Source organism: Paraburkholderia agricolaris (assembly GCF_009455635.1).
Taxonomy (GTDB): domain Bacteria; phylum Pseudomonadota; class Gammaproteobacteria; order Burkholderiales; family Burkholderiaceae; genus Paraburkholderia; species Paraburkholderia agricolaris.
In genome coordinates, this window is record NZ_QPER01000001.1 from 399,761 (window position 1) to 457,143 (window position 57,383).

General features: G+C 62.2%; 52 protein-coding genes. 31 read left to right on the forward strand and 21 right to left on the reverse strand.

All coding sequences use genetic code 11. From position 1 onward, the window contains the following. Positions 1-26: 26 nt before the first annotated feature. The 8 genes from GH665_RS01805 to kdsD form a co-directional block, all read right to left on the reverse strand. Complete coding sequence (locus tag GH665_RS01805) at positions 27-542, reverse strand: PTS sugar transporter subunit IIA (protein ID WP_153138168.1); 516 nt, start codon at positions 540-542, stop codon at positions 27-29. 303 nt (positions 543-845) lie between these two features. Then, the gene (gene hpf / locus GH665_RS01810) at positions 846-1,202 is read right to left on the reverse strand and encodes a ribosome hibernation-promoting factor, HPF/YfiA family (protein ID WP_028199089.1); all 357 of its coding nucleotides are present in this window, start codon (positions 1,200-1,202) and stop codon (positions 846-848) included. 170 nt (positions 1,203-1,372) lie between these two features. Next, a complete protein-coding gene (locus GH665_RS01815) occupies positions 1,373-2,890 on the reverse strand; it encodes an RNA polymerase factor sigma-54 (RefSeq protein ID WP_153134428.1) in 1,518 nt (505 codons plus the stop codon). 185 nt (positions 2,891-3,075) lie between these two features. After that, positions 3,076-3,861, reverse strand: a complete 786-nt coding sequence (gene lptB / locus GH665_RS01820) for an LPS export ABC transporter ATP-binding protein (protein WP_028199091.1) — start codon at positions 3,859-3,861, stop codon at positions 3,076-3,078. Then, the gene (gene lptA / locus GH665_RS01825; RefSeq protein ID WP_028199092.1) at positions 3,858-4,529 is read right to left on the reverse strand and encodes a lipopolysaccharide transport periplasmic protein LptA; all 672 of its coding nucleotides are present in this window, start codon (positions 4,527-4,529) and stop codon (positions 3,858-3,860) included. Before lptA ends, lptB begins: the two co-directional genes overlap by 4 nt. A gap of 20 nt (positions 4,530-4,549) precedes the next feature. Then, a complete protein-coding gene (gene lptC, locus GH665_RS01830; protein WP_153134429.1) occupies positions 4,550-5,158 on the reverse strand; it encodes an LPS export ABC transporter periplasmic protein LptC in 609 nt (202 codons plus the stop codon). After that, entirely contained in the window at positions 5,155-5,715 is a 561-nt protein-coding gene (locus GH665_RS01835) for a KdsC family phosphatase (RefSeq protein ID WP_030099919.1), read from the reverse strand. The genes lptC and GH665_RS01835 overlap by 4 nt, the downstream gene beginning before the upstream one ends. Continuing rightward, the gene (kdsD, locus tag GH665_RS01840; RefSeq protein WP_153134430.1) at positions 5,715-6,698 is read right to left on the reverse strand and encodes an arabinose 5-phosphate isomerase KdsD; all 984 of its coding nucleotides are present in this window, start codon (positions 6,696-6,698) and stop codon (positions 5,715-5,717) included. The genes GH665_RS01835 and kdsD overlap by 1 nt, the downstream gene beginning before the upstream one ends. 161 nt (positions 6,699-6,859) lie before the next feature. On the opposite strand from kdsD, the gene GH665_RS01845 reads away from it, so the two are divergent. The 5 genes from GH665_RS01845 (at position 6,860) to purU (ending at position 12,160) form a co-directional block, all read left to right on the forward strand. Beyond that, positions 6,860-8,863, forward strand: a complete 2,004-nt coding sequence (locus GH665_RS01845; RefSeq protein ID WP_153138170.1) for a monovalent cation:proton antiporter family protein — start codon at positions 6,860-6,862, stop codon at positions 8,861-8,863. 118 nt (positions 8,864-8,981) lie between these two features. Then, the gene (locus tag GH665_RS01850; protein ID WP_153134431.1) at positions 8,982-9,548 is read left to right on the forward strand and encodes an adenine phosphoribosyltransferase; all 567 of its coding nucleotides are present in this window, start codon (positions 8,982-8,984) and stop codon (positions 9,546-9,548) included. A 45-nt stretch (positions 9,549-9,593) separates the two neighbouring features. Beyond that, entirely contained in the window at positions 9,594-10,208 is a 615-nt protein-coding gene (locus GH665_RS01855; RefSeq protein ID WP_120297566.1) for a LysE family translocator, read from the forward strand. Between the two features lie 99 nt (positions 10,209-10,307). Then, positions 10,308-11,171, forward strand: a complete 864-nt coding sequence (locus GH665_RS01860; protein ID WP_153134432.1) for an NUDIX hydrolase — start codon at positions 10,308-10,310, stop codon at positions 11,169-11,171. Positions 11,172-11,290: 119 nt separating this feature from the next. Next, entirely contained in the window at positions 11,291-12,160 is an 870-nt protein-coding gene (gene purU, locus GH665_RS01865) for a formyltetrahydrofolate deformylase (RefSeq protein ID WP_153134433.1), read from the forward strand. A gap of 7 nt (positions 12,161-12,167) precedes the next feature. On the opposite strand, the gene GH665_RS01870 is transcribed toward purU, so the two are convergent. After that, a complete protein-coding gene (locus tag GH665_RS01870) occupies positions 12,168-13,403 on the reverse strand; it encodes a PepSY-associated TM helix domain-containing protein (RefSeq protein WP_153134434.1) in 1,236 nt (411 codons plus the stop codon). A gap of 328 nt (positions 13,404-13,731) precedes the next feature. Between GH665_RS01870 and GH665_RS01875 the strand changes: the two genes are divergently transcribed. Further along, entirely contained in the window at positions 13,732-15,900 is a 2,169-nt protein-coding gene (locus GH665_RS01875) for a TonB-dependent siderophore receptor (RefSeq protein ID WP_153134435.1), read from the forward strand. 52 nt (positions 15,901-15,952) lie between these two features. Here the strand turns inward: GH665_RS01875 and GH665_RS01880 are convergent, their stop codons facing one another. Together GH665_RS01880 and uvrA are read right to left on the reverse strand one after the other, a co-directional pair. Then, the gene (locus tag GH665_RS01880) at positions 15,953-17,038 is read right to left on the reverse strand and encodes an AI-2E family transporter (protein ID WP_153134436.1); all 1,086 of its coding nucleotides are present in this window, start codon (positions 17,036-17,038) and stop codon (positions 15,953-15,955) included. A gap of 34 nt (positions 17,039-17,072) precedes the next feature. Continuing rightward, positions 17,073-19,946, reverse strand: a complete 2,874-nt coding sequence (gene uvrA / locus GH665_RS01885; protein WP_153134437.1) for an excinuclease ABC subunit UvrA — start codon at positions 19,944-19,946, stop codon at positions 17,073-17,075. Between the two features lie 283 nt (positions 19,947-20,229). Between uvrA and GH665_RS01890 the strand changes: the two genes are divergently transcribed. The 3 genes from GH665_RS01890 (at position 20,230) to GH665_RS01900 (ending at position 23,179) form a co-directional block, all read left to right on the forward strand. Continuing rightward, complete coding sequence (locus GH665_RS01890; RefSeq protein ID WP_167530892.1) at positions 20,230-21,417, forward strand: MFS transporter; 1,188 nt, start codon at positions 20,230-20,232, stop codon at positions 21,415-21,417. Positions 21,418-21,540: 123 nt separating this feature from the next. After that, a complete protein-coding gene (locus GH665_RS01895) occupies positions 21,541-22,086 on the forward strand; it encodes a single-stranded DNA-binding protein (protein ID WP_153134438.1) in 546 nt (181 codons plus the stop codon). Between the two features lie 343 nt (positions 22,087-22,429). After that, positions 22,430-23,179 (forward strand): hypothetical protein, encoded by a 750-nt coding sequence (locus GH665_RS01900; protein ID WP_153134439.1) that lies wholly within the window; start codon positions 22,430-22,432, stop codon positions 23,177-23,179. 30 nt (positions 23,180-23,209) lie between these two features. On the opposite strand, the gene GH665_RS01905 is transcribed toward GH665_RS01900, so the two are convergent. Beyond that, positions 23,210-24,010 (reverse strand): bestrophin-like domain, encoded by an 801-nt coding sequence (locus tag GH665_RS01905; RefSeq protein WP_153134440.1) that lies wholly within the window; start codon positions 24,008-24,010, stop codon positions 23,210-23,212. Positions 24,011-24,314: 304 nt separating this feature from the next. On the opposite strand from GH665_RS01905, the gene GH665_RS01910 reads away from it, so the two are divergent. The 13 genes from GH665_RS01910 (at position 24,315) to pyrF (ending at position 39,271) form a co-directional block, all read left to right on the forward strand. Then, the gene (locus GH665_RS01910) at positions 24,315-25,955 is read left to right on the forward strand and encodes a methyl-accepting chemotaxis protein (RefSeq protein WP_153134441.1); all 1,641 of its coding nucleotides are present in this window, start codon (positions 24,315-24,317) and stop codon (positions 25,953-25,955) included. A 199-nt stretch (positions 25,956-26,154) separates the two neighbouring features. Beyond that, positions 26,155-27,285 carry an IS481 family transposase gene (locus GH665_RS01915; RefSeq protein WP_153134442.1) on the forward strand — a complete coding sequence of 377 codons (1,131 nt, stop codon included), beginning with the start codon at positions 26,155-26,157 and terminating at the stop codon, positions 27,283-27,285. A 524-nt stretch (positions 27,286-27,809) separates the two neighbouring features. Further along, on the forward strand, positions 27,810-28,784 hold the full coding sequence (locus GH665_RS01920) for an IclR family transcriptional regulator (RefSeq protein ID WP_153134443.1): 975 nt from the start codon (positions 27,810-27,812) through the stop codon (positions 28,782-28,784). Continuing rightward, entirely contained in the window at positions 28,781-29,839 is a 1,059-nt protein-coding gene (locus GH665_RS01925) for a 2-dehydro-3-deoxygalactonokinase (RefSeq protein ID WP_153134444.1), read from the forward strand. Before GH665_RS01920 ends, GH665_RS01925 begins: the two co-directional genes overlap by 4 nt. 36 nt (positions 29,840-29,875) lie before the next feature. Further along, positions 29,876-30,556: a 2-dehydro-3-deoxy-6-phosphogalactonate aldolase gene (locus tag GH665_RS01930; protein WP_153134445.1), complete on the forward strand. Its 681-nt coding sequence runs from the start codon at positions 29,876-29,878 to the stop codon at positions 30,554-30,556. Beyond that, positions 30,553-31,329: an SDR family oxidoreductase gene (locus GH665_RS01935; RefSeq protein WP_153134446.1), complete on the forward strand. Its 777-nt coding sequence runs from the start codon at positions 30,553-30,555 to the stop codon at positions 31,327-31,329. The genes GH665_RS01930 and GH665_RS01935 overlap by 4 nt, the downstream gene beginning before the upstream one ends. Before the next feature lie 100 nt (positions 31,330-31,429). Then, a complete protein-coding gene (locus tag GH665_RS01940; protein WP_153134447.1) occupies positions 31,430-32,428 on the forward strand; it encodes an arabinose ABC transporter substrate-binding protein in 999 nt (332 codons plus the stop codon). 217 nt (positions 32,429-32,645) lie between these two features. After that, positions 32,646-34,181: an L-arabinose ABC transporter ATP-binding protein AraG gene (araG, locus tag GH665_RS01945; protein ID WP_153134448.1), complete on the forward strand. Its 1,536-nt coding sequence runs from the start codon at positions 32,646-32,648 to the stop codon at positions 34,179-34,181. Between the two features lie 54 nt (positions 34,182-34,235). Beyond that, a complete protein-coding gene (gene araH / locus GH665_RS01950; protein ID WP_028196437.1) occupies positions 34,236-35,252 on the forward strand; it encodes an L-arabinose ABC transporter permease AraH in 1,017 nt (338 codons plus the stop codon). A gap of 63 nt (positions 35,253-35,315) precedes the next feature. Continuing rightward, positions 35,316-36,116, forward strand: coding sequence for an SDR family NAD(P)-dependent oxidoreductase (locus tag GH665_RS01955; protein WP_153134449.1), 801 nt, complete (start codon positions 35,316-35,318; stop codon positions 36,114-36,116). Further along, entirely contained in the window at positions 36,107-37,057 is a 951-nt protein-coding gene (locus tag GH665_RS01960; RefSeq protein ID WP_408268662.1) for an SMP-30/gluconolactonase/LRE family protein, read from the forward strand. Before GH665_RS01955 ends, GH665_RS01960 begins: the two co-directional genes overlap by 10 nt. 208 nt (positions 37,058-37,265) lie before the next feature. After that, positions 37,266-38,318, forward strand: coding sequence for an aldose 1-epimerase (locus GH665_RS01965; protein WP_153134450.1), 1,053 nt, complete (start codon positions 37,266-37,268; stop codon positions 38,316-38,318). A 137-nt stretch (positions 38,319-38,455) separates the two neighbouring features. Beyond that, positions 38,456-39,271 carry an orotidine-5'-phosphate decarboxylase gene (gene pyrF, locus GH665_RS01970; RefSeq protein ID WP_153134451.1) on the forward strand — a complete coding sequence of 272 codons (816 nt, stop codon included), beginning with the start codon at positions 38,456-38,458 and terminating at the stop codon, positions 39,269-39,271. 33 nt (positions 39,272-39,304) lie between these two features. Here the strand turns inward: pyrF and GH665_RS01975 are convergent, their stop codons facing one another. The 4 genes from GH665_RS01975 to thiL all read right to left on the reverse strand — a co-directional run bounded on the left by GH665_RS01975 (position 39,305) and on the right by thiL (position 42,007). Continuing rightward, positions 39,305-39,835 carry a cupin domain-containing protein gene (locus tag GH665_RS01975; RefSeq protein WP_153134452.1) on the reverse strand — a complete coding sequence of 177 codons (531 nt, stop codon included), beginning with the start codon at positions 39,833-39,835 and terminating at the stop codon, positions 39,305-39,307. 31 nt (positions 39,836-39,866) lie between these two features. Continuing rightward, positions 39,867-40,367 (reverse strand): CinA family protein, encoded by a 501-nt coding sequence (locus tag GH665_RS01980; RefSeq protein WP_028196431.1) that lies wholly within the window; start codon positions 40,365-40,367, stop codon positions 39,867-39,869. An 82-nt stretch (positions 40,368-40,449) separates the two neighbouring features. Continuing rightward, positions 40,450-41,022: a phosphatidylglycerophosphatase A family protein gene (locus tag GH665_RS01985; RefSeq protein WP_174771697.1), complete on the reverse strand. Its 573-nt coding sequence runs from the start codon at positions 41,020-41,022 to the stop codon at positions 40,450-40,452. Continuing rightward, complete coding sequence (gene thiL / locus GH665_RS01990) at positions 41,012-42,007, reverse strand: thiamine-phosphate kinase (protein ID WP_153134453.1); 996 nt, start codon at positions 42,005-42,007, stop codon at positions 41,012-41,014. Before thiL ends, GH665_RS01985 begins: the two co-directional genes overlap by 11 nt. Positions 42,008-42,214: 207 nt before the next feature. Between thiL and GH665_RS01995 the strand changes: the two genes are divergently transcribed. The 3 genes from GH665_RS01995 to GH665_RS02005 all read left to right on the forward strand — a co-directional run bounded on the left by GH665_RS01995 (position 42,215) and on the right by GH665_RS02005 (position 45,969). After that, the gene (locus GH665_RS01995) at positions 42,215-44,554 is read left to right on the forward strand and encodes an NADP-dependent malic enzyme (RefSeq protein WP_028196428.1); all 2,340 of its coding nucleotides are present in this window, start codon (positions 42,215-42,217) and stop codon (positions 44,552-44,554) included. 421 nt (positions 44,555-44,975) lie between these two features. Beyond that, complete coding sequence (locus GH665_RS02000) at positions 44,976-45,392, forward strand: ribonuclease (RefSeq protein ID WP_153134454.1); 417 nt, start codon at positions 44,976-44,978, stop codon at positions 45,390-45,392. A gap of 16 nt (positions 45,393-45,408) precedes the next feature. After that, positions 45,409-45,969, forward strand: a complete 561-nt coding sequence (locus GH665_RS02005; RefSeq protein ID WP_028196426.1) for a barstar family protein — start codon at positions 45,409-45,411, stop codon at positions 45,967-45,969. A gap of 94 nt (positions 45,970-46,063) precedes the next feature. Here GH665_RS02005 and GH665_RS02010 read toward each other — a convergent pair whose 3' ends face one another. The 3 genes from GH665_RS02010 to speE form a co-directional block, all read right to left on the reverse strand. Continuing rightward, a complete protein-coding gene (locus GH665_RS02010; protein WP_153134455.1) occupies positions 46,064-46,804 on the reverse strand; it encodes a 16S rRNA (uracil(1498)-N(3))-methyltransferase in 741 nt (246 codons plus the stop codon). Between the two features lie 19 nt (positions 46,805-46,823). Continuing rightward, the gene (locus GH665_RS02015) at positions 46,824-47,237 is read right to left on the reverse strand and encodes a VOC family protein (protein ID WP_028196424.1); all 414 of its coding nucleotides are present in this window, start codon (positions 47,235-47,237) and stop codon (positions 46,824-46,826) included. 114 nt (positions 47,238-47,351) lie between these two features. Continuing rightward, positions 47,352-48,233 (reverse strand): polyamine aminopropyltransferase, encoded by an 882-nt coding sequence (gene speE / locus GH665_RS02020; protein WP_153134456.1) that lies wholly within the window; start codon positions 48,231-48,233, stop codon positions 47,352-47,354. A 356-nt stretch (positions 48,234-48,589) separates the two neighbouring features. Between speE and tkt the strand changes: the two genes are divergently transcribed. Then, positions 48,590-50,611, forward strand: a complete 2,022-nt coding sequence (gene tkt / locus GH665_RS02025) for a transketolase (RefSeq protein ID WP_153134457.1) — start codon at positions 48,590-48,592, stop codon at positions 50,609-50,611. Positions 50,612-50,707: 96 nt separating this feature from the next. Beyond that, complete coding sequence (gap, locus tag GH665_RS02030; RefSeq protein WP_153134458.1) at positions 50,708-51,718, forward strand: type I glyceraldehyde-3-phosphate dehydrogenase; 1,011 nt, start codon at positions 50,708-50,710, stop codon at positions 51,716-51,718. Positions 51,719-51,797: 79 nt separating this feature from the next. On the opposite strand, the gene GH665_RS02035 is transcribed toward gap, so the two are convergent. Then, positions 51,798-52,490, reverse strand: coding sequence for a FadR/GntR family transcriptional regulator (locus GH665_RS02035; RefSeq protein WP_153134459.1), 693 nt, complete (start codon positions 52,488-52,490; stop codon positions 51,798-51,800). A gap of 227 nt (positions 52,491-52,717) precedes the next feature. Between GH665_RS02035 and GH665_RS02040 the strand changes: the two genes are divergently transcribed. The 3 genes from GH665_RS02040 to GH665_RS02050 all read left to right on the forward strand — a co-directional run bounded on the left by GH665_RS02040 (position 52,718) and on the right by GH665_RS02050 (position 55,715). Next, positions 52,718-54,046: a C4-dicarboxylate transporter DctA gene (locus GH665_RS02040; protein ID WP_153134460.1), complete on the forward strand. Its 1,329-nt coding sequence runs from the start codon at positions 52,718-52,720 to the stop codon at positions 54,044-54,046. 132 nt (positions 54,047-54,178) lie between these two features. Beyond that, a complete protein-coding gene (gene alc, locus GH665_RS02045) occupies positions 54,179-55,189 on the forward strand; it encodes an allantoicase (protein WP_153134461.1) in 1,011 nt (336 codons plus the stop codon). Positions 55,190-55,202: 13 nt separating this feature from the next. Then, complete coding sequence (locus tag GH665_RS02050) at positions 55,203-55,715, forward strand: ureidoglycolate lyase (protein WP_153134462.1); 513 nt, start codon at positions 55,203-55,205, stop codon at positions 55,713-55,715. 201 nt (positions 55,716-55,916) lie between these two features. Here GH665_RS02050 and fur read toward each other — a convergent pair whose 3' ends face one another. Further along, positions 55,917-56,345, reverse strand: coding sequence for a ferric iron uptake transcriptional regulator (gene fur, locus GH665_RS02055; protein WP_012434340.1), 429 nt, complete (start codon positions 56,343-56,345; stop codon positions 55,917-55,919). 158 nt (positions 56,346-56,503) lie between these two features. Here fur and GH665_RS02060 point away from each other — a divergent pair, with 158 nt between their 5' ends. Then, positions 56,504-57,355 carry an outer membrane protein assembly factor BamE gene (locus tag GH665_RS02060; protein WP_153138176.1) on the forward strand — a complete coding sequence of 284 codons (852 nt, stop codon included), beginning with the start codon at positions 56,504-56,506 and terminating at the stop codon, positions 57,353-57,355. Positions 57,356-57,383 lie beyond the last annotated feature (28 nt).

Here is a 57,383-nt window from a genome sequence, read left to right on the forward strand (position 1 = left end):
ACGGCGCGCGGACAATCGCCGATGCATCAAGGTTGCCACTGAGTGAGCAGGCGATGCAACGATTCGCGGTCTTCTTCCGTGTGCAGGCGCTCGCGGGTCTCACGGTCGGACAGCAACTGGGCGATTTCCGAAAGGATTTCGAGGTGTTGCTGGGTGGCCTGCTCGGGCACGAGCAGGAAGATCAGCAGCGAGACCGGCTGGCCGTCGGGCGATTCGAAGGGGATGGGTTCAGCGAGCCGGACGAACGCGGCGAGCGGTTGCTTCAAGCCTTTGATCCGGCCATGCGGAATCGCGACGCCTTCGCCCAGCCCCGTCGATCCGAGGCGCTCGCGCGCAAACAGATTGTCAGTGACCGTGCTACGGGCGATGCCGTTCTGGTTCTCGAAGATCAGGCCCGCTTGCTCGAATACGCGCTTCTTGCTGGTGACCGATAGTCCGACGACGACGTTCTCGAGGGGAAGAAATTTGGCTAAACGATTCATGTTGACAGGCGAAAACGTGGCCTGGGTTCTCCTCGCTGGGGCGTTTGAGTGGTGTTCCATTCGTTTGATGCTCACGGAAGACGTGCGTTGGAGTCCGAAAGCACAGGACTCCGGCAGACCGATTTCCGTATGAGCTAGCTTGACCCCGATGGTAACCGGAACATTATAGAACAGGGTAGCCACGGATGGTGCGGCGCGCCATCCATGCTTCATGGGTTTCTTTGCCGGATTGATCCGACTTGTGCCGCGGGGTGAGAAAGCTGCCCGAAAACGAAAAACCGCCCGGTTTCGGGCGGTTTGGCTGGGTAAATAACGGCAAATGGGAAAAAGCGAAGGAATGTGAAAAAAGCCTTCTAATCTTCCTTATTGCGGCGGCACGTCCAGTAGCGGCGCCGGCTGGTACTTGATCGCGTCATGCTGATGGCCTTGCAGGCGATCTTTATGGCGTATCACTTGCCTGTCGAGCTTGTCGATCATCAGATCGATTGCAGCGTAGAGGTCGCTGTCACAACTCTCGACGAAGATATCTTTACCCTTGAGATGCAGGTTGATTTCAACCTTTTGACGCTTTTCCTTTTCCTTGTGGTTGTCGACCGAGAGGACCACACTGCCGTCGATGACCTGATCGAAATGTCTTAGCACCCTATCCAGTTTGGTGATCACGTATTCGCGCAACGCAGGCGTTACTTCGAGGTGGTGTCCACTGATCTGCAGATTCATAGTGCTTCTCCAAGCTAGAGGCCGCTTGTTCCGCACGATGACGAAGGTCCGGTCGATCTGTCGGCTTGCCTGAGTCGCCCCCCGGTGACTGACTTCTGGCAGGTCGCATCGGCCGGCCTGTCCGCCAACTGCGGAGCGGCCGGTAAATGCCCGTCGCGGGAGGCGGCGGGCTACAGAGACTTGCGCAGGTTGACTGCCGGAATCTTGAGGGCCTCGCGATATTTCGCCACGGTACGCCGTGCGACCACGAAGCCCTGTTCCGCCAGCAGTTCGGCTATGCGGCTGTCTGAAAGAGGAGATTTCGGGTTTTCCGCTCCTATCAGTTGCTTGATGAGCGCGCGAATAGCCGTGGAAGAGGCCGCGCCGCCCGTGTCAGTCGAAACGTGTGATCCGAAGAAGTACTTAAATTCAAGCGTCCCGAATGGGGTCAGCATGTATTTACCGGTTGTCACACGCGAGACAGTTGACTCGTGTAGGCCCAGCGTATCAGCAATTTCTCGCAAAACCAAGGGGCGCATGGCAATTTCGCCGTGCACAAAAAAGCTCTTTTGACGCTCGACAATAGCCTGTGCGACCCGCAGGATCGTCTCGAACCGCTGCTGGATATTTTTGATCAGCCAGCGTGCTTCCTGCAGTTGCTGGCGCAACGATCCACTGCCCGGATCGCCGCGGTTATTGCGCAGGATATTCGCGTACAGATGATTGATGCGCAGCTTCGGCACCACTTCCGGATTGAGTTCCGCCTGCCAGCCCTGTGCCGTTTTGCGCACCATGATGTCCGGCACCACGTAGTCCGCTTCGGCCTTGCCGTACGCAGCGCCCGGAAACGGCTCGAGCGAGCGGATCAGAATATGCGCATCGCGCAGATCGTCGTCGTTCGCCTTCAGATGCTTGCGCAGGCGCGTGAAATCACGTGCCGCGAGCAGTTCCAGATGATGGGCGACGATGTCGAGCGCAAGCGTGCGGGTAGGCGACTGCTCGAGCCGCAGCAATTGCAGCTTGAGACATTCAGACGCGGAACGCGCGCCAACGCCTGCCGGATCGAAGCTGTGCAGCAACGCCAGCGCGGCATTCATTTCGTCGAGATCGACTTCGAGCTCATCGGGCAGATCGGTCAGCACTTCTTCGAGCGTGGCGGCAAGATAGCCGTCGTCGTCGAGCGATTCGATCAGGAAGGTGATCAGCGCGCGGTCGCGCTGGCTCGCCTGGGTGACGCGAAGTTGCGCCATCAGGTGATCGCGCAGCGAGGTGCTCGATTCGTGGATTTGCAGCGGCGGCAGATCGTCGTCGTCCGACGCATTGCCGGAGCGGCCGTAATCGTCGAGATTCCATTGCGACGCATCGCCGTTGCCGTCGCTCGCGAGGCCGTTGTATTCGTCTACACCCTGCGGTTCGCCGTTCTCGGCACGCTCGCTGCTGCTGGTGGACGAAGACGACGTATTGCCGCCCATCTGGTCGGACGGTGGCGAGGAATTGGGCGCCTGGGCGATCAATGAACCGTCGGCCGCCACGCGCAGGGGGCTCGCGATCCAGTCGTCCTCGTTCTCGAGGAGCGGATTCTGCGAGATCGCCATTGCGACTTCCTGCTGCAGTTCGAGCGTGGACAGCTGAAGCAGCCGGATGGACTGCTGCAGTTGCGGGGTCAGCGCAAGATGCTGCGATAGGCGGAGTTGGAGGCTGGCTTTCATGGCAAGTTGAGATTCATTGTAGAGAGTTTGCCACGACCGCGATACATTGCGACATTCGCAATTACGCGTGCGCCCGTTTTCGGCGGCGCTGGGCGCGGGACGGCCCAGGTCAAAAATGCTGATGTGCGGATGCCGCAAAGGATCCGGCGCAGGCGCGCTCGCGCCCCCGGTAATCCCTTGGGCACTTACATGCGGAAGTGTTCGCCCAGATAGACGCGCCGCACGCTTTCGTTTTCGATGATTTCGCTCGGCGCGCCGGCGGCCAGCACACTGCCGTCGCTGATGATGTAGGCATGGTCACAGATGCCGAGGGTCTCGCGCACGTTGTGGTCGGTGATCAGCACGCCGATATTACGCTGCTTCAGAAATTTAACGATCTTCTGGATTTCCAGCACCGCGATCGGATCGACGCCCGCGAACGGTTCGTCGAGCAGAATGAAGCTCGGATTGGTGGCCAGCGCGCGGGCGATTTCAACCCGCCGGCGCTCGCCGCCGGACAGCGACAGCGCCGGATTCTCACGCAGGTGAGCGATCTGCAGTTCGTCGAGCAAGGCCTCGGTGCGGTTCGTGATGGTGTCCTTGCTGAGCCGCTTGCCGTTGTCTTCGTACTGCAATTCCAGCACCGCGCGAATGTTTTCCTCGACGGTGAGCTTGCGGAACACCGACGCTTCCTGCGGCAGATACGACAGGCCCAGCGACGCGCGCTTGTGAATCGGCAGCAGGCTGATCGATTTGCCGTCCAGATCGATCTCACCCGCATCGAGCGGCACGAGGCCGACGATCATATAGAACGAGGTGGTCTTGCCGGCGCCATTGGGGCCGAGCAGGCCGACTACTTCACCGCTTTTCACGTCGAGCGAGACGTCCTTGACGACGGTGCGCGAGCCGTAACGCTTCTTCAGGTTGCGGACCACCAGCGAACTGCTGGTGCCGGCCGGTTTGCGATTAGGGAGGGAGGCGGAGGAGCTCACTGGTTCGGTGCTCCCTGGATCGTGGTGGACGGCGCGAGTGTGGCAGACGCGCCGTTCAGCGGCGCGGGGCCGCCATTGCGCGGCGACAGCATCGCGCGCACGCGGCCGGTCGGATTGCCCGGGCCCGCTACGTCTTTACCCGCCTTCGCGGTGTAGAAGTCGTTCTGGCCGTCATAAGTGATGACGCTGCCGTGCACCTGATCCATCACCGTCGAAAGACCTTGCAGGCGTTTCACGGTGGCGTTGGTGGTGAGCGTGGTCAGATCCTGCTTGCCGTCGTAGTCGATACGAACCGCGGTGCCTTCGATGTATTCGTCGAGGCCTTCGCGTTTCTGGCGGAAATACGACAGATTGCCGCCGCTCGACGTGCCGGTGGCGTACTGGTAGCCCTGCGGGTCTTGCGTCACTTCGACCCGGTCGGCCTTGATCACGATCGTGCCTTTGGTGGCGACCACGTGGCCGGTGAAGATGTTGACCTGTTTGAGGTCGTCGTAAGTCATGTTGTCCGCTTCGACGTTCAGCGGCTTGTCCTTGTCGGCGCGGTCGGCGTGCGCAAGCGGCGCGAAACCGGCGAGCGGCAACGCGACGAGCAGCGCAGCGAGTCCGGCGCGGCACGCGGACAGGGTACGCGCGCGGCCGGTGTCAAAACGGGGGAACGATTCGTTCATGCAGTCACGCCTGGAATGGATTACCCGGGTTGCTTGGGCGAGCTGGCGGAGCCTTCAGACGCGGCAATCGCGCCCTTCACATTGCCGAACAGCTGCATCACCCGGGTGACGTTGTTGTAATTCATGCCGCTGGCAGTCATCACCGACATGCCGCGCTGAAGTTTAACCGGCTTTTCGGTCTCGATCACATCGTCGTTGACCAGCACCCTAAAATGCTGCGAATCTGCTTGCATCTGCGGATCGCCGTTGCCGGCGGCCCGCACGATGCGCGCGTTGTTGTACAGATTGACGATCGAGGCGTCGGCGTTCACCGTGCCGGTGTCGCCGGTCGCGGTGACGATCGGCTTGCCGGGCTGGAACGCGCGCATGGCCGGCTTGACCAGATCGCTCAGCTCGTCATCCTCGTAATGGATCAGGGACTGGGCGGTCAGCCGGTACTGCGTCGAGCCCGACTGGTCGAGTTCGGACACTGAGAAATTGTCCGCGAAGTAGTCGGGCGTGTGCTCCTTGGGGCGCACCAGGCTTTCGTTCGGCCGCGGCAGCGTGGCTTGCAGCAGCCACCACGTAATGCCGGCGAGCGCCGCCATCGCGACGAGCGGAATCAGCGAGGTCCAGCGAAACTGATTCATCCGACGAGGCCCCGCTGTTCGCCGCTGCAGGCCGCCGCGAGCAACGCTTCATATTTGTGCTGCGCACGCAGCAGGGTGTCGCAGACTTCACGCGCCGCCCCATGGCCGCCGCGTGCCTCGCTGACCCAATGGGCGCGGGCAATCACTTCAGGATGCGAATTGGCCGGCGCCGCCGCGAACCCGACCTTCAGCATCACGCCGAGGTCGACCCAGTCGTCGCCCATATAGCCGCATTGTTCCGCCGTCATGCCGGTTTGCTTGAGCAGGTCGGCGAACGCCTGGGGTTTGTCTTGCACACCCTGATAGACGTGGGTGATATTCATTTCCTTTACCCGCGCCGCGACGATGCCCGACTTGCGCCCGGTGATGATCGCCGTTTCGATGCCGGCCTCGCGCAGCAGTTTCATGCCGTGGCCGTCCATGGAGTTGAACGCCTTCATCGTGTCGCCTTCCGCCGTAAACAGCAGGCCGCCGTCGGTCAGCACGCCGTCGACGTCGAAAATCATCAGCTTGACGCGGCTCGCGCGTTCGGTGGCGGTAAGGGGGGCGACGGGCATCAGATCACCTTCTTCGAGAACAGGTCGTGCATGTTGAGTGCGCCGATCAGCTTGCCTGCTTCGTCGACGACCAGCATCTGATTGATACGGTGGCGCTCCATCAGTTCCACGGCTTCCACGGCAAGTTGATCCGGACCGATGGTGCGCGGGCCGGCGGTCATCACCGAGGCAATCGACAGTTCGCGGAAATCGCCGTCGCGTTCGAGCACGCGGCGCAGGTCGCCGTCGGTGAAGATGCCGGTCACGCGATCGTCGCGATCGACGATCGCCGTCATGCCCATGCGCTTGGCGGTCAACTGGAACAGCGCGTCGCGTACGGTGGCGTCGGGCGTTACTTTCGGCACCTGGTCGCCGGTGCGCATCACGTCGCGCACATAAGTGAGCAGGCGCCGGCCGAGCGCGCCGCCCGGATGCGAGCGCGCGAAGTCGTCGCGGCCAAAGCCGCGCGCGTCCAGCACGGCGACCGCGAGCGCATCGCCGAGCGCGAGCGCGGCGGTGGTGCTGGCAGTCGGCGCAAGATTCATCGGACAGGCTTCTTTTGACACGCCAGAATTCAGATGCACGTCGGCCAGTTGTGCGAGACTCGATGACGGGCGGCCCGTCATTGCAATCAGCTTCGCGCCGAGCCGCTTGATGAGCGGCAGGATCGCCACGAGTTCTTCAGTTTCACCGGAATTGGACAGCGCGAGGAACACGTCGTCTGCGGTCACCATGCCGAGGTCGCCGTGGCTCGCTTCCGCCGGGTGAACGAAGAACGCCGGTGTGCCGGTGCTGGCGAGCGTGGCCGCGAGCTTGCGAGCCACGTGGCCGGATTTGCCGATGCCGGAAACGACAACGCGCCCACGGCAACCCAGGATGAAGTCGACCGCCCCGACGAAACCCTCGTCGAGTTGATCGCAAAGCGCGCGCACGGCGTCCGCTTCGATGTCGAGCACGTCGCGAGCGAGCGCGAGTGCCCGGTCGCCATTGATTTTCGCTATCATTCGCGGAGTATAGCAAAGGCGCTTGTTCGCCGCGCCGGGCCTGCTGTGCCAAGCCATTGCCTTTATTGCTGTTTTTAACGGCCCCACAACCTTGTCGCACGGCGTTTGGCGTGCGCGGTTCCGCTGACGAACGAGGACGCTTTACCGATGCGTTTTTGCCGATGATTTCCCCGCTCGAAATGACGCTGTTCCTGCTGCTTGCATCGGTGGCGGGCGTGGTGATCTTTCGCTTTCTGAATCTTCCGCCGATGCTCGGCTATCTGACGGTCGGCATCGTCGTCGGGCCGCATGCGTTCGGTCTGGTTCCGGATTCGGTGGGCGCGCAGAACCTGGCCGAATTCGGCGTCGTGTTTCTGATGTTTTCCATCGGGCTGGAGTTTTCGCTGTCCAAGCTGCGCTCCATGCGCCGGCTCGTGTTCGGCCTCGGCCTGTTGCAGGTGATCGGCACGATTGCCGTGGCGGTCACGCTCGGTTTTGTGCTGGAGCGCTGGGTGCATATCACATGGCAGGCGAGCGTGGCGCTGGGAGGCGCGCTGGCGATGTCGTCGACGGCGATCGTGAGCAAGATGCTGGCCGAGCGGCTCGAGATCGAAACGGAGCATGGCCGCAATATCTTCGGTGTGCTGCTGTTCCAGGATCTGGCGGTGGTGCCGCTGTTGATCGTCATTGCGGCGCTGGGCGGCGATTCGAAAGATCTCGCCAGCGCGCTCGGGGTGGCGGCCATCAAGATCGTCGTGGCGTTGGCCTTGCTGCTGATCGTGGGGCAGCGCTTCATGACGCGCTGGTTCAACGTGGTGGCGCGGCGCCGTTCGCAGGAACTGTTCATTCTCAATCTGCTGCTGGTCACGCTCGGCGCGGCATTCATCACGGACAAATTCGGCTTGTCGCTCGCGCTCGGCGCGTTCATCGCCGGGATGTTGATCGCCGAAACACCGTACCGGCATCAGGTGGAAGAGGACATCAAACCGTTTCGCGACGTGCTGCTCGGCCTCTTTTTCATCACGACCGGCATGCTGCTGAATCCGCGCGTGATCTGGGACCATCCGTTCATCGTGCTCGGCTTTCTGCTCGGCCCGATTCTGCTGAAGGCGGTGATGGTGACCGGGCTTTCGCGCCTGTTCGGTGCGTCGCCGGGCGTCGCGATGCGCACCGGTATTGGCCTCGCGCAGGCCGGCGAGTTCGGTTTCGTGCTGCTAAACCTGATTCTCGACAAGCATCTCGTCGACGCGACCCTGTTGCAGGCGATTCTCGCCGCGATGCTGCTCTCGATGCTGGCCGCGCCGTTCCTGATCCAGAACGCGGATCGAATCGTGCTGCGGCTGTCGTCGACTGAATGGATGATGCAGTCCCTGCAGATGACGCGTATCGCGACGCAGAGCCTGAAGCAAAGCGGTCACGTGATCATCTGCGGTTACGGCCGGGCCGGGCAGAATCTGGCGCGCATGCTGGAGCACGAGGGGTTGTCGTACGTCGCGTTGGACCTGGACCCCGATCGCGTGCAGGCCGCGGCGGCGGCGGGTGAATCGGTGGTGTTCGGCGATGCGGGGCGGCGCGAATCGCTGCTTGCGGCCGGTATCCATCGCGCTGCGGCGATCGCGATTACCTACGCGAACACGCCGTCGGCTCTGCGTGTGCTACACAATATCCACGAGCTGGAACCCACGCTGCCGGTGATCGTTCGTACCGTCGACGACGCCGATCTGGAAAAGCTGCTGGCCGCCGGCGCGACCGAGGTGATTCCCGAAATCGTCGAGGGCAGCCTGATGCTGGCTTCGCATACGCTGGTGCTAATGGGTGTGCCGATGCGGCGCGTGGTGCGGCGGGTCGAGGAAATGCGTGACGAGCGCTATGCGCTGTTGCGCGGCTATTTCCATGGCGCGGACGACGTCGAAGACGACGACGGCCACGAACAGGTGCGGCTACAATCGGTGCCGGTCGACGAAAACTCGGACGCCGTGGGCCGCACGCTGGCGGAACTGGGCCTGTTCGATCTGGGCGTCGAGGTGACGGCAATCCGGCGGCACGGCATTCGCGGCGTCGAGCCGGACCCGTCCACCAAGCTGCGCGCGAGCGACATTGTGGTGCTGCGCGGTCTGCCCGAACGGCTGGCCGAAGCCGAAGAGCGGCTTTCGAAGCATCGCCGGGCGGGTGCGGCCGCAGCCTAGCGCGTAAGGTCGGCGTGGCATGATCTCGCCGGTTGGCGTTGCGTGGGCAGCCATGCCTGCGCCGGCCGCACCTGAATTGGCATTTCATCGGACCTGTCGAGGTCCATCCGGAGACATCATGTCCAACGCGTTCGCGAGCGCGCCGCTCGATGCGGCCGACTACATCAAAAGCCACATCCGCACGGTGTCCGACTGGCCGCAGCCGGGCGTGCAGTTTCGCGACATCACGCCGCTCCTGCAGGAGCCGAAGTCGCTACGCGTGCTGATCGATCTGTTCGTTCAACGCTATATCGACGCGAAGCTCGACTACGTCGCCGGGCTGGATGCGCGTGGCTTCATCATCGGGCCGATTCTGGCTTACGAGCTGAACCTCGGCTTCATTCCGATCCGCAAGCAAGGCAAGCTGCCGTACAAGCGGGTCGCGCAGTCGTATGAGCTCGAATACGGCACCGCGACCGTCGAGATTCACGAGGACGCCTGCAAGCCGGGCGACCGTGTCGTGATCGTCGACGATCTGATCGCCACCGGCGGCACCATGATGGCCGGCAAGATCCTGCTCGAGCGGCTGGGCGCGGTGGTGGTAGAGGGCGCGGCGATTATCGATCTGCCTGAACTCGGCGGCTCGGCTCTGCTGCGCAGCGGGGGCCTGCCGCTTTATACCGTGACTGAATTCAGCGGCCACTGATCGCCGCATGCGAACTTCTTCCTGCACATAAAGAAGGTAAGAAAGATGCCCAACTTCCTGTTGTTCCTCGCGACTTCGATCGCTATTACGATGGCGCCCGGCCCCGACAATCTGCAAGTGCTCGCGCGCGGTATCTCGCAGGGGCGTGCGGCCGGCCTCGTCGCCGCGCTCGGCTTTGCGGCCGGCATCACATTCCACACCACCCTCGCCGCGCTTGGCGTGGCCGCGCTGCTGCGTTCGTCGCCGGTTGCGTTTGAAGTGATCAAGCTGGCCGGCGCCGCGTACCTGGTCTGGATCGGCATCAAGGCGCTGCGCAGCCAGGGTCTCGCCACCGCGCATGAACGCGCGCCGCAACCGTTGATGGCGGTATTCCGTCAGAGCGTGCTCGGCAATCTGCTGAACCCGAAGGTGACGTTGTTCTTCGTCGTGTTCCTGCCGCAGTTCGTGCAACCGCACGGCACGCAAAGCGTCACGGTGCAGATGCTTGAACTCGGCGTGCTGTTCATGTTGCAGACCGTGGTGGTGTTTTCGCTGTTCGGCGTGTGCGCGGGGATGATCGGCGGCTGGCTGAAGCGTCGGCCACGCGTGGGCGTGTGGCTCGATCGGCTCGCGGGTGCGACCTTCATCGCGATTGGGATTCGTGTCGCCTTGCGTGATTGATGCGAGTGAGGCCGCTGAAGTGGCTGAATGAATGACTGAATAAGCGGCCGGGCGAACGCCGGCAACCGGGCGCGCCAGAAGAACAGTTTGGAGTTTTGAATGACTTTGCCTTGCATCACCGCCGCGCGCCGCTTCGACGCCCGCGCGCATTTGCCGTTCTGGATCGATGCCGAACAGGTTGGCTGGATCCGCTCGACCGATGTGCCCTTGCTCGCGCGCTGGCCCGATGTGTTTGAAATCGACGGTAGGCGCGTGGTGCTCGCATCGGTGTTCAACACCGTCGATCTGCGCAGCGCGGCGCTCGGTTCCGTGATAGGCGCGCTTGCCGCCGAGGGTCGTATTCCCGGCTGGCGCAACGAGACCTACGCGATCCGTAATGCATTCGATGCGCCGCCGCTCGCGTACATCGAACGCGCGGCGTCGCGCTTCTTTGGCGTGATGACCTACGCGGTGCATCTGAACGGCGTCGTAGAATACGCAGATGGCGCCTCGCGGACGGCCGCCCCGCAATTGTGGATCGCGCGCCGCAGCGACACCAAGGCAACCGACCCGGGCATGCTCGACAATGTCGTGGCAGGCGGGATCGGCTGGGGCTTTGGCGTCGAGGCGACAATCGTCAAGGAGTGCTGGGAAGAAGCCGGCATTCCCGAGGAGATTGCCGCGCGCGCCACGGCCGGCCGCACCGCGCACGTGCTGCAATCGTTGCCGGAAGGCACGCAGGCCGAGCAGATTTTTATCTACGACCTCGCGCTGCCGGCCGATTTCGCGCCGCGCAACCAGGACGGGGAAGTGGGCGAACATAGGCTCGCGCGCATCGACGAAGTGGCGGCCTGGATCGAGGAAGGCGCGATGACTGTAGATGCGAGTCTCGCCACGTTGGACTGCTTGCTGCGCCGCCGCTGGATCGACGAGGACGCCTGTCAGGGCATCGAGACCTTGTTCGCGCCGCCGGTGCTTGTATAGCGATCAGCGCGGGTCGGGCGCCGATGTGACGACCAGACTGCGTCGCGCCCAGGCAGCACCTTGCATCGAGCAGAGCACACCGAATACATCACGCACTGAAGAAGGGAGTCACCCAGGTCATGTCGACCGATCACAGCTTTATCCTCAAACTGTCGTGCGCCGACCGGCCCGGCATCGTCCACGCGGTTTCGGGCTTTCTGTTCGAGCGTGGCAGCAATATTCTCGACTCCGCGCAGTTCGGCGACGGCCGTACCGGCGAGTTCTTCATGCGCGTGCATTTCCAGCAGGTGGGCGGCGATCCGGGTCTGGACGCGTTGCGTACGTCGTTCTCGACGCTGGCTGAGCAGTTCGGCATGCGTTGGGAGATGCACGATGCGTCGGTGAAGCCGCGCGTCGTCATTATGGTGTCGAAGATCGGTCATTGTCTGAACGATCTGTTGTTCCGCTATCGCACCGGTCAATTAGGTATCGAGATTCCGGCAATTATCTCGAACCACAAGGAGTTTTATCAGCTCGCGGCCAGTTACGATATTCCGTTCCATCACTTCCCGCTGCTGGGCGGCACGCCGGACGCGAAGGTTGCGCAGGAAGCGCGCGTGCTCGAAGTGATCAACGAGCATCAGGCCGATCTGGTGGTGCTCGCGCGCTACATGCAGATTCTGTCGCCGCAACTGTGCGAATCCCTCGCCGGCCGCGCGATCAACATTCACCATTCATTCCTGCCGAGCTTCAAGGGTGCGAAGCCGTATTACCAGGCGTTCGACCGCGGCGTGAAGCTGATCGGTGCAACCGCGCACTACGTGACGACGGATCTCGACGAAGGTCCGATCATCGAGCAGGAAGTGGAGCGGGTCGATCACAGCATGACGCCGGAGCAACTGACGGCGATCGGCCGTGACGTCGAATGCGTGACGCTCGCGCGTGCGGTGAAGTGGCACGTCGAGCACCGCGTCGTGTTGAACGGCAGTAAGACGGTGGTGTTTCGTTAACAGCGGATCAGGACCGCATCGCGGTCCCGCCCGCGTTCCGCGCGCCCTGTGCGAGCCGTGCGTTTTGTGCCGAACGGCGGCGCGCATTCAGTTTCTTCAGCCAGATCAGCAGTCCCGTTGCGCTCAGCACGGCGACTGCAATCCCCATCGCGCTAATCACAATCCGCCCGCCGAGACCGAGGATGCGTCCTGAGTGCAGCGGGAATTGCACCTGCATGAAGATGTCGCCGGCGGTGCCCTTGCCGGGAATCTGCGCGCCTAGCGGTTTGCCAGTGGCCGCGTCCCAATACATCCACGGATTGCCGAGGCCGAGATCGCCGTGATCGTTGCCCGGCGCGTAGAAGCCGACGCCGTACGCGTGCAGGAGTTCCGCGTAGTAGACGCCGCCCGGCGGCACCGTCAGGTTCTGTGCTTTGCCGGCTTGCTCGGCCAGTTGAACGATGCGCTCCCGGCTCAGGACCTGATCGCCGGGCTGAGGTTTGCGCAGGATCTCGGGGTTGTTGATCGGATCAGGCGTGAGCGTCGAGAACATCGACACGACGGGCCGAACGACCGGTGCCGACAGATTCATCGACACGGACGTCAACGCGACGATCACCAGCAGGCCCCAGATCCACACGCCGCCTGAGCGGTGCAGATCGAAGGTGAGCGCATAGCTGCCGCGCCCGAAGCGAAACGCGAACGACTTGCGCCATGCCTTGAAGCTCGGAAACGACAGCCATAGCGCAATCACGCTATCGAACAGCCACACGATCCCGACAATGCCCATCAGCCACGTGCCGGTATCGATACCGCCGGTGAACGGCAAGTGCAGCGTGTAGTGCAGCTTGTAGATGAACGGAATCAGATTGAGCGGCGCGAGCGAAACGGCGCCCCATTCACGGCGACCTTGTATGGCGCCGGTGGCGGGGTCGACGGCGATCTGATTGAAGTCGAGCGGGTAGGGCTGCTGCGTGGCAGGGTTGGTGCGCGGCAGCACCATCATTTGCAACGTGTGACCAGGTTCAGCGATGAGCGGCAGATAGGTCACCTGCAGACGCGGATCAGCCGCTTCGACGCGACGTGCCAACTCGAGACCAGACAGCGCCGGGCCGGCGGTGCGCGCCTTGAAGAAGGACGGGTTCAGCGCCGCATCGAGTTCGTGATCCCACGCGATGATCGCGCCAGTCAGGCCGGCAATGAACAGAAACAGCGCAATGGCGATACCGAACCAGCGGTGCAGGCGGACGAGTTGCCGCCTCATAGCTGAGTCGGCGAAAAGCGGCGGGGAGTCTGAAGAAATATCACAGCAAAGGCGTAGTGCAAATGGGAATTGTTCTCATCTTATGGAATCGTGCCGCCGACTGCAAGTTTCTCGTAAGTACGTCGCAGCGATGCCAAGGCAGCGCGCTCGCTCACACCGTGTGAACCACTTTCTGGTATGGCTTTCAGCCCGAATTAGCATCGCATGTGCGACAAAATGTCGCAGCTTAAAGCTTACAATTAGCATAATTTTTCGGCATCATCGCGGCCATTATTGAATGGGAATGATTCTCATTTGAATGGTTTTCTTAGAAAAATCGGAATCAGCGATGAGCGTAAAGAGCGGGGTAAAGCAGTCGAAGAAACGGTTGATGGTGCGGCCATTGCACGTGGCGGCGTGTCTGGCATTTGCGGCGAGTCATGGGGCGTGGGCGCAACAGGCGTCCGTCACCCAGGGGACGCCGGACGTAAGCGAAAAAGCGCTGCCGACTGTCAAGGTCACAGCGACGCAAGACACGGCGCAGCACCTGAAAGAAGACGTGAGCAGTGGGGCGCTCGGCGCGCGCTCGCAACTCGACACGCCGTTCTCCACCACCGTGGTCACCAGCGAAGAATTGCAGGACCGCCAGCCGTCCAAACTCGGCGATGTCTTCGCCACCGACGCCTCCGTAACCGACAACGGCAACGCTTACAACGCATGGGCCACCTATGTGACGGTGCGCGGTATGCAACTCGACTGGCAGTCGGGCTTCAAGATCGACGGTCTGCCCTTTAACAGCTATGGCATCACGATGCCGTACGAGCAACTCGAAAAAGTGGAACTGCTGAAGGGGCTGACTGGTTTCATGTACGGCTTCGGCGCACCGGGTGGCGTGGTCAACTACGTGACGAAGAAACCGCCGGTTTCGACCACACCGATACGCAGCATCGACATCGGCTATCAGAGCGCCGGCGTGTGGAGCGAACATGTCGATCTTGGTGGCCGCGTCGGCCCGAACGGCATGTTCGGCTACCGCCTGAACGCGACGCACGAAGAAGGCAAGACGTACAACGAAGGTAATGTGCGGCGCGACTCCGTGTCGCTGGCACTCGATGCCCGTATCACCCGTGACCTCAAGGCGAGCTTCGGCGCGCTGTATCAGGAGCGTCATTCGAGCGGCATTACCGGCGCGATCTCGACGGCGCAATATCCGGGCACGAGCTTGCCGCGCACGTTGAGCGGCGGCACGGGCGACCTCTCCGGTCCCGACCAGCATCTGAACACGAATGTTCAGCTCTACACCGCCGGCGTGCAGTACAACCTGAGCCCGGACTGGACGCTTAACGCGACCTATAGCTACAGCAAAAGCTCGCGTGACCGCAACGAGAGCACGTACTACCTGCTGAACAGCGCGGGCGATTACACGGATAGCCGTTTCGCCGGCAAGGAAGGGCATCAGATGAGCTTGTGGCAGGTGTCGGCGGAGGGCAGCGTCAAGACCGGGCCGTTCCAGCATCAGCTCGTATTCGGCGCGGCTTATCAGCGGCAAACCAACGACTACGGCGCGAACAGTTTCTTCGGCCAGCTCGGCACGGGCAACCTTTATCAGCCGAACACCAATACCTTCGACAGCGCACCGAATTACTACACGTATCGCAACAGCGACATCACGCAAAAGGCCCTGTTCGCGAGCGATACGATCCAACTGACACAGCGCTGGTCGGTGCTCGGCGGCGTGCGTTATACGAACTACGAACAACACGGTTATTCGACTACCGGCGCAACCACGTCGAGCTACAGCCAGAACGGAGTCGTGACGCCGACCGTCGCGCTGATGTTCAAACTCGCGCCGACCACCACGCTGTACACCAGCTACGTCGAATCGCTGGAAGCGGGCAGCATCGTGGGCGATACGTACGCGAACCGTGGGGTGCAGCTCAAGCCGTTGCGCAGCAAGCAGTACGAAGTCGGGATCAAGAGCGAGCACGCGCGCTGGAGCGCGACGGCCGCGCTGTTCCGGATCGAACGCGGCTCGGAATACGCAAACAGTGCGAACGTCTTCACGCAGGACGGTCAATCGATCTTTCAGGGCGTGGAGTTCGGTGGCGACGTGCGTCTGGGCTCGAGCTGGAATGTCGGCGGCGATCTCATGTGGATCAACACGAAGTACGAAAAAGGCGCGGCAAATAACGGCAATCGCGTGGCCGGCGCGCCGCAGTTCGTCGTGGCGGGTCATGCGGCTTACTCGGTGCCGTATGTGCCGGGCTTACGCATCGGCGCCGATGCAAAATTCACCGGCAACACCAACGTGCGCCCAAGCGCCAGTCTCAATGCGCCGGGCTACCTGCTGGTCAATCTCGGTGCGAGCTATGCCACGCGTATCGGTGGCTACGACGTGACGTTTCGCGCGGCGATCGACAATCTGCTCAATCGCCGCTACTGGCAATATCAGTATGCGGACTACGTGACGCCGGGCGATCCGCGCACGCTTTCATTGAACGCGCGCATCGACTTCTGAGCGTAAAAAAAGCGGCCAGCAGGGGCCGCTTTTTTTGTTTGCTGCTGCCTGCTCACACCAGCCGCAGATAAATCAATTCCCGCTTGATGTACGCATAGAAGATCGGCGCCGCGACCACGCCGGGGAGGCCGAACGCGGCTTCCATCACGAGCATCGCGATCAGCAATTCCCACGCGCGCGCCTCGATCTGGCCGCCGACGATGCGCGCATTCAGGAAGTATTCCAGCTTGTGGATCACGATCAGGAATATCAGCGACATGATCGCCGCCGGAAAGCTCACCGAGAGCGCCACCGCGACAATGATCGTATTCGAGATCAGATTGCCGATCACCGGCAGCAAGCCGGCGATAAACGTCACCAGCACCAGCGTCTTGGAGAGCGGCAAGGTGTCGTGAAATAACGGCAGGATCACCAGCAGGAAGATGCCGGTGAAAACCGCGTTGATCGCGGAAATCTTGACCTGAGCGAAGACGATGCGGCGGAAGGCGTCGGCGAAACGGGTCACGCGTGTGACGAACGCCGTGGATAGCGGCAGCCGTTGCATATGCTTCTGCGCCCCGACCGCGATGATCGCACCGATGATCATGCCGATCAGGATGTGCGTGAAGCCGCGCGCCGCGGTTTTGCCGCTTTGCTGCAGCATGTTCGCGTGCGTTTGCATTAGCTCGGTCGCTTTCGTCTTCATCTGCTCGGTGTCGACCGGCAGATAGTTGGCGATGAATTGCGGAATCCGGCCGCGCGCCTCGTCGATCAACTGCATTGCCTGGTCGAGCAGTTTCTGCACGCTCGGCACGTCGCTCTCGAAATGCTCGATGATGCCGAGCGTCAGCCCTGTCAATGCGCCGACTATCACGGCCGAGAGAATCACCACCGCGAGCCAGCGTGCGCGCTGGCTCGACATATGCCGCTCGATGCGCGGCGCAATGGTATGCACGAGTTGATACACGAGCAGCCCGGCCAGCAAGGCTCCGAGCAACCGCAGTTCGATGACCGCCCACATTCCGATCAGCATCAGCACGTAACTGCCGATTTCGACTGCCGACAGCTTCGGCAGGCTCATGTCGCTAGTCAGCCTGACCGGGCGTGGGCGTAGGTCCTGCACTTCCCCGTCGTCGCGCGCCTGATTCCGCTTGGCCATGGCTTATTCCGTCTCCAACCCGTGTTGTGCTGCGTTACTTTCTGCTGGCAGTGCGTTTCAACAGCGGCGCCAGATACCTGCCGGTAAAACTTGCCTTCGACTTGGCGACCTGCTCCGGCGTGCCTTGCGCAATGATCTGGCCGCCGCCGGCACCGCCCTCGGGGCCGAGATCGATGACCCAGTCGGCGGTCTTTATTACATCGAGATTATGCTCGATGATCACGACGGTATTACCCTGGTCTCGCAAACGATGAATGACTTCCAGCAGCAATGCGATGTCGTGAAAGTGCAGACCGGTGGTCGGCTCGTCCAGGATGTATAGCGTGCGACCGGTATCCCGCTTGCTCAGTTCCAAAGATAGTTTGACGCGTTGCGCCTCGCCGCCCGACAGGGTGGTGGCCGACTGGCCCAGCCGGATATAGCCCAAACCCACGTCCAGCAAGGTTTTCAGCTTGCGCGCGACGACCGGGACCGGCTTGAAGAACTCGTAGGCGTTCTCCACCGTCATGTCGAGCACTTCGCTGATGTTCTTGCCCTTGTACTGCACGTCGAGCGTTTCACGGTTGTAGCGCTTGCCGTGGCAGACGTCGCAGGGAACATAGACGTCCGGCAAAAAGTGCATTTCCACCTTCAGCACGCCGTCGCCCTGGCAGGATTCGCAGCGTCCGCCCTTCACGTTGAACGAGAAGCGGCCCGGATCGTAGCCGCGTTCTTTCGCCGCCGGCACGCCCGCGAACAGTTCGCGGATCGGCGTGAACAGGCCCGTGTAGGTCGCGGGATTCGAGCGCGGCGTGCGGCCGATCGGCGACTGGTCGACGTTGATGACTTTGTCGAAATGCTCCAGACCTTCGATCGATTCGTACGGTGCCGGCTCGGTAGACGAGCCATACAGGTGATGCGCGACCGCGTGGTACAGCGTGTCGTTGATCAGCGTGGACTTGCCCGAGCCGGACACGCCGGTCACGCAAGTCAGGAGGCCCACCGGCAGATCGAGCGAGACGTGCTGCAGATTGTTGCCGTACGCCTCGATGATGCGCAGACGCCGTTCGTCCGGTTCCTTGCGCTCGTCCGGGAATTCGATGTTGCGGGCGCCGGACATGTACTGCCCGGTCATCGATGCAGCGTTTGCCTCGACCTGCTTGGGCGTGCCTTCTGCGATCACCATGCCGCCGTGCTCACCCGCGCCCGGACCCATGTCGACCACATAGTCGGCCATGCGAATCATGTCTTCATCGTGCTCGACGACGATCACCGAGTTGCCGAGGTCGCGCAAATGCTTGAGCGTGGCGATCAGTCGATCGTTGTCGCGCTGATGCAGACCGATCGACGGCTCGTCCAGCACATACATCACGCCGGTCAAACCCGAACCGATCTGCGAGGCGAGGCGAATCCGCTGCGCTTCACCGCCCGACAGCGTTTCCGCGCTGCGTTCGAGCGACAGGTAATCGAGCCCGACGTTATTCAGGAACATCAGACGCGCGACGATTTCCTTGACCACCTTGTCGGCGATTTCGCGCTTCGAGCCTTCGAGCCGCAACGTCTGGAAATAGCCGAGCGCGTCGCGCAACGGCCAGCCGCTGATTTCGAAGATGCCGCGCGCGTCGCCGTCAGAGCCGATCCGCACGAAACGGGCCTCCCGGCGCAGCCGCGTGCCGGCGCAGGCCGGGCAGGGCTGGTTGTTCTGATACTTCGCGAGTTCCTCGCGCACCGCGACCGAATCGGTCTCGCGGTAGCGTCGCTCCAGATTCGGGATGATCCCTTCGAACACATGCTCGCGCACGGAAGTGCGGCCGCGCTCGTTGATGTACGAGAACGGAATTTCCTGCTTGCCCGAACCGAACAGCAGAATCTTACGGACTTTCTCCGGCAGGTCTTCGACGGCCGTGTCGATGTCGAACTCGTAGAACGCCGCGAGACTTTGCAGCATCTGGAAGTAAAACTGATTGCGCCGGTCCCAGCCCTTCACCGCGCCTGCCGCCAGCGATAGCGACGGATGCGCGACGACCCGCTTCGGATCGAAGAAGGTGATCTGGCCGAGGCCGTCGCACTCCGGGCAAGCACCCATCGGGTTGTTGAACGAGAAGAGGCGCGGCTCCAGTTCCTGCAGCGAATACGAGCAGATTGGGCAGGCGAACTTCGAGCTGAACAGATGCTCCTTGTCCGTGTCCATTTCCAGCGCGATTGCCCGGCCGTCGGCGAGGCGTAGCGCCGTTTCGAACGATTCGGCGAGACGCTGCTTCATATCGCCGCGCACCTTCAGACGGTCGACGACGACGTCGATCGTATGCTTGTCGTTTTTCTTCAGCTTCGGCAGCGAGTCGACTTCATAGATCTTCGCGACGCCTTCGTTGGCGGTGCCGCCGCCCGAGCGCACGCGAAAACGGATGAAGCCCTGCGCCTGCATCTCCTCGAACAGTTCGACGTGCTCGCCTTTGCGGTTCGCTACCACCGGCGCGAGGATCATCAGCTTCGTCTCTTCCGGCAGGGCGAGCGCCGCGTCGACCATCTGCGAGACGCTTTGCGCTTCCAGCGGAATTTCGTGGTCCGGACAGTATGGCGTGCCGACCCGGGCGAACAGCAGCCGCAGATAGTCATGAATTTCGGTGACGGTGCCGACCGTGGAGCGCGGATTGTGCGAGGTCGCTTTCTGCTCGATCGAGATCGCCGGCGACAGGCCTTCGATCAGATCGACGTCCGGCTTTTCCATCAATTGCAGGAACTGGCGGGCGTAAGCCGAAAGACTTTCGACGTAACGCCGCTGTCCTTCCGCATAGAGCGTGTCGAACGCGAGCGACGATTTACCCGAACCGGACAGGCCCGTAATCACGACAAGCTTGTGACGTGGGAGGTCGAGATTGACGTTCTTCAGGTTGTGGGTGCGAGCCCCACGGATACGGATTTGTTCCACGCGTTATTCCAAGACTTGGCCCGTGACCTGGCGGAAAGAGGAGGAGGCTAAACCTGCTACTATAACGACTTTTCAAGACCGCCGTTACGGCTTCCTGACAGCCCGAAGAAGGCATGAGGCAAGCTGTAAGGCAGCGGTCCAGCGCCGCGGAGAAGAGGTCTAACTGGGGCCGATTTCCGCGAGTACAAGGCGCCGCGAGGCTCCAGACGGGCGTGTAGCAAGGCCGCCGGCCCGAATGCCGCGCCGCATGCTTGCCGCCCAGCTCATTCAAAGAACGCTCCCGATGTCCAATCCGTCTGCTACATCCTCACGCATGAGCGCGCCTGAAATGCGCGCGACCGTGTCGCTTGCCGCCATCTTCGCGCTGCGCATGCTCGGTCTCTTCATGATCATGCCGGTGTTCTCGATCTACGCGAAGACCATCCCTGGCGGCGACAACGTGCTGCTGGTGGGGATCGCGCTCGGTGCGTACGGCGTAACGCAGTCGATGCTGTACATCTTCTACGGCTGGGTCTCCGACAAGGTTGGCCGCAAACCGGTCATTGCGACCGGCCTGCTGATCTTCGCGCTCGGCAGCTTCGTCGCGGCGGGCGCCCACGACATGACATGGATTATCGTTGGCCGGGTAATTCAGGGCATGGGCGCGGTGTCGTCCGCAGTGATCGCGTTTATTGCCGACCTGACCTCCGAAGAGCATCGCACCAAGGCGATGGCGATGGTCGGCGGCAGTATCGGCATTTCGTTCGCGGTGGCGATTGTCGGTGCGCCGATCGTGTTCCAGTGGGTCGGCATGAGTGGTCTGTTCACGCTGGTCGGCATCTTCTCGATTCTGGCGATCGGTCTCGTGCTGTGGGTCGTGCCCGATGCGCCCAAGCCGGTGCACGTGCGCGCGCCGTTCGCCGAGGTGTTGCATAACGTCGAACTGCTGCGTTTGAACTTCGGCGTGCTCGTGCTGCATGCCACGCAAACGGCGTTGTTCCTCGTCGTGCCGCGTATTCTCGAGGCCGGCGGCCTGCCGGTCGCGTCGCACTGGAAGGTGTATCTGCCGGTGATGGGTCTCTCGTTCGTGATGATGGTCCCGGCGATCATCGCGGCAGAAAAGCGCGGAAAAATGAAAATCGTGCTGCTGTCGGCGATCGGTCTTATCCTGATCGGACAGTTGTTGTTAGGCGTCGCACCGCATACGATTCTGAGTGTGGCGGCGATCCTCTTTGTTTATTTTCTGGGCTTCAATATTCTTGAAGCGTCGCAACCTTCGCTGGTGTCGAAACTGGCGCCTGGCACCCGCAAGGGCGCGGCGGCAGGCGTGTACAACACCACGCAGTCGATCGGTCTTGCACTGGGCGGCGTGGTCGGCGGCTGGCTGCTGAAAGTGGACGGCCAAAGCGCCGTATTCTTTACCTGCTCGGGCCTGGTCTTTTGCTGGCTTATAATCGCCGCACAGATGAAACAGCCGCCGCGCAAGGCGTAAAAAGGCTCACTCAGAACTCACCTGGCGGCGGGCTGAGGCGCAGTTCCGGTCTCCGGCCCGCTGGCTTGAGACGTGAATCGTGTGTTGCCGCGCCGCCCGCAACGGAATCAACAGGAGAAACTCATGGCATCCGTGAACAAGGTCATTCTCGTCGGCAATCTCGGAGCCGATCCGGAAGTCCGTTATCTTCCGAGCGGCGACGCAGTGGCGAACATCCGCCTTGCAACGACGGATCGGTACAAGGACAAGGCGTCCGGCGAAATGAAGGAAGCGACTGAATGGCACCGCGTGTCGTTCTTCGGCCGGCTGGCTGAAATCGTGTCCGAATATCTGAAGAAGGGCTCGTCGGTGTACCTGGAAGGGCGCATCCGCACCCGCAAGTGGCAGGCGCAGGACGGCACCGACCGTTACTCGACCGAAATCGTCGCCGAGCAGATGCAAATGCTGGGTGGCCGTGGCGGCTCGATGGGCGGCGGTGGCGACGAAGGCGGTTACAGCCGCGGTGAGCCGTCGGAGCGTAGCGGCGGTGGTGGTGGTGGTGGCGGCCGTGCGGTCTCGGGCGGCGGCGCTTCGCGTGGCGGCAGCGGTGGCGGCGGCGGTGGTTCGAGCCGTCCGAGCGCGCCGGCCGGCGGCGGGTTTGACGAGATGGACGACGATATTCCGTTCTGAGGTCGCGTAACCACAGAATGTAAAATCGGCCCCGCTTTCTAGCGGGGCTTTTCTTTTTGTATCTATAAAAACCGACGCGTATCACGCCCTGGTCGTGTCGACGCCATCTTTCGGACATGCGATCATCGCCCGTCCAATTGTCCATCTCCTGTCTATGCCGATCCGGAACGCCCTGGCGACCTGCTTGCTGACGATCTGTCTTACCGTGAATGGCCCCGCTTGCGTCGCTGCCGGAACACCCAGCGCGCCAGCAATCGGGAACACAACACTGCATTTTAAAGAGCAGGGCCAGACGGCCGACGTCACGGTCGCCGAAGGTCCGGCGATTGATGGCAGACGCTCCGTGCACTATCGCGTCGAATATGCTGCCTCTGCGCAATGTCACGCTGTGTTCGAGGGCAACGCGCGGTTTTACTCGACGACCGACGACGCGGGCGATACCAGTGAAGCCCTGCCGAACGGTGACTGGGCGACGCTTAACCAGTTCCGCGACGCGAGCGCCAATGGCCTCGTCAAGATCGACCTCGATGTCGATACTGCGCATCCGCGCTATGTCGACTTTGCCCTGGAGCATCCGTCGAGCGTCGCGCCTCATTGTCTCGGCGCGGACGGCGTCGGGTTCATGGTGTTCGCCGGCCCGCCGATGAAGCTATCGAACCCGCCGGCCAAGCAGGCCGGCAAACCGCCCGCGACTTACGCAAACGTGCGCTACGCCTACACGATCGACTATCCCGACGACCTGCTGGTTGCCGGCCGGGAAGCCGACAACAGCGACGGCGTTGTCTTTTCGGCGAAATCGGGTAAGGCACAAGTCGCTGTGTGGGGCAGGTTCAACGCGAGCGAGGAGACAGCGGCGAAGATCTTGCGCGGCGAAGAAGAACTTCCTTGCGCTGGCGTGAGGGCCAGTTACGAGGTCAGCAAGCGGGATCTCGTCGCGTTTTCCTGCCAGACACCGAAGAACGAAATCGTGTATGAAAAGATGATCATTCACGGCGACACGCTCGTCGGCGTGCAATTTACCTATCCCGTCGCGGAGCAGGCGATCTGGTCGCCCGTGGTCAAGCAAATGGCGGGTTCGCTGCGTGTCGAGTAATCACCGTTCAACTTCGTCAGCGAGAATCCCTCACCGCCGGAGGTGTTCCAGCGCATCTCTCATCGGCGAACTGGAAATCACAATTGGCCCGGTAAACGGCGTATCCAGATCGACGATCACATAGATAGCGGAAGCAATAGAAACGGCTCCCAGCGAGATCATGACCAATGCCAACGCATTGCGCGGCGCGATCAAGCCGAAGCTGAGAAAAATCACGCACAACCAGAAGGTCAGCGTCACGAAGAACGGCAGGGAAATCGAACTGTGCGCTTCCTCGATGATTTTCCACCGGGCATCCACGGTTCGTCGATATTGCGTCAGCGCATCATTGAGCGCGCGCTGTTGTAAAGGATCGTGCGCTCGCAGTTGCCGCAACTGCCGGCCCACGGCGGTCAGCATGTCGCCGAGCCGCACGTTCTCCAGCTTCTGTGTGTTGTCCTGCGTTCCGATGTCCCGCGGATAGTCACCGGTCGGAGCCGTCTCGCCTGGCCACGTCGATGCAATCGCGGCCGCGGTGTAGAGGCGCAGCAGGTGCCGGGCCTCATCCGTATCGCTGCCGTATTCCCGCATGGTCGTGTCGAATTCGATCAGATCAGCCGCGAAGGTGCGCAGATCATTCGATTCGGTATCGAAGCTGGTTTTCGCCGACGCCGTCATCAGCCCGAGCACCAGAGCGGCGAACGTCACCAGCATGCCGATAACCAACTGGATGAGTTGCACGGTTTCGTGCGCCTTGTGCTCCTCGGGCAGCAACGGTCGCACCCATACGCCAAAGCCGGTACCGACAAGCAACAAAGCGAAAACCAGCAGAGCCGAGCCTATTTCTGACATAGAAATGCTCCGGAAACGCGCGCCTTGTTACTTTCTACCAACAGCCGTTCGCCGACCACCCGGGTAGTCCCGCAAATGTCCTTGCGCGAGCGGCCGCCGACTTCCGTTCGTAGGTTGAGGCAGCGCAAACGCATGCGTAACCAACCATAAAGTTTTCTGTAATCCCGCCGTAGACCCTCTATGTGGCATTCGCTTAAATTTCAAACAAAAGTTGCGGGCCTGGCCGATGGGCTTGGGCGCAGCACGCGTGGCCGAGGCTAATTCTCTGAACATCCAGCCAGGCAGCCCAATGGAGACCAGCCCGATGCTGAAAAATCTGTCGATTCGAACCTGCCTGACCCTGATGATTGTGTTCTTTGGTGTGGTGCTGTTGTTCGGCGCCGCTGCCGGACTGTTGTCGTTGCGTTCGAGCAACGCGTCGCTGCAGCAGATGTACACCGTGGACACGCCCGCAGTCGCCGATCTCGAAGGCAGCGCCGGACAGCTGTTGCGCCTGCGTCTGGCTTTGGCGACCTATGCGTCGTTGGTGGACCTGAACGATCAGGACGGCGCGACCGCGGTGCTCAAGCGGTTCGATCAGTACCAGAAAGCGTCGAACGATCGTCTTGCCCACTATCTGAGCCGTGCGAGCACGGATGCCGACGAACAACGTTTGATCAAGGACATGCAGGACAAGCGCGACACGTTCCTGCATGAGGGGGTCGATCCGGCGCTGGCCGCGCTCAAGTCGGGCGACAAGACCGCATTCGAGCAGTTGCAGGCACACAAGCTGCCGTCGCTCTATAGCGCGTACGAAAAGGCGATGCTTACGCTCGAGCAGTTGCAGCTCGATCACGGCGCCCAGCGCTATCAGGACGCACAGGATCTGTTCTACGCGATCTGCATTGCGGTGGCGGTCGGCATGGGCTTGTCGCTGCTGGGCTCCTTGATCGGGCGGGCGGTCATGGTGCGGGCCATTGTCACTCCGGTCGACGCGACTATTGCGCAGTTTCAGCGAATTGCCAACGGGGACCTGACCAGCCAGATCGACGTGACGAGCAACAATGAAATGGGCCGTCTCGCTGCGGCGTTGCGCAAGATGCAGGACTCGCTGATCGAGACGGTGAATGCCGTGCGTCACGGCACAGAGTCTATTGATACGGGCGTGAGCGAGATCGCGGCGGGCAATACCGATCTGTCGCAACGTACCGAGGAGCAGGCCGCGTCGCTTGAAGAAACGGCGGCCAGCATTGAAGAACTGACTTCGACGGTCAAGCAGACGGCGGACAATGCGAAACAGGCGAGTTCATTGGCCCAGGGGGCATCGAGCCTGGCGGCACAAGGTGGGGACCTGACCGAGCAGGTGGTGGGCACGATGCATGGCATCGTCGACGACTCGCGGCGGATTGCCGACATTGTCGGCGTGATCGAAGGGATTGCATTCCAGACCAATATTCTGGCGCTGAACGCTGCGGTCGAAGCCGCGCGTGCGGGCGAGCAGGGGCGTGGCTTTGCGGTGGTGGCGAGCGAAGTGCGCTCGTTGGCACAGCGAAGCGCGGCGGCGGCCAAGGAGATCAAAGGCTTGATCGATGCTTCGACGGCGCGGGTGCAGGCCGGCTCGCAACTGGTCGAACGTTCGGGTTCGACGATGACCGAAATTGTCGAGGCGATTTCTCGTGTGAGTTCGATCATGGGTGAGATTGCGGCGGCGGCGATTGAGCAGAGTACAGGGATCGATCAGGTGAATCTGGCCGTCGCCCAGATGGATGAAGTGACTCAGCAGAACGCTGCGCTGGTGGAGCAGGCTGCTGCGGCGGCTAGTTCGCTGGAGGAGCAGGCTCGCAGGTTGACTTCGGCTGTGGCGGTCTTCCAGACGGGGAGTGGTGTTTCTTCTTTTGCCGGTCGGCGAGGGGGAGTTGGTGCTGCGCCGGTGATGGGGGATTTGAGTGGGGTTGTAGTGGGGTGATGGTTTTTTGCCTGGTCGGCGGTTTCCTTGTTGATCTGGCTTTTTGGCCTTTCCTTGCTGTGTTAGTGGTCTATTGGCGTTGCCCCTGTGCGGGGCGGCACTTACTTTCTTTGCCGCCGTGTATAGACCGGAGACATAGCTGACAGGTGTGCGGGGACATGGTTGACACTTCCGGGTACTAAAACACCCGGTCCCGACCATGCCCTGGAACGCAAGAGACACTATGAGCCTCCGACAGGAATTTGTTCATCTGGCCAGTCAGGACACGCTGACGATGACCGAGCTGTGCCAGCGCTTTAACATCAGCCGGCAGACCGGCTACAAATGGCTCCATCGCGGCGAGCATGCGCTGGCAGATCAATCCCGACGCCCGCTCAGCAGTCCGTCGAAGACCCCCACTGCGATGGAGCAGGAAGTGGTACGGCTGCGCCAGGCCCATCCGCGCTGGGGCGGCCGCAAGATCAGCCGGCGCCTGCGTGATCTGGGCCTTGAGGCGGTGCCGCAGCCCAGCACCGTGACCGACATCCTGCACCGGCACAACCTGATCCTGCCGGCCGATTCAGCGATGAGCCAACCCTGGAAGCGCTTTGAGCACGAGCAGCCTAACGTACTCTGGCAGATGGACTTCAAGGGGCACTTTGAGACCCTCGGGAAGGAGCGCTGCAGCCCCCTGACGGTACTCGACGACCACTCGCGCTTCAGCATCCTGCTGCGCGCCTGTGGACCCACCGACACCGCTACCGTGCAGACAGGATTACGGGAGGCGTTTGGACACTATGGCCTGCCGTTACGCATCAATACCGATAACGGCTCGCCGTGGGGTTCGCCTGGCAGTCCGGGTCAGCTCACCGAGCTGGCCGTCTGGCTGATCCGGCTGGGTATCCGCATCAGTTACAGCCGGCCTTACCACCCGCAGACCAACGGCAAGGACGAGCGGTTTCACCGTACGCTGAAGGCTGAAGTACTGAACGGACGAAGCTTCGCTACCCAGCAGCACGTGCAACAGGAACTGGACCGCTGGCGCACCGTATATAACTGCGAGCGCCCGCATGAGGCGATCGGCATGGACACGCCCATCAGCCGTTACCGGCCGAGCCCCCGGGCGTATCCATCGATCCTGCCGGAGCCGGAGTACGGCCCGGATGACGTGGTGCTGCTGGTTAAATCGGATGGCCGGCTACGCTTTGAAGGACGGCACCTCAAGGTCTCGAATGCACTTTATGGACTGCCGGTTGCGGCACGCGCAAAGCCGGGCGAAGACGGCGTATTTGAATTCTGGTTTGCCCATCACCGCATCCTCACCCTTGACCTGAGGAGCGACAATCACTGACCATAAAGTGTCAATGATGTCTCCGCACGTTTGTCAACCATGTCTCCGGTCTATACACGGCGGCAAAGAAAGTAAGTGCCGCCCCGCACAGGGGCAACGCTAATAGACCACTAACACAGCAAGGAAAGGCCAAAAGACCACCGCGAAACAGACTATTAGCGAGGCAACGCCAAAAAGGCAACCCAACGAAACCGCCGAGCAGCCCAAAACCCAAACCCCAAACCCAGCCCCCAGCAAGGCTAAATCCCATTATATGAATCCAACACTCACATATTGGAGATTTTCAAAAAACCGCCCTACAATTCAGCCAACACGTTTCGTTAGCCAGAAAAAAACGGCCACAACGAGCGACAGCAAGAAAAAAACCGGAGACAAGCCACCCCATGCCCAAGACCCAAAGGCAGCACCCGCATGTCCGCGCCACCGGCAACCCGCCCTGTGCCGCGAACAAAACTGCGAGCAAAACAGGCCTCCTCTCCGGTCCCGCGCTGTAAGCGCAAAAAACCATCGAAAAGCCAATCGCCATGAATAAAGCGATGCCCACTCACGCCGCGAGCGCGTCCGAAGCCGAGCTGGCGCCGTCAGCCAATCACGCGACCCGTGCAGCGCCACAGCGGGCTCATGCCGCCAAAGCCCCGCGCGCCAGTGCGCAACCGGCCGTGGTCGACGAAATCGCGTTGCCGAGCACGCTGCTCGACGTCACACCGCAACAAGCCGGCACGCAAACGCTGTTGCGCGGCCTCGCGATTCTGGAAGCCGCCGCCGCCGGCGTGCGCGATCTGCGCACCTTCGGCGCCGCACTCGGCACGACACGCAGCACCACGCACCGGCTGGTGAGCAGCCTCGTGCAGGCGCGCTATCTCCGCCAGGTGCAAGGCGGCTATCTACTCGGCCCGAAGCTGATCGAACTCGGCACCATCGCGCTCGAACAGATGCCGCTCACCGCAGTCGCGCGTCCCCATCTCGAATCGCTCGCTGAACAGACACTCGACACGATCCACCTCGGCGTGCGCGACGGCGACGACGTGCTGTACATCGACAAAATCCCCGGCACCCGTGGCCTCGAAATGCGCTCGCGCGTCGGTCACCGGATGCCGCTGGCGTCGACGGGTATCGGCAAAGCCATGATGCTCGACCTCACGCCGGATGTGTGGCAGTCGCTTTTCGAAGCATCGCGGCGTGCGCTCGCCGGCGTCAGTTTCAAGCCGGATAACCGCCCCGACGCGCCAACCTTCATGCAACGCATGACCAACTACGCTGCCGGCGGCTATACCTTCGACCTCGAAGAAAACGAAGCATCGATCCGTTGCGTCGCAGCGCCGGTGCGCGATGCATCGGGCTCGGTGGTGGCGGCGCTGTCGGTGGCGAGCACGATTCCGTATATGTCGCTCGAACGCATGGATGAACTGATCCCGGTCGTGCAGCGCGAAGCGCGCGCGATCTCGGAAGAACTCGGCTGGCGTGCGCCGCAACCGGCAACGCGCAGGATCAAACGATGAAGCAAGTGGGTTCTCAAACGCAGGCGCTCGATCCGGTGAACGGCACCGCGGCCGCCGACGCCAGGCTCCAACACGCTGCGCTGATCGCGCTCGATTGGGGTACGACGTCGCTGCGCGCGTATCTGTATGACGCAGCCGGTAACGTACTGGCAACACGGGCCTCGACGGCCGGCATCATGAATCTGCCGCGCAGCGCGGAACAGGGTGGCTTCGACGCCGCCTTCGATGACGCGTGCGGCGCCTGGCTCGAGCAGGCACCCGATGCGTCGGTGATCGCCGCCGGCATGGTCGGCAGCGCGCAAGGCTGGGTCGAAGCACCGTATGTCGACGCACCGGCAAATGCCGATGCGCTGGTGGCCGGCATCGTCCGTGTCAAAGCCGCGGGCGGCGTGACGCTGCACATCGTGCCGGGCGTCCTGCAGCGCGGCGACCTGCCGAATGTGATGCGCGGCGAGGAAACCCAGATCTTCGGGGCACTCGGTCAGGACACCGGCGTCGTGGACAGCAGCAAGCGCGCGCTGATCGGCTTGCCTGGCACCCACGCGAAGTGGGCCGTCGTGCAGGCAGGCCGCATCGAACGTTTTCATACCTTCATGACCGGTGAAGTGTTCGCAGCACTGCGCGAACACACCATCCTCGGCCGCACGATGGATACGCCAGATCGTCCGGATACCGATGCATTCCTGCATGGCGTGAAGATCGCCCGCGACAAAGGTCAGGCGGGCCTGCTGGCTACCGTATTCAGTTCCCGCACGCTCGGGCTCACTGGACAGCTTTCGCGTGAACAGCAGCCGGACTATCTGTCGGGCCTGCTGATCGGGCACGAACTGGCCGGTCTCGAAGCCGTGCTCGCGCAACAGCACAACTCGCTCGCCGGGCAGCAGTTGCGCCTGATCGGCAATGAGGCGCTGTGCGAGCGCTATCGCGTCGCACTCGCACAATTTGGCTGCACTCACGCGGAGCTGGTGAAGTACGCCACCGAACGCGGCTTGTGGCGCGTCGCGACCCAGGCGGGGCTCGTCAATCCCACGCCCCAAGCGGCGCACGCGGGCTAACCGGTAGCGCCGCCGCTCACGAAACAAGGAACCGACATGCAACCTCACATCAATCTGCCCGCCCCGTACATGCCGCACGCGGGTCTGATCGCGGCGTTCGAGGTCTGTCCGCTGATCGCGATCATGCGCGGCGTGACACCCGCCGATGCCGCCGAGCACGCTCAGGCGCTGTACGAAGCCGGTTTTCGCATCGTCGAAGTGCCGTTGAATTCGCCGCAGCCGTTCGACAGCATCGCGGCGATTCGCAAGACATTGCCGGCCGATGCGATCGTCGGTGCCGGCACGGTGCTGCATCCGAGTTTCGTCAACGACGTTAAGTCCGCCGGCGGCGAGCTGATCGTGATGCCCCATAGCGATCCGGAAGTCGTCAGCGCCGCGAAGGCGCAAGGCATGGCGTGCGCACCGGGCGTGGCGACGCCGAATGAAGCCTTCATCGCGCTGAAAAACGGCGCGGACGTGCTGAAGATGTTCCCTGCGGAACAACTCGGCTGCCAGGTTGTGAAGGCGTGGCGCGCGGTGATCGCGGCGCAAGTGCCGCTGGTGCCCGTCGGTGGGATCACGCCGGACAACATGGGGCCGTTTTTGAGTGCCGGCGCGAACGGTTTCGGCCTCGGCTCGGCGCTGTATAAGCCGGGCCAGAGCGCGGCGGTGACCGCCTCGCATGCGAAAGCGTTCGTCAACGGATTGCGCATCGCTCGCGCAGGCGCGAAGAAATGAAGCGGCTCGCCGACAAGGTCGCGTTGATCACCGGTGCCGGGCGCGGCATCGGCGCGGCGATTGCATTCGCGTTTGCACGCGAGGGCGCGGCGGTTGTACTGGCGGAACTGGATATAGAAACGGCGCGGCAGACGGCAGAGCAGATCAGCGCGCAAACCGGTGCGCGTGCGCTCGCGGTGCATACGGATGTGACGCAATCGGCGTCGGTTCAGCACGCGGTGAGCGAGGCGGAACATGCGTTCGGCGCGCTCGACGTGCTAGTCAACAACGCCGGCATCAACGTGTTCTGCGATCCGCTGACGATGACCGACGAAGACTGGCGCCGCTGCTTCGCGGTCGATCTCGACGGCGTATGGAACGGGTGTCGCGCGGTGTTGCCGGGCATGGTCGAACGCGGCGCGGGCAGCATCGTGAATATCGCGTCGACGCATGCATTCAAGATCATTCCGGGATGCTTTCCGTACCCGGTCGCGAAGCACGGCGTAATCGGTTTGACGCGCGCGCTCGGCATCGAGTACGCGCCGCGCAATGTGCGGGTCAACGCGATCGCGCCGGGGTACGTCGAGACGCAACTGACGCATGACTGGTGGAACGAACAAGCCGATCCGGCCGCCGCGAAACAGGCAACGCTCGATCTGCAACCGATGAAGCGCATCGGCCGCCCGGAAGAAGTGGCGATGACGGCGGTGTTTCTCGCGTCGGACGAAGCACCGTTCATCAACGCCACCTGCATCACCGTGGATGGCGGCCGCTCGGCGCTGTATCACGACTGAAAAGTTTCACCGGACGACGCGCTGGCCGCGTGTGTCACAACCGGTACAAGAAGACGCGGCCGATACCTTCTCGTTATCAATTAGTCAGGAGACACGCATTATGAAACGAAGAATTTTCCTCACGCTGGCAGCAGCGGCGACGGGTGTGCTCTTCAACGCACCGGTCGCGCAGGCCGCTGATCCGGTGAAGATTGGCTTCCTCGTGAAGCAGCCGGAAGAACCGTGGTTCCAGGACGAGTGGAAGTTCGCCGAAATCGCCGCCAAGCAAAAGGGTTTCACGCTGGTGAAGATCGGCGCGCCGTCGGGCGAGAAGGTGATGAGCGCTATCGACAACCTGGCGGCTCAGAAAGCGCAAGGCTTTGTGATCTGCACGCCTGACGTCAAGCTCGGACCGGGCATCGTCGCCAAGGCGAAAGCCGACGGCCTGAAGATGATGACGGTCGACGACCGCCTCGTCGACGGCGCCGGCAAGCCGATCGCATCGGTGCCGCATATGGGCATCTCGGCTTACAACATCGGCAAGCAGGTGGGCGACGGTCTGGCTGCGGAAATCAAGAAGCGCGGCTGGGACATGAAAGACGTGGGCGCGATCGACGTGACCTACAACCAGTTGCCGACCGCGGTTGATCGCACTACCGGTGCAACCGACGCGCTCGTCGCCGCCGGTTTCCCGAAGGCCAACGTGATTGAAGCGCCGCAAGCGAAGACCGACACGGAAAACGCTTTCAACGCTGCCAACATCGCGTTCACCAAGAACCCGCAGTTCAAGCACTGGGTGGCCTATGCATTGAACGACGAAGGCGTGCTCGGTGCGGTGCGCGCGGCGGAAGGCCGTGGCTTCAAGGCGGACAACATGATCGGTATCGGTATCGGCGGCTCGGACTCGGCATTGAACGAGTTCAAGAAGCCGTCGCCGACCGGCTTCTACGGCACGGTCATCATCAGCCCGAAGCGTCACGGCGAAGAAACCTCCACGCTGATGTACGACTGGATCACGCAAGGCAAGGAGCCGCCGATGCTCACGCTGACGACCGGCATGCTGGCCACGCGTGACAACGTGGGTGAAGTACGCGAGAAGATGGGCCTTGCATCGAAGTAAGCAGTTGTTGTACCGCAGTGCAATGAAGTGAACTGCCGGTGCGTCATTCTCCAAGGATTGGGCGCATCGGCAGCCTTCACCGACAGCAATAAAAGACGAGTAGTTGAGACAGACCACGCTTGGTGTCCATGAGGCACCTGAAGAAGCACGGTTCATACGAAGCAATGGGACGGCAGTAAGCGTTAGAGCGCTAACTTCCGTCGACATAGGAGGCGAAGTGTCAGCGACGCTACGTTTTGACAATATCGGCAAAGTCTTTCCAGGCGTGCGCGCGCTTGACGGAGTGTCCTTCGACGTCAACGTCGGCCAGGTGCACGGCCTGATGGGCGAAAACGGCGCAGGGAAATCGACCCTGCTGAAGATTCTCGGCGGTGAATATCAGCCCGACTCCGGTCGCGTGATGATCGACGGCAATGAGGTGCGCTTTACGAGCGCGGCGGCGTCGATCGGGGCGGGAATCGCGGTGATTCACCAGGAACTGCAATACGTGCCCGATCTGACGGTCGCGGAAAACCTGCTGTTGGGCCAACTGCCGAACTCGCTCGGCTGGGTCAACAAGCGTGAAGCCAAGCGTTTCGTGAGGGAACGTCTCGAAGCGATGGGCGTGGCGCTCGATCCGAACGCGAAACTGAGAAAGCTCTCGATCGCACAACGGCAAATGGTCGAAATCTGCAAGGCCTTGCTGCGTAACGCGCGCGTGATTGCACTGGATGAACCGACCAGTTCGCTGTCGCATCGCGAGACCGAGGTGCTGTTCAAGCTGGTGCGCGACCTGCGCGCCGACAACCGCGCGATGATCTACATCTCGCACCGCATGGACGAGATCTACGAACTGTGCGATGCCTGCACGATTTTCCGCGACGGCCGCAAGATCGCCTCGCATCCGACGCTCGAAGGCGTGTCGCGCGACACCATCGTGAGCGAAATGGTCGGACGTGAAATCGCCGACATCTACAACTATTCAGCACGTCCGTTGGGCGAGGTGCGCTTCGCGGCGAAAGCGATCGAAGGCCACGCGCTCGCGCAGCCGGCCAGCTTCGAAGTGCGGCGCGGCGAAATCGTCGGCTTCTTCGGTCTGGTGGGCGCGGGCCGTAGCGAACTGATGCATCTGGTGTACGGCGCCGACCACAAGAAGGCCGGCGAAATCGTGCTCGACGGCAAGCCGATCAAGGTGCGCAGCGCGGGCGAGGCGATCCGGCATGGCATCGTGCTGTGCCCGGAAGACCGCAAGGAAGAGGGCATTGTCGCGATGGCGACCGTGTCGGAGAACATCAATATCAGTTGCCGCCGTCACTATCTGCGGGCGGGGATGTTCCTCGACCGCAAGAAGGAAGCGGAAACCGCGGACCGTTTTATCAAGCTGCTGAAGATCAAGACGCCGAGCCGTCGCCAGAAGATTCGCTTTTTGTCGGGCGGCAACCAGCAGAAGGCGATTCTGTCGCGCTGGCTGGCCGAGCCCGATCTGAAGGTGGTGATTCTCGACGAACCGACGCGCGGAATCGATGTGGGTGCGAAGCATGAGATCTATAACGTGATTTATCAGCTTGCGGAACGCGGCTGCGCGATCGTGATGATTTCGTCTGAACTACCGGAAGTGCTCGGTGTGTCCGATCGGATCGTCGTAATGCGTCAAGGCCGCATTTCCGGCGAGCTGTCGCGCACGGAAGCAACGGAACAAACGGTGTTGAGCCTCGCGTTGCCGCAGAGCTCGACCGCCATGCCCGGAACCGCAGCCACCGAGCAAGCGGCCTGAACATTACTTGGACGAAAGTCCGGCAACCCGTGGGGAACGGGAGGAGTCTTCAAAATGCAAGCCAGAGAAAACCTCGCGCAACAAGCCGCCAAAGGCGCGGCTGAAGCGCTGATTCCGCAGTCGAACGACAAGGCGAAATGGTGGCAGCAGATCACCGAGTACAGCCTGATCCTGATTTTCGTCGTGATGTTCGTCACGATGTCGTTGACGGTCGATCACTTCTTCTCGATCGAGAACATGCTCGGTCTCGCGCTGTCGATTTCACAGATCGGCATGGTCGCGTGCACGATGATGTTCTGTCTGGCCTCGCGCGATTTCGACCTGTCGGTGGGTTCGACGGTCGCCTTCGCGGGTGTGCTGTGCGCGATGGTCCTGAACGCGACCGGTAACACCTTCATCGCGATCATCGCGGCGGTGGCGGCGGGCGCGGTGATCGGGTTTGTCAACGGCGCGGTGATTGCGTATCTGCGCATCAACGCGCTGATCACGACGCTCGCGACGATGGAAATCGTCCGCGGTCTCGGCTTTATCGTGTCGCACGGGCAAGCCGTGGGCGTGTCGTCGGATACGTTTATCGCGCTGGGTGGTCTGAGCTTCTTCGGCGTGTCGCTGCCGATCTGGGTCACGCTGCTGTGCTTTATCGTGTTCGGCGTGATGCTCAATCAGACCGTGTATGGTCGTAACACGCTGGCCATCGGCGGCAATCCGGAAGCTTCGCGTCTCGCCGGTATCAACGTCGAACGCACGCGCGTTTATATCTTCCTGATTCAGGGTGCTGTTACCGCGCTCGCCGGTGTGATTCTGGCTTCGCGGATTACGTCGGGTCAGCCGAACGCGGCGGAAGGTTTCGAACTGAACGTGATTTCGGCTTGCGTGCTGGGCGGCGTGTCGCTGCTCGGCGGTCGCGCGACGATTTCCGGTGTCGTGATCGGCGTGCTGATCATGGGCACGGTCGAGAACGTGATGAACCTGATGAACATCGACGCGTTCTATCAGTACCTCGTGCGCGGCGCGATTCTGCTCGCCGCCGTGCTGCTCGATCAGTTGAAGAACCGCGGCTCGCGAGATTAAACCCGGGACTGAACCCGCGCTCAACTCGCGACTCACTTACTTTGCTCTAAAAGGAATCGAACGATGTCGTCTCCGGCCAATGCAAACGACCGCCTCGCGGACAACGCGTTTGCCCGCTATCCGAGTCTCGTCGACCGAACCGTGCTGATTACGGGTGGCGCGACCGGTATCGGCGCATCGTTCGTCGAGCATTTCGCGGCGCAGGGCGCGCGCGTCGCGTTCTTCGATATCGATGCGAGCGCAGGTGAAGCGCTCGCCGATGAACTCGGCGACTCGAAACATAAGCCTATGTTTTTGCCGTGCGATCTGACCGACATCGACGCGCTGCAAAAAGCGATTGCCGACGTGAAGGCCGCGCTCGGCCCGATTCAGGTGCTGGTGAACAACGCGGCAAACGACAAGCGTCACACGATCGGCGAAGTGACGCGCGAGTCTTTCGACGCCGGCATCGCGGTGAATATTCGCCACCAGTTCTTCGCGGCGCAAGCGGTGATGGACGATATGAAAGCCGCCAACAGCGGCTCGATCATCAACCTCGGCTCGATTAGCTGGATGCTGAAGAACGGCGGCTATCCGGTGTACGTGATGTCGAAATCGGCGGTGCAGGGTTTGACGCGCGGCCTCGCGCGCGACCTCGGTCACTTCAACATTCGCGTCAATACGCTGGTGCCGGGTTGGGTGATGACGGAAAAGCAGAAGCGTTTGTGGCTCGACGACGCAGGCCGCCGTTCGATCAAGGAAGGTCAGTGCATCGACGCTGAACTGCAACCCGCCGACCTCGCCCGCATGGCGTTGTTCCTCGCCGCCGACGACAGCCGGATGATCACCGCGCAGGATCTCATCGTCGACGGAGGCTGGGCGTGAGTGCGGGGCTGCGTACAGGTCAGCCGGCGCCTCGCGCGGTGTTGCTGCTCGATACGCAATGCACGCTCGGCGAAGGCGCGACATGGTGCGCCAGAACGGGCCGCTTCTACTGGACCGATATCGAAGGCGCGCGTTTATGGCGCTATGACCCGAGCGACGGACAAAGCACGTCCTGGCTCATGTCCGAGCGTCTTGCCACGTTTGCGTTGTGTGCCGACCCCCGCTACCTGCTGCTCGGATTGGCGACGCATCTGGCGTTCTTCGATCTGGCAACAGGTGTGACGCAGCATATCGTCGACGTCGAAGCGGATTTGAATACGCGCGTGAACGACGGCCGTTGCGACCGTCAGGGCCGTTTCGTATTCGGCACGAAAGACGAAGGCTCTCCACTGCAGGCGCTCGGCGGGTTTTATCGTCTGAATCATGATTTGTCGCTGGAGCGGTTGCCGTTACCCGCGCCGGCGATCTCGAACAGCATCGCGTTCAGTCCGGACGGTGCGACGATGTACTACTGCGATTCGCCAACCCGTGAAATTCGCGTTTGCGACTATCGCGCGGACGGCGGCATCGCCAACGATCGCGTGTTCACGACATTGACCGACGCAACCGGCGAACCCGACGGTTCGACCGTCGACGGTGACGGCGGTGTATGGAATGCGCAATGGGGCGGCAGGCGAGTGGTTCGATATGGACCCGACGGCGTGGAAACCGAACGCGTCGACGTACCGACTGCGCAACCGAGCTGCGTCGCGTTTGGCGGTCCTCCGAGCGGACTTCCCGCGGGACACGCTGCGCAACTGGACACGCTGTACATCACGAGTGCGCGCATCGATCTCGATGCCGTGGCGCTCGCGACCGATGCTCACGCGGGCGGAGTATTTATCGCAACGCCTGGGCGACACGGTTTGCAGGAGCCGGTGTTTCAAGGCTCGCCTGCCTAGCGCAAAATAACCCGGCCTCGGTGTCGAGGCGGCAGCGGAGGGTAGTCGAGCCGTGTTTGAGAAAGTGCAAGGAGTCGATGTCGCAAAACCAGTGGCAGCAAATCGGCAGCATGCCGTTCGGACCCAGAGGCGACCGGTGCAAGAAAATCGCCCAACAGCATCCGTCAGCAATGACGGCAATGTCCCACGCCTCTCGATGGAGCCAGATATGACTGTTGCGAATCCTGTTTCTGCTTCTTCCCAGAGTCGGCGCGCGCGACTCAATGCGGCGGCCAATCCGGTGCTTCCGGGGCCGAGTACGTCGGCGGTTGCGGTCGGTGAGACAAGCGGCGGCGAACTTGCGTGCATCACGCTTGCCAACGCGCATTTGCGTCTCGACGTCGCGCCGACGCTCGGCGGCGGCATCACCCGTTTCGATTGGCGCAACGACGGCGCGCTCACGCCGATTTTCCGGCGCTGCCGTCATGTCGCCGCCGATACCCAGCCGAACGAGCTGGCCTGCTATCCGTTGCTGCCGTATTCGAACCGGATCGGCGGCGGTCATTTCAATGTGGCGGGGCGGCGTATCGAAGTGCCAAAGAATCGCGCCGACGAACCGCTGCCGATTCATGGCGACGGTTGGCTCTCTGCCTGGCAGGTCGCGGAATCGGACCGTGAAAATGTCCGTCTGACGCTCGATCGCCAGGACGGCAAACCGTACGCATTCCACGCGACGCAAACCTATTCGCTGGACGGCCCCACGCTCGTCATCACGCTGGAAATCGAGAATGCCGGCCGCGAGGCGTTGCCTTTCGGGTTGGGAGTGCATCCGTTTTTCGTGCGCGACACGGATACCGAACTGTCCGCGGCCGCCGGCGGCCTGTGGCTCTCCGGCGACGACTGGCTGCCGGTGCGTCACGTGCCGGCGCCGCCCGCGTGGCAATTCGGCGTGGCGTATCCGCTGCCGGAAGCCATCGTCAATCACGCATTCACGGGCTGGAGCGGGCAGGCGGCTGTGGTGTGGCCGAAGCGGCGCCTGTCGCTGAATATTGCCGCCGACACCGACTACTATGTGCTCTACACGCCACCCGGCGAAGAGTTCTTCTGCTTCGAGCCGGTCGATCACCCGATCAACGCGATGAATCTGGCGGGCGGCGCGTGCGAGAACGGCATGACGATGCTGAAACGCGGCGAGCGTCTGACGCGCACGTTCCGCTTCAGCGTTGAACGCACGGGTTTGCGCTCGATGCCGGGTACGCGTGGATCGCGGCGCCGCCAGTAGTCAGCGGGCAGGGCCGACCGGCAGGGCGCATCCGTCACGTCCGCGGCGCCCGCCGGTGTGGCGCTTCGGCGCGGCCTCGCGCGCGAGACAGGTAAAATACGCGCCACTTCCGTTATCGGCTCGCCGCGAGACACACTATGTCCAATTTCATCCAGACACTCAACGACGCCTGGCAGCGCACGAACTCGCTGCTGTGCGTCGGCCTCGATCCCGAGCCCGGCAAATTCCCGGGCGCGCTTGCGGGCCGCCCCGAGGCGATTTTCGACTTCTGCCGCACCATCGTCGATGCCACCGCGCCGTATGCGTCGTCGTTCAAGCCGCAGATCGCGTACTTCGCGGCGCATCGCGCGGAAGATCAACTCGAGCAACTGATCGCGCACATTCATGCGAACCACCCGGGCTTGCCGGTGATTCTGGACGCGAAGCGTGGCGACATCGGCAGCACCGCCGAGCAGTATGCGCGCGAGGCGTTCGAGCGTTATCGGGCGGATGCCGTGACGGTGAATCCGTATATGGGTTTTGATTCGATCGAGCCGTACCTGGAGCACGCGGGCAAGGGCGTGATCGTGTTGTGCCGGACCTCGAATCCGGGCGGCTCCGATCTGCAGTTTCTGGAGGCGGGTGGGCGCCCGTTGTATCAGGTCGTTGCGCAACTGGCGGCGGATAAGTGGAACGCGAGCGGCCAGTTGGGTCTCGTGGTCGGCGCGACGTTCCCGAAAGAGATCGAAGTGGTGCGTGGAATCGTCGGCGATATGCCGCTGCTGATTCCGGGCATCGGCGCGCAAGGCGGCGATGTTCAGGCGACGGTCAATGCCGGTCGTACGGCGAACGGCACCGGTATGCTGATCAACTCGTCGCGGGCGATTATTTATGCCGGCAAGGACGACGATTTCGCTGAAGCCGCGGCGAAAGCGGCGATGGAAACGCGTGACCGGATCAATGCGTTCCGGTGAGCGACGGCGCTGTGAAGTGCTTTCCGCTTCTGTTCAGACTGGTTGAGCGCTTGGCCCCAGCCGCTCGATAAACACCGCATGCTGCGGATGTTGCGCCTTCAGCGCTGCAACATTCGCCAGCTCGAATTCGCTGAATTCAAATCCTGGCGCGACTGTGCAGCCCACCAGCGCGAACGTCGCCGGGTCCGCACATTCCGCGGCAAACCACCGGCCTGCGGGCACTACCGCTTGAAACACGGCATCCGGATGGGTTAGCGCATTGCCCAGCTTGTGCGTAATCAGCGAACCCGCTTCGTCGAGCACGTGGACGTTCAACGGCTCGCCGGCGTAGAAATGCCAGACCTCGTCGGATTTGATCCGATGCCACGCCGAATGCGCGCCGTCACAGAGCAGGTAGTAAATCGCCGTGGACGCCGAGCGCGTCTGCGTCGAACCGTCATCGCGAAGAACAGTGTCCACGGACCGATACGTCTCGCTAAAGAATCCCCCTTCCGGATGCGGCTTCAGATCGAAGCGGCGGATCAGTTCGTCTTTGGCTGCGGGTGAAGTCGGCGTGTCGGGCATCGTGATGGCGCCTCAGGGTTTGAACCGGACGTTAATGTTCGCGTTCGTCGAGCAGGGCCAGCACGCCGCGCAACGCGTGCGCGGCAGCCTGCACGCGGATCTTCTCGCGGTCGCCCTTGAATACTTTGGTTTCCACCGACGTATGCAGCCGATTGCTCCAGCCGAACGACACCATGCCTACCGGCTTGGTTTCTGTGCCGCCGCCCGGACCGGCCACGCCGGTAATCGACAACGACACCTGCGCGCGGCTGTTGCGTAGCGCACCCTCGGCCATCGCGCGTGCCACCTGCTCGCTGACCGCGCCGTGCTTTTCGATCAGCTCGGCTGGCACGCCGATCATCTCGGATTTCGCCTGATTCGAATACGTGACGAAACCGCGCTCGAACCAGCCGCTGCTGCCGGAAATATCGGTGATCGCGGTTGCCACCATGCCGCCCGTGCAGGATTCGGCGGTGACGAGCATCAGGCGCTCGTCGCGCAGACGGTTGCTCACGCGAATCGCGAGCTGATGAACCACGGAATCGGTAGGCATGACATCAATCCGGAAAACGAGGAACTGCTGCAAGAGGCTGCCGGCCCGCAGCCATTGGCCAACACTGGCCAACGGGCAACGGTTAAACCGACATGCGCCAGAGCGCAATCACGAGCAGCGTGAAAAACGCGGCGACCAGGTCATCGAACATGATGCCAAAGCCACCTTTCAGTCGGCGATCGAAATAGCCGATTGGCGGCGGCTTCACCATATCGAAGAAACGGAACACGATGAACGCGACGAACTGCCCGGTCAGCGTGACCGGCGTGACCATCAGCAGCACCAGCCAGAACGCGACGATTTCGTCCCAGACGACCGGCGACGGATCGTCGGTGCCGAGCTTTTTGGCGGTGAAGCCGCAAATGGCAATGCCGCCGAGAAAGCTGGCGACGATCAGCACGCCCCAGTCGATCACGGTCAGGTAACGGCTCAGGACCGCGAACGATGCCCATGCGAACAGCGTGCCGACCGTGCCCGGCGCAACCGGCGACAAACCGCTGCCGAAACCCAGCGACAGGATGTGCAGCGGGTGCGACAGCATGAAGCGCGCGGTGGCGCGGCGCGGCTGAGGGCGTGGCGCGCGAGGACCGGACGTGTTGGGCGGCGGATTGCCGATGACTTCGTCAGCGGGCACCAGCGGGGGATCAGTCTGCATGGAAATGGTCGAAGCCTTGCAACGTCAGGGTGAGAGGCGTGCCGGCGGCATTGCGCCAACCGATCGCCGGTCGGTCGGCCGCCGATTGAAGAGCGCTTATTGTACCGATGCGCGTGACCGGTATCGCGACCTCGCGGCCGGCTGATTCGACCGCGGCGCGTGCCGCAGCCGGTGCGGTGAAGCAGAGCTCGTAATCGTCGCCGCCGGCTAGCGTGCAACGTTGCTGGATCTCGGGCGAGAGGCGGCGCAACGCGTCTGAACGCGGCACGGCGTCGACGTCGACGGTGGCCTGCACGTTCGAGCGTTTCAGGATGTGCAGCAGGTCGCCGGCAAGTCCGTCTGACAGGTCGAGCGCGGCGTGTGCGATTCCTCGCAACGCGAGCCCCAGGCGGATGCGCGGCTCCGGGCGTTCGAGGGCGCGACGAAACGTCGCAGTGTCGCTGGCATCGGCAGGCCACTCGCCGCGCTGCACACCCAGCCCCGCACGGGCGTCGCCAAGTGTGCCCGAGATCCAGATGTCGTCGCCCGGTTGCGCGGCGTCGCGGCGCAGCGCGGCTTGCGGCGGCACGCTGCCGAACACGGTAAGGCACAAATTCAATGGACCGCCGGTCGTATCGCCGCCGATCAGATCGCAGCCGTAGCGCTCAGCCAGGGCGAAGAGTCCCTCGCTAAAGGCGGCCAGCCAGGCTTCGTCGGCCTTCGGCAAGGAGAACCCCAGTGTGAACGCCTGCGGTTTCGCGCCCATCGCGGCCAGGTCCGACAGGTTCACCGCGAGCGCCTTATGACCGAGTGCCTCGGGATCGACATCGGGAAAGAAGTGACGGCCTTCCACCAGCATATCCGTCGATATCGCCAGCATTTCTCCCCGCCGCGGCGCGAGGAGCGCGCAGTCGTCGCCGATGCCGAGTGAGCCGTCATCGGCACGGGGTGCCGCGGCGGCGCGGCGGGCGAAGAAGCGATCGATCAGCGAGAACTCGGAGAGCATGGTGGTAATGGGTGAACGGATAACTGCAACGAAAAGCTGCTAACGGCGCGCATTGTATGAAGAGGCGCCCGGGTAAACACTCTATTCGTACTCAACGCCGATTTGACGGGCAATTGGCCGACCGCGCGCGACGTTTGCCTTTCACTATGTTTCAGTCGCGGCAGTTGTACCCGTATTGAAGGAATTGGGCCGGCAATTGGGGCTACAATGCCGTCGAACGTCTATTCTAATCCGCACTTCGAAGCCCGCCTTATGTCGACTCCCGTCAATAGTAAACTCCGCGAAGCCGCCCTCGATTATCACGAGTTCCCGACTCCGGGCAAGATCGCGATCGCACCGACCAAGCAGATGATCAACCAGCGCGACCTCGCGCTGGCGTACTCGCCGGGCGTCGCGTTCGCGTGTGAGGAAATTGTCGAGAATCCGCTGAACGCCGCGCGTTTCACCGCGCGCAGCAACCTGGTCGGCGTCGTCACGAACGGCACCGCCGTGCTGGGTCTGGGCAACATCGGACCGCTCGCGTCGAAGCCGGTCATGGAAGGCAAGGCCGTCCTGTTCAAGAAGTTCGCCGGCATCGACGTGTTCGATATCGAGTTGAACGAGTCCGATCCGCACAAGCTGGTCGACGTGATCGCCGCGCTGGAACCGACCTTCGGCGGCATCAACCTCGAAGACATCAAGGCGCCGGATTGCTTCATCGTCGAACGCGAATGCCGCAAGCGCATGAAGATTCCGGTTTTCCACGACGACCAGCATGGCACGGCCATTGTTGTCGCGGCCGCCATCACCAATGGTCTGAAGGTGGTTGGTAAAGACATCAAGAGCGTCAAGCTGGTGTCGTCCGGCGCGGGCGCAGCGGCACTGGCGTGTCTGGATCTGCTGGTCGACATCGGTCTGCCGCTCGAAAACATCACCGTCACTGACCTGGCCGGCGTGGTCTACAAGGGCCGCGTCGAGTTGATGGACCCGGACAAGGAACGCTTTGCACGCGAAACCGACGCTCGCACGCTCGCTGAGGCGATCGGCGGCGCGGACATTTTCCTCGGCCTCTCGGCCGGCGGCGTGCTGAAGCAGGACATGGTCAAGCAGATGGCCGACAAGCCGCTGATTCTGGCGCTGGCCAATCCGACCCCCGAAATCCTGCCGGAACTGGCGCTCGAAGTGCGTCCGGACGCCGTGCTCTGCACGGGCCGTACGGACTACCCGAACCAGGTGAACAACGTGCTGGTGTTCCCGTTCCTGTTCCGCGGTGCGCTGGATGCGGGCGCGACAACCGTCACGCGTGAAATGGAAATCGCCGCGGTCAACGCGATTGCCGAACTGGCGCGCCAGGAGCAGAGCGATATCGTCGCGACCGCGTACGGCATCCAGGATCTCTCGTTTGGCCCGGAATACCTGATTCCGAAGCCGTTCGACCCGCGCCTGATCGTCAAGGTCGCGCCGGCGGTGGCGAAGGCCGCGATGGATTCCGGTGTTGCCGAGCGTCCGATCGAGGACATGGAAGCGTACGAACAGCATCTGCAGCAGTTCGTGTACCACAGCGGCACCACCATGAAGCCGATTTTCCAGCTGGCGCGGGGCGTCGAGCCGGAGAAGAAGCGCATTGTGTTCGCGGAAGGCGAGGAAGAGCGCGTGCTGCGCGCCATGCAGATCATCGTCGACGAAAAGCTCGCGAAGCCGATCCTGATCGGTCGTCCGGCGGTGATCGAACAGCGCATCGCGCGTTACGGCCTGCGCCTGGTCGCGGGTCAGGACTACACGGTCGTGAACACCGATCACGACGAGCGTTATCGCGATTTCTGGCAGCAATATCACAAGATGATGTCGCGCAAGGGCATCACCGAGCAGATGGCCAAGCTCGAAATGCGCCGCCGTACCACGCTGATCGGCGCGATGATGGTGGAACGCGGCGAGGCGGACGGCATGATCTGCGGCACGGTGTCCACCACGCATCGCCACCTGCACTTCATCGATCAGGTGATCGGCAAGAAGGAAGGCGCGAAGGTCTACGCGGCAATGAATGCGCTGGTGTTGCCGAACCGGCAGATTTTCCTCGTCGACACGCACGTGAACGTCGACCCGACGCCGGAGCAGTTGGCCGAGATCACGATCATGGCGGCGGAAGAAGTACGCCGCTTCGGTATCGAACCGAAGGTCGCGCTGCTGTCGCATTCGAACTTCGGCTCGAGCAATGCGCCGACCGCGCAGAAAATGCGCGACACGCTGGCGATCTTGCGCGAGCGCGCGCCGGACTTGCAAGTGGACGGCGAAATGCACGGCGACCTCGCGCTCGACGCGAACCTGCGCCGCGAAGTGCTGCCCGACTCGACGCTCGAAGGCGACGCGAACCTGCTGGTGCTGCCGAACATCGACGCGGCCAACATCTCGTACAACCTGCTGAAGACCGCCGCGGGCAACAACATCGCGATTGGTCCGATGCTGCTCGGCGCGGCCAAGCCGGTGCACGTGCTGACGGCCTCGGCGACGGTTCGCCGGATCGTCAACATGACCGCGCTGCTGGTGGCTGACGTAATTGCAGCCCGCTGATTCTTGAGCCGGGACTGAAGCGTGGCGTCGCCCTACTGTAGGCGTCACGCAAAAAAAAGGCGTGCCCGCAACGGGCACGCCTGCGGGTGAACAGGGGATAGTCACCCTAAAAAAGGCTGAATGAAACCATTCAGCCTTTGAGAGACTGCAGCAACGGCAAGGCTTTCACTCCAGAGAACGAACTACGCAACGGACGCCGTGCGCGCCCGGTTTTGCCCTGTATTTGCTTGATTGAGTTAATTTTAGCTTGTATAGGCTAAATATTCTGTCAAAAGTCGTCAAAGCCAGTTCCGTGGCTCTTTCCCGCGCGATAGGATGCGTTTGCCGGTCCGGTGAACGTTGATTCTGTGGGGTTTTAGCGATACCCTTACGACTTTCATGGTCGTAAAACTCGTGATCTAACAGCGGGGAACCTTGATTCATGGCACGCAAGTGGCAGCGCATTAAAGGCGTGCTGATCGGTGCTTTGACGCTCTGCGCTTTATCCGGCTCCGTGCCTGGCGCGTTTGCGCGCGACTACACGGCACCCGCCGATACACAAGCACAGGTGCAGGGCACCATCGCTGCGGCGCAGTTGCCGCGCGAAGCAGTCAATACATTGAACTTGATTGCCGCGGGCGGGCCTTACCCGTATGAGAAGGACGGCATCGTATTCGGCAATCGCGAACGGTTGCTACCGCCGCATCGGCGCGGCTATTACCACGAATACACCGTTCCCACGCCTCGCTCGAGAAACCGCGGGGCGCGTCGCATCGTCTGCGGAGGTCCGCCACAGCGGATCGACAACTGTTACTACTCGGACGACCATTACACCAGTTTTAATCGTATTGTTGAATGACATCGGGATGAACGGCATGAGCGACAACGTCTACGCGCACGACTCCGGAGTCGCGACGGATCTTTTCGCGGCCGGCGACGGCAATTTGTTCCAGCGCGTCATGCGGATGCGCGCCGGCGACCAGGGCCGGGATAACCAGAGCGAAGGCAGCACTGTGCTTTCATCGAACGAGGAGCCCATGAGCCTTTTCAAGACCGTACGACCGAACATCGTACAGTCGATCCGCGCGTTTCGCGTGCAGGATCTCGCTGACGAGGCCAATCAACTCGGCCAGCATTTTCTTTATGCGTACTGCGCGAATGCCCAGTCCAAACAGGAAGTGCTGGAGACCATTGCCACGTCGTTTCTGTTTCCGAAGCATTTCGGCAAAAATTACGACGCGCTCTACGATTGCCTGACCGATCTGGTCCATAAGGCCGGCACGCAGCCCGGGTTCGTGATCGTGCTCGAGCAGTTGCCGGTCGCGCAGAAGTTCGACAAGGAAGGGCGTGAGACGCTCCTCGACGTGTTTCGCGAGGCGGCCGAGTTCTGGGCCGAGCGCAAGGTCGCGTTCCGAGTGTTTTATTCGTTTGCCTAACGGATGCGTTGAGCATTGCTCACCACCACAAAAAAGAGAAAGGCCCGCCGATTGGCGGGCCTTTCTCTTTTGCGTTTCAAATCAGTGGCTTGGCTTACCAACCGCCCCAGCGGGCGGCCAACGCCGAGAGTACCGCGATGCCGGCGGTTTCCGTACGCAACACACGTGGACCGAGACCGACTGCGGTAAATCCGTGATCGGTCGCAGCGGCTTCTTCCGCTGCGGAAAAACCGCCTTCGGGGCCGACCAGCACCGTTACACGCCCGAACGGCGGATTGGCGGGCAGCGCTGAAAAGCTGATGCTTGCACGCGGCGACAGCAGAATGCGCAACTCGCCTTCTTCAGGTGCGCGGGGGAGCGCGCCGAGCCACGTGGCGATCTCGCGCACCGGTACCACCTCAGGCAGGCGATTGCGCCCGCATTGTTCGCACGACGCCCGCACGATGCCCTGCCAGTGAACATGCCGCCGCTGCGCGCGGTCGCCGGAAAGACGCACGACGCTGCGCGTGGTGGTCAGCGGCACGAAACACGATGCCCCGAGTTCGACGGCCTTCTCGATGAGCCAGTCCATCTTGTCGCCGCCGGCAATGCCTTGCGCGAGTGTGAGGTGATACGGCGGCTCCACTTCGATATTGCGGAATTCGTGAATTCTCACCTTGGCCGAGCGGCGTTCGACTTCGACGAGTTCGGCGCTGTATTCGCCGCCTTCGCCATTGAAAAGCACGATCGAATCGCCGGGCTGCAAACGCAGTACGAGGATGTGGCGCGTGACGTCATCGGGCAACTGCATGATGTCGTCGGGCTTGAGAGGCGTACCGACGAAGAAGCGAGGCATCAGAAAAATACTCATTAGTTCAGGAAAGGTGGCGAGCGAGCGCCCAACGGTAGCCGTCCAGATCTTCGACCTGGGCAAACCGGTCGCCCCAGAACTGATCCTGTGGCTCGCTCAGCGATTTTGCGCCGGCGGCCAGCGCCCGCGTGTAAACCGCGTCGACATCGTCGACATAGACATAAAACGATTGCGGCGCAATCGCGCCCGCGCTCTTGGGGGTTTTCGCCGCCGAGCCGAACGCGCCTTCCGGCGCGAACATCACGATCAGCTGGCCTTGATAGGTCATCTCGACATGCATGACGACGCCGTCGTCCTGAACGCTATCGCGTATCTCGAAGCCGAATGCCGCTTCGAAAAACGCGGTCGCGGCACGTGCGTCGCGCACCGTCAGATAGGGGGTCAACCAGGGCACACCGGCTGGGCGGGAGGCGGTCATGGGGTTCTCCGGATCTATTGGGTTTGCGGGATGCATGTTGCGAGGCCAGGTGAGCGCTTGCGTATCGATGTACCGATAGCGCGCGCCGACCGAACCGTGCATTTTGCCCACGCGTTAGCTTGATGGCTTTAAGAATTGACTTAGTTTATCGCGCACGGAGCGGGAAGCCGAGAACAGTCCGGTGTGCAGAGCGGCATCGTAGTGTTTTAGCGAATCGATTCGGCGCGCGGCGAGGCGCTGGGTAAGTGTTTCGGCGGTGAGAGCTGCAGGGTCGAGCGTATCGCTGGCGCTCGCCATCATCCAGAGCGAGCCGTAGAGCGGGATGAAGGTATGCATCGTGCGCACGACGGCGAAGGTGTCGCGCAGATCGTCGAGCAGGCCGGCGACTCGTTCAGCGTGGAAGTACGGTGAGCCGAGATGCAGCGTGAGGACGGCGCCCGGACTCATGACTCGCTTGAGTTGCCGATAGAAGTCCAGTGTGTACAGGCTCGCGGCAGGTGAATCCGGCGGGGTCAGGTCGAAGACAACCAGATCGAACTGCGCTGCGGCCTTTGCATCGATCCCCGCGACATAATCCGCGGCATCGCCAATCACCAGTTCGACACGTGGATCGTCGAAAGCGCCGTCTTGCACGTCGGCGAGATACTCGCGGGTCAGACGCACGACTTCGGCATCGAGCTCCGCCACCACGATTCGCGCGATGCCGGCGTGTTTCAGCAATTGCCGCGCGGCGCCGCCATCGCCGCCGCCCAGCACCAGCGCTGCTTTCGGCGCAGGATGCGCCAGCGCGGCTGGATGCACCATGCATTCGTGGTAGATGAATTCGTCGCCGGTCGAGGTCATCGGGCGGCCGTCGAGCGTAAACAGCCGGCCGAGCTGCGGCGTGTCCCATACCTCGATACGCTGATAGGGCGAATCGACGCACGCAAGCCGCCGAGCGTTCGGAAATCCGTAGACGGCGTCGGCGGTGGGTCGAAAAAGCAGGGGAGCGCTCACGGATGGCGGGCTCCGTTCGGAGCGCGGCGGGTTGGTCTCGCTCAATTGTAAAGGCGCAAACGCGGCGCGGCTCCGTTCGCACGCGGCGCCGGCCCGAAACCAGCGTGCGGGCACCCAGGAGCCAGCACGCAGTCAGGCCGGGAACCAACGCGGAACCAGCCAGGAACCAGGCAGCGAGGGGGCCTGCGCGCGGGAGGGCGCTGAACGTTCTGTTAGAATGTCACGCTTTCAGCCTTGTCCGTTTGCTCTGCCCGTTTCGCGTCTCCTGGCGCCGCACCGTGCGCCGAAGTGGACTGGCATTCGAGCATCCGGGCCTCAAGCGCGCACCGCTTTCTGACTCTGTCTCCGGACTCGACATGACGACCCCGTCTCCCGCACCCACTTCCCTGATGGCTAACGCAATCCGTGCGTTGTCCATGGATGCCGTTCAAAAAGCGAATTCCGGCCACCCCGGCATGCCGATGGGCATGGCCGAAATCGGCGTGGCCTTGTGGTCGCGTCATCTGCGCCACAACCCGAAGAACCCGCAGTGGGCCGATCGCGACCGTTTCATTCTGTCGAACGGCCACGGCTCGATGCTGCTGTACTCGCTTCTGCACCTGACCGGCTATGACCTGCCGATGGAAGAGCTGAAGAACTTCCGCCAGATGCATTCGAAGACGCCGGGCCACCCGGAATACGGCATCACGCCGGGCGTCGAAACGACCACCGGCCCGCTCGGCCAGGGTCTCGCGAACGCAGTCGGCATGGCGCTCGCCGAATCGCTGCTCGCCACCGAATTCAACAAACCTGACGCGAAGATTGTCGACCACCACACGTACGTGTTCGTTGGCGACGGCTGCCTGATGGAAGGCATCTCGCACGAAGCCTGCTCGCTCGCAGGCGTGCTGAAGCTGAACAAGCTGATCGCGTTCTACGACGACAACGGCATCTCGATCGACGGCGAAGTGGTCCACTGGTTCCACGACGACACGCCGAAGCGCTTCGAAGCTTACGGCTGGAACGTGATCCCGAACGTGGTCGGCCATGACGTCGATGCGGTGGACGCCGCAATCAAGCAAGCCAAGCTGTCGGACAAGCCCACGCTGATCTGCTGCAAGACCGTGATCGGCGAAGGCGCGCCGACCAAGGCCGGCAGCCACGATTCACACGGCTCGCCGCTCGGCGACAAGGAAATCGCGGCCACCCGTGAAGCGATCGGCTGGAAGTGGGAGCCGTTCGTGATCCCGCAGGAAGTCTATGCAGCGTGGGATGCGACGGAAGCCGGCGCGCGCAACGAATCCGAGTGGGACAAGGCGTTTGCCGCGTACGCAGCCAAATACCCGCAGGAGGCCGCTGAATTCAAGCGCCGCGACGCGAAGCAATTGCCCGCCGACTGGAAGGAAAAGGCGCAGGCCATCATCGCCGGCGCTAACGAACGCAAGGAAACCGTCGCGACGCGTAAGGCATCGCAACAGGCTATCGAAGGTTTGTCGGCCGTGCTGCCGGAACTGCTCGGCGGCTCCGCCGACCTGACCGGTTCGAACCTGACCAACTGGAAGGCCGCCAAGCCGGTGCGCGTGAACGCCGAAGGCAAGGCCGCCGGCAACTACGTGAACTACGGCGTGCGCGAGTTCGGCATGAGCGCCGCGATCAACGGCATCGCGCTGCATGGTGGCTTCAAGGCCTTCGGCGGCACGTTCCTGACGTTCTCGGACTACAGCCGCAATGCGCTGCGCGTTGCCGCTTTGATGAAGGCGCCGTCGATCTTCGTGTTCACGCACGACTCGATCGGTCTGGGCGAAGACGGTCCGACCCACCAGTCGATCGAACATGTCGCAAGCCTGCGTCTGATTCCGAACCTACAAGTGTGGCGTCCGGCTGATACGGTCGAAACGGCGGTGGCCTGGACCCACGCGGTCGAGCATCACGGTCCGTCGTGCCTGATCTTCAGCCGCCAGAATCTGCCGTTCTCGGAGCGTACCGACGCGCAGATCGCCAATATCGAGAAGGGTGGTTACGTGCTGCGCGACTGGAACGACGAAATCGTCGCGCGCAAGATCATCCTGATCGCCACCGGTTCGGAAGTCGAACTGGCGTTGAATGCTGTCGAGGCGCTGGCTCGCGAAGGCATCGCGGCGCGCGTCGTGTCGATGCCGTCGACCACGGTGTTCGACAAGCAGGACGCCGAGTACCGTGAACGCGTGCTGCCGCAAGGCGTGCGCCGCGTCGCGATCGAAGCGGGCGTTACGGATTTCTGGCGCAAGTACGTGGGTCTGGAAGGCGGCGTGGTCGGCATCGACACGTTCGGCGAATCGGCCCCGGCTGGCGTGCTGTTCAAGCATTTCGGCTTCACCGTCGAGAACGTGGTAGAGACGGCCAAAGCCGCACTCGGCTGATCTGCATGCGAGGCTGCCGCGCGGACCCCACGCGCGGCAATCCCGGCAAATCAGACCAACATGGACGATTTTTTTTCAGCCATCAGGAGATAGACCATGACGATTCGCGTCGCAATCAACGGCTACGGCCGGATCGGCCGCAACACGCTGCGCGCCTTCTATGAAAACGGCAAGAAGCACGATATCGAAATCGTCGCCATCAACGATCTTGGCGACGCCAAGACCAACGCCCACCTGACGCAATACGATACGGCGCACGGCAAGTTCCCGGGCGAAGTTTCGGTGGACGGCGATTACCTGGTCGTGAACGGCGACAAGATCCGCGTGCTGGCTAACCGCAACCCGGCAGAACTGCCGTGGGGCGAGCTGAACGTCGACGTCGTGCTGGAATGCACGGGCTTTTTCACGACCAAGGAAAAGGCCAGCGCGCACATCAAGGGCGGCGCAAAGAAGGTCATCATCTCGGCGCCGGGCGGTAAAGACGTCGACGCAACGATCGTCTACGGCGTGAACCACAACGTCCTGAAGGCGTCGGACACGGTGATCTCGAACGCATCGTGCACGACCAACTGCCTGGCACCGCTCGTCAAGCCGCTGAACGACAAGATCGGCCTGGTGAACGGTCTGATGACCACGATCCACGCGTACACGAACGACCAGGTTCTGACGGACGTGTACCACGAAGACCTGCGCCGCGCGCGCTCGGCCACGCACAGCCAGATCCCGACCAAGACCGGTGCTGCATCGGCGGTCGGCCTGGTGCTGCCGGAACTGAACGGCAAGCTGGACGGCTACGCGATTCGCGTCCCGACGATCAACGTGTCGGTCGTCGATCTGTCGTTCATCGCCGCGCGCGATACGACGGTCGAGGAAGTCAACGCGATCATGAAGGAAGCATCGGAAGGCGCGCTGAAGGGCATCCTCGGTTACAACGAGGCACCGCTGGTGTCGATCGACTTCAACCACAACCCGGCTTCGTCGACGTTCGACGCAACGCTGACCAAGGTGTCGGGCCGTCTGGTGAAGGTGTCGAGCTGGTACGACAACGAGTGGGGCTTCTCGAACCGCATGCTGGACACGGCTGTGGCGCTCGCCAACGCGAAGTAAGCTGTTTGCTTTGCATGCCCTGCGGCCTGTGCGGCCGGCAGGGCAAAAAGATAAAAGCCGCTCCTCGGAGCGGCTTTTTTTACGCCTGTGGCGTCGGGAAATAGACGCCGGCGCGCTGCGCGGCGTTCGAAATATGGGTTTCGATTGCCTTGCCGGCCGCCGCGGAATCGCGCGCCTTGAGTGCGTCGAGAATCACCCGATGCTCGGTGTACGTGGACAGCACCAACTCCCGCCGATAAAACGGCATCCGCTGGCTTTCTTTCATGATTTCCGCGGCACTACTCAGGATCGATTCGATTGCCGCGTTGCCGGCAATGCTCACGATGCGCATGTGAAAGTCGTAGTCGAGGCGGGCGGCTTCGTCGAGTTCGTCGCAGGCGAGCGCTGTTTGCATGGCGGCGATATTGTCTTCGAACCAGGCGAGGTCGGAATCGCTGATCGCCAGCGCTGCCATGCGGGCAATAAAGCCTTCCAGCGCGAAACGCATCTGGTATGTATCCGGCAACGAAGACTGGTCCGCGAACCGCCATGCCTGGGCGGTCACCGCCTGCGCACTGTCTACATAGACGCCCTTACCGGGGCGGATCGTCAGCAGACCGAGCGCTTCGAGCGTGGAGAGCGCCTCGCGCAACGATGCGCGGCTGATCGCGAGTTCTTCGGAGAGTTGGCGCTGCGCCGGCAGCAAACTGCCCACAGGATAGACGCCCGCTTCGATCCGTTCGCGGATGATCGCGATGGCGGCATCGGTGACGGTATGCGGAACATTTTTCATCGTGGCTCACTTTGGGTGCGCGGTCTGACCAGCATTGTATGCGTGTTCTGAACGCTCGTACGATGAGTCGTTAAAGATGCGCAATCCCGCCCCAAAACGGTTAAAAAACAGCGGGTAAACGCTATTTAATGATTTCTTGACGTCAGTATATCGGCTTCCTACTATTTGCCATAACAGCACTGGTCGGACCAGTCTGAACAGATGTGATTCCTAACCAGGAGGAAGCCGTGTTGAAGTTCTTCAATTCGCTGTTTGGCCGGGTCGTCATAGCGCTAGTGGCGGGTATTGTGATCGGCGCCGTGTTTCCGCATTTCGCCCAATCGCTGCGCCCGCTCGGCGATGGCTTTCTCAAGCTGATCAAGATGGTGATCGGCCCGATCGTCTTCTGCGTGGTGGTGAGCGGCATGGCGCATGCCGGCGATCTGCGTAAAGTCGGCCGCGTCGGCCTGAAGGCGGTGGTCTATTTCGAGGCCATGACGACGATTGCGCTCGTGATCGGCGCGGTGCTGGCCTACGCAACGCGGCCCGGCGTCGGCATGAACATCAACCTGCACTCGCTCGACCCCGCATCGCTCGCGACCTACACCGAGAACGCCAAGAGCCTGAAAGACACAGCCGGCTTTCTGCTGAAGATCATCCCCGACACGGCGATCAACGCATTCGCGACTGGCGACATCCTGCAAATCCTTGTTTTTTCCGTGCTGTTCGGCTCGGCGCTGTCGCTGCTCGGCAATAAGGCGCAACGCGTGAGCAGCCTGATCGACGAGCTTTCGCAGGTGTTCTTCCGCGTGATGGGTTTCATCATCAAGCTCGCGCCGCTCGGCGTGCTCGGTGCGATTGCGTTCACGACCGGCACGTACGGGGTCGAGTCGCTCAAGCAACTCGGCATGCTCGTGGTGGTGTTCTACGCGAGCTGCATTGTGTTCGTGGTGGTTGTGCTGGGCGTGGTGATGCGCCTGGCAGGCTTCAGCATCTTCAAGCTGATCCGCTATCTGCGCGAAGAGCTTTCCATCGTGCTCGGCACGGCTTCTTCAGACGCCGTGCTGCCGCAGATCATGCGCAAGCTCGAATGGATGGGCGTCAAGGATTCGACCGTCGGGCTGGTCATTCCGACCGGCTACTCCTTCAATCTCGACGGCTTCTCCATCTATCTGACCCTTGCGGTGATTTTCATCGCACAGGCGACCAATACGCCGCTGTCGCTGCACGATCTGATTGTGGTGGTGCTGGTGTCGCTGGTGACGTCGAAGGGCGCGCACGGCATTCCCGGCTCGGCCATCGTGATTCTGGCTGCGACGCTGTCCGCGATTCCGGCGATTCCCGTGCTTGGCCTCGTGCTGATTCTGCCGGTCGACTGGTTTGTGGGCATTGCCCGCGCGCTGACCAACCTGATCGGCAACTGCGTGGCAACCGTGGTGGTCGCCGTGTGGGAAAACGACATCGACCGGGCGCGCGCCCATCGTGTGCTGAATCGCGACGAAGCACTGCGCTACGTGCCCGCTGGCGATGATGCCGGCGCCGAGCCCGCGGCCGGCGACCATGTGCCGGCAGTCTGACGCGGCTTAACCCCGTCACACAGCGGCCAGCTTGACAGTTATTCCACAGCGCGCCGACGCAGCGCGCGTTCTGCTCCGGCGGATGCTCTGACTCCGCCGGTTCCCCTTACTTTTCGTCGCCTGACTGAGACTATGGCTAATCCGATCCTCGACCCCAACGCTCCTGCTTTCACCCGTCGCTACATGAACCTCGCCGACCCGCGGCTGGGCGCGAAGGCGCTCTACGCGAGCGACGAATTCTTCGCGCCGAAAGAACGCATGCTCGAGCCGCAGCCGGCAGTGTTCATTCCCGGCAAGTACGACGATCACGGCAAATGGATGGACGGCTGGGAAACCCGTCGCAAGCGCACCACCGGCCACGACTATTGCGTGATCCGGCTCGCGCGCCCGGGCGTCGTGCACGGTGTCGACCTGGACACGAGCCACTTCACCGGCAATTTCCCGCCGGCCGCGTCGATCGACGCGTGCTATGTGGACGGCGAAGTCCCGCCCGACAACGCCGACTGGCAATCGCTCGTGCCTGCCACCACGCTGCAGGGCAACACCCACCATTACGTCGACGTGAACGACGCCCGCGCTTTTACGCATCTGCGCGTGAATCTGTATCCGGACGGCGGTCTCGCTCGTCTGCGTGTGTATGGCCAACCGAAGCGCGACTGGGAGCGCGTCGAACGCGGCACGTTGCTGGACCTCGCCGCGATCGAAAACGGCGCGTACCTGGTTGCTGCGAATAATCAGCATTTCGGGCCGGCCTCGCAGATGCTGATGCCGGGCCGCGGCGTCAATATGGGCGACGGCTGGGAAACGCGCCGCCGTCGGGAGCCGGGCAACGACTGGGCGATTGTCGCGCTGGCGCGGCCGGGCGTGATTCACAAGATCGAAGTGGACACGGCGCACTTCAAGGGTAATTACCCCGATCGCTGCTCGCTGCAGGCGGCCTCCGTAACGGGCGGCACCGACGACTCACTGATCACGCAGGCGATGTTCTGGCCGGTGCTGATCGGCGAACAGAAGTTGCAGATGGACCACGTGCATACATTCGCGGACGGCATCGCATCCCTTGGACCGGTGACGCACGTGCGTTTCAATATCTTCCCCGACGGCGGCGCGTCGCGCCTGCGCTTGTGGGGCGAGATCGCGTAACGGAGTCGCGCCGATGAAGACCTTACATGTGGAACGGCTGACGCGCGCGGCTTTCGCGCTGTTTGGCGACGTCATCGAACTGGACGGCGCGCGCCATTTTCCGATCAACGGCGGCACGACCGAGCGCTATCACGACCTCGCGAATGTCGACGTAACGGACAATGGCGGCCGGCCGCTGATCAATCTGTTTCGCGCGCAGCCTCGCGAGTTGCCGATCGAAATCGCCATGATGGAACGGCATCCACTGGGCAGTCAGGCTTTCGTTCCCTTAACGGCTCGCCGCTATCTGGTGGTCGTCGCGCCGGCCGGCGAACTGGATCCGGCGCGCATGCGGGCGTTCTGGAGCGACGGCTGGCAGGGCGTGAACTATGCCAAAGGCGTTTGGCATCACCCGCTGCTCGCACTCGATCAGGTGAGCGATTTTGTGGTGGTGGATCGTGGTGGCGAGCAGCCCAACTGCGACGAATTGCCGTTGGCCGAGCCATGGCGGCTGCTGTTTGAAGCGAGCGCTGAGTTGGTCGATTGAACTGGGACCAGGTTGGCGTCGCAACGCGGCGGCCATGCCGGTCATGTGGGGCATGCCACAAGGCACGAGCCTCTCCGTGCGGCCGCAGAGCCGCACACGCAAAAAACCCGGCTGATTTTCATCGGCCGGGTTTTTTCTTTCTTCTTTCGTTACCCACCGTGCCGCGAACCCCGACGCGGCCGACATCGCACTAATCCAGCTTCAGTGCTTGCGATGTGGGCAATTTTCCTTGGTGCACGCGCCGTACAGCGCCAGCGCATGCTCCTGCAGCTTGAAGCCGCGTTCCTTTGCGATGGACTGCTGGCGGCTCTCGATCTCGGAGTCGAAAAACTCTTCGACGAGCCCGCAATCGAGGCAGACGAGGTGGTCGTGATGCGACCCTTCGTTCAATTCGAACACCGCCTTACCCGACTCGAAATTGCTGCGCGAGAGCAGGCCGGCCTGCTCGAACTGCGTCAGCACGCGATATACGGTGGCAAGACCGATATCGAGTTCTTCGTGCAGAAGGTTACGGTAGACGTCTTCTGCGGTCAGGTGGCGTACCGGGCTATGCTGAAAAATCTCAAGGATTTTGAGGCGCGGAAGGGTCGCCTTGAGCCCGATATTCTTGAGATCGGTTGGATTGGTCATGACAAGGGATCCCTAGAGTACAATGCTGGGCTCTCATAGTAATGTGTTTTTGCCGTTCTGGTCATCTTCGATGGAATGAAACTCGCGCGGCTCGTCAGCGGGCCCGCACGGTGAGTGAAATGATTTCAAAATCTCAATTGATCTACCGGGGGAGCCGCATGCGGGGTACCTTGATCGCTGTTGCGACTGTCGCGGTTCTTGCCGGATGTTCCACCTACGACAGCCTGACGCAGCGCGTTGCCCAGAGTATTACGCCGTACCGTATTACGGTGGTGCAAGGCAATTTCGTTTCGAAGGAAGCAGCTGCACAGATGCAGGTCGGCATGTCGCGCGCCCAGGTGAAGCAGTTGCTCGGCACGCCGCTCCTGACCGACATGTTCCACGCGGACCGCTGGGACTACGTGTTCTATTTCAAACGCGGCTCGACTAACGTCGTGCAACAGCGTGACTTCGTGATCCTGTTCTCGGGTGACCGCGTCGCCAGCTGGACGGGTGGCGAAGATCTGCCTTCCAACCTCGAGTTGCTGGCTGAAATCGACGGCGACAAGCTCGGCAAGAAGAAGGCCGCCGTGCCGAACGTGGCAAGCGCAGCCACTGGCGCCAGCGCGCCGGTGGCTGCTGCGGCGTCCGTGGACACCACGCGTTCGCCTTCCGTCGACGCCGCCGCGGCCGCTGCGGCCCTGCCGTCAACGGACGCCAACGCCGAAGCCGCGCAGGCCGCCAATCGACTGACCAATGCGGTGCAGACGCCGTCGAATGCGCAGCCGTCCGTGCGCTCGGCCGTGCCGACCGCCAACGGGGGCGGTATTCCGTCGCAAGGCCCGACGGCTGCCGGGCAGCCGCAGTTCCAGTTCCACCGTCCGCCGCCGCCGCAGGTTCAGGGCGCGCAGGACAATCCGGTGGGACCAACAGGCTCGCAAAACGGCAGTGGCGGCCCGACGTTGAACGCACCGCTGACTGCTTCGCCTGCTTCGCCTGCTTCTCCCGCGTCTTCGGGAACAGGCAACTAATCGCGCTGTCCGTGTCTTAATAAGACAC

Coding starts and splice junctions, on each gene's coding strand:
- GH665_RS01805 (WP_153138168.1), bottom strand. CDS start 542: ATGGAACACCACTCAAACGCCCCAGCGAGGAGAACCCAGGCCACGTTT.
- hpf (WP_028199089.1), bottom strand. CDS start 1,202: ATGAATCTGCAGATCAGTGGACACCACCTCGAAGTAACGCCTGCGTTG.
- GH665_RS01815 (WP_153134428.1), bottom strand. CDS start 2,890: ATGAAAGCCAGCCTCCAACTCCGCCTATCGCAGCATCTTGCGCTGACC.
- lptA (WP_028199092.1), bottom strand. CDS start 4,529: ATGAACGAATCGTTCCCCCGTTTTGACACCGGCCGCGCGCGTACCCTG.
- lptC (WP_153134429.1), bottom strand. CDS start 5,158: ATGAATCAGTTTCGCTGGACCTCGCTGATTCCGCTCGTCGCGATGGCG.
- GH665_RS01835 (WP_030099919.1), bottom strand. CDS start 5,715: ATGCCCGTCGCCCCCCTTACCGCCACCGAACGCGCGAGCCGCGTCAAG.
- kdsD (WP_153134430.1), bottom strand. CDS start 6,698: ATGATAGCGAAAATCAATGGCGACCGGGCACTCGCGCTCGCTCGCGAC.
- GH665_RS01845 (WP_153138170.1), top strand. CDS start 6,860: ATGATTTCCCCGCTCGAAATGACGCTGTTCCTGCTGCTTGCATCGGTG.
- GH665_RS01850 (WP_153134431.1), top strand. CDS start 8,982: ATGTCCAACGCGTTCGCGAGCGCGCCGCTCGATGCGGCCGACTACATC.
- GH665_RS01855 (WP_120297566.1), top strand. CDS start 9,594: ATGCCCAACTTCCTGTTGTTCCTCGCGACTTCGATCGCTATTACGATG.
- GH665_RS01860 (WP_153134432.1), top strand. CDS start 10,308: ATGACTTTGCCTTGCATCACCGCCGCGCGCCGCTTCGACGCCCGCGCG.
- purU (WP_153134433.1), top strand. CDS start 11,291: ATGTCGACCGATCACAGCTTTATCCTCAAACTGTCGTGCGCCGACCGG.
- GH665_RS01870 (WP_153134434.1), bottom strand. CDS start 13,403: ATGAGGCGGCAACTCGTCCGCCTGCACCGCTGGTTCGGTATCGCCATT.
- GH665_RS01875 (WP_153134435.1), top strand. CDS start 13,732: ATGAGCGTAAAGAGCGGGGTAAAGCAGTCGAAGAAACGGTTGATGGTG.
- GH665_RS01880 (WP_153134436.1), bottom strand. CDS start 17,038: ATGGCCAAGCGGAATCAGGCGCGCGACGACGGGGAAGTGCAGGACCTA.
- GH665_RS01890 (WP_167530892.1), top strand. CDS start 20,230: ATGTCCAATCCGTCTGCTACATCCTCACGCATGAGCGCGCCTGAAATG.
- GH665_RS01895 (WP_153134438.1), top strand. CDS start 21,541: ATGGCATCCGTGAACAAGGTCATTCTCGTCGGCAATCTCGGAGCCGAT.
- GH665_RS01905 (WP_153134440.1), bottom strand. CDS start 24,010: ATGTCAGAAATAGGCTCGGCTCTGCTGGTTTTCGCTTTGTTGCTTGTC.
- GH665_RS01910 (WP_153134441.1), top strand. CDS start 24,315: ATGCTGAAAAATCTGTCGATTCGAACCTGCCTGACCCTGATGATTGTG.
- GH665_RS01915 (WP_153134442.1), top strand. CDS start 26,155: ATGCCCTGGAACGCAAGAGACACTATGAGCCTCCGACAGGAATTTGTT.
- GH665_RS01920 (WP_153134443.1), top strand. CDS start 27,810: ATGAATAAAGCGATGCCCACTCACGCCGCGAGCGCGTCCGAAGCCGAG.
- GH665_RS01925 (WP_153134444.1), top strand. CDS start 28,781: ATGAAGCAAGTGGGTTCTCAAACGCAGGCGCTCGATCCGGTGAACGGC.
- GH665_RS01930 (WP_153134445.1), top strand. CDS start 29,876: ATGCAACCTCACATCAATCTGCCCGCCCCGTACATGCCGCACGCGGGT.
- GH665_RS01935 (WP_153134446.1), top strand. CDS start 30,553: ATGAAGCGGCTCGCCGACAAGGTCGCGTTGATCACCGGTGCCGGGCGC.
- GH665_RS01940 (WP_153134447.1), top strand. CDS start 31,430: ATGAAACGAAGAATTTTCCTCACGCTGGCAGCAGCGGCGACGGGTGTG.
- araH (WP_028196437.1), top strand. CDS start 34,236: ATGCAAGCCAGAGAAAACCTCGCGCAACAAGCCGCCAAAGGCGCGGCT.
- GH665_RS01955 (WP_153134449.1), top strand. CDS start 35,316: ATGTCGTCTCCGGCCAATGCAAACGACCGCCTCGCGGACAACGCGTTT.
- GH665_RS01965 (WP_153134450.1), top strand. CDS start 37,266: ATGACTGTTGCGAATCCTGTTTCTGCTTCTTCCCAGAGTCGGCGCGCG.
- pyrF (WP_153134451.1), top strand. CDS start 38,456: ATGTCCAATTTCATCCAGACACTCAACGACGCCTGGCAGCGCACGAAC.
- GH665_RS01975 (WP_153134452.1), bottom strand. CDS start 39,835: ATGCCCGACACGCCGACTTCACCCGCAGCCAAAGACGAACTGATCCGC.
- GH665_RS01980 (WP_028196431.1), bottom strand. CDS start 40,367: ATGCCTACCGATTCCGTGGTTCATCAGCTCGCGATTCGCGTGAGCAAC.
- GH665_RS01985 (WP_174771697.1), bottom strand. CDS start 41,022: ATGCAGACTGATCCCCCGCTGGTGCCCGCTGACGAAGTCATCGGCAAT.
- thiL (WP_153134453.1), bottom strand. CDS start 42,007: ATGCTCTCCGAGTTCTCGCTGATCGATCGCTTCTTCGCCCGCCGCGCC.
- GH665_RS01995 (WP_028196428.1), top strand. CDS start 42,215: ATGCCGTCGAACGTCTATTCTAATCCGCACTTCGAAGCCCGCCTTATG.
- GH665_RS02000 (WP_153134454.1), top strand. CDS start 44,976: ATGGCACGCAAGTGGCAGCGCATTAAAGGCGTGCTGATCGGTGCTTTG.
- GH665_RS02005 (WP_028196426.1), top strand. CDS start 45,409: ATGAGCGACAACGTCTACGCGCACGACTCCGGAGTCGCGACGGATCTT.
- GH665_RS02010 (WP_153134455.1), bottom strand. CDS start 46,804: ATGCCTCGCTTCTTCGTCGGTACGCCTCTCAAGCCCGACGACATCATG.
- GH665_RS02015 (WP_028196424.1), bottom strand. CDS start 47,237: ATGACCGCCTCCCGCCCAGCCGGTGTGCCCTGGTTGACCCCCTATCTG.
- tkt (WP_153134457.1), top strand. CDS start 48,590: ATGACGACCCCGTCTCCCGCACCCACTTCCCTGATGGCTAACGCAATC.
- gap (WP_153134458.1), top strand. CDS start 50,708: ATGACGATTCGCGTCGCAATCAACGGCTACGGCCGGATCGGCCGCAAC.
- GH665_RS02035 (WP_153134459.1), bottom strand. CDS start 52,490: ATGAAAAATGTTCCGCATACCGTCACCGATGCCGCCATCGCGATCATC.
- alc (WP_153134461.1), top strand. CDS start 54,179: ATGGCTAATCCGATCCTCGACCCCAACGCTCCTGCTTTCACCCGTCGC.
- GH665_RS02050 (WP_153134462.1), top strand. CDS start 55,203: ATGAAGACCTTACATGTGGAACGGCTGACGCGCGCGGCTTTCGCGCTG.
- fur (WP_012434340.1), bottom strand. CDS start 56,345: ATGACCAATCCAACCGATCTCAAGAATATCGGGCTCAAGGCGACCCTT.
- GH665_RS02060 (WP_153138176.1), top strand. CDS start 56,504: ATGCGGGGTACCTTGATCGCTGTTGCGACTGTCGCGGTTCTTGCCGGA.